Source organism: Dyadobacter soli (assembly GCF_900101885.1).
Taxonomy (GTDB): Bacteria; Bacteroidota; Bacteroidia; order Cytophagales; family Spirosomataceae; genus Dyadobacter; species Dyadobacter soli.
The window spans coordinates 288358-346028 of sequence record NZ_FNAN01000005.1; the positions used below are offsets into that span (position 1 = coordinate 288358).

The 57671-nt window shown below is 51.2% G+C and carries 48 protein-coding genes (2 of these 48 only partly in view); 18 read left to right on the forward strand and 30 right to left on the reverse strand.

Annotation, left to right across the window (positions count from 1 at the left end; translation table 11 throughout):
• A protein-coding gene (locus BLQ88_RS09635) for a hypothetical protein (protein WP_090148761.1) crosses the window boundary here: on the forward strand, positions 1-170 show its 3' portion. Its footprint begins 199 nt before the window's first position; 170 of the gene's 369 nt are visible here — the last part of the coding sequence; its start codon lies off the left edge, out of view; its stop codon occupies positions 168-170.
• A 65-nt stretch (positions 171-235) separates the two neighbouring features.
• Positions 236-682 carry a GNAT family N-acetyltransferase gene (locus tag BLQ88_RS09640; protein WP_090148979.1) on the forward strand — a complete coding sequence of 149 codons (447 nt, stop codon included), beginning with the start codon at positions 236-238 and terminating at the stop codon, positions 680-682.
• Between the two features lie 69 nt (positions 683-751).
• Here BLQ88_RS09640 and BLQ88_RS09645 read toward each other — a convergent pair whose 3' ends face one another.
• Both BLQ88_RS09645 and BLQ88_RS09650 read right to left on the reverse strand, forming a co-directional pair.
• On the reverse strand, positions 752-1132 hold the full coding sequence (locus tag BLQ88_RS09645; protein ID WP_090148762.1) for a hypothetical protein: 381 nt from the start codon (positions 1130-1132) through the stop codon (positions 752-754).
• Between the two features lie 111 nt (positions 1133-1243).
• Positions 1244-1978, reverse strand: a complete 735-nt coding sequence (locus BLQ88_RS09650; protein WP_090148764.1) for a lysophospholipid acyltransferase family protein — start codon at positions 1976-1978, stop codon at positions 1244-1246.
• 141 nt (positions 1979-2119) lie between these two features.
• On the opposite strand from BLQ88_RS09650, the gene BLQ88_RS09655 reads away from it, so the two are divergent.
• Complete coding sequence (locus BLQ88_RS09655) at positions 2120-3109, forward strand: acyl-ACP desaturase (protein ID WP_090148766.1); 990 nt, start codon at positions 2120-2122, stop codon at positions 3107-3109.
• Positions 3110-3408: 299 nt separating this feature from the next.
• Here the strand turns inward: BLQ88_RS09655 and BLQ88_RS09660 are convergent, their stop codons facing one another.
• From BLQ88_RS09660 to iolB, 10 genes are all read right to left on the reverse strand, one after another.
• The gene (locus BLQ88_RS09660; RefSeq protein WP_090148767.1) at positions 3409-5400 is read right to left on the reverse strand and encodes a T9SS type B sorting domain-containing protein; all 1992 of its coding nucleotides are present in this window, start codon (positions 5398-5400) and stop codon (positions 3409-3411) included.
• 163 nt (positions 5401-5563) lie between these two features.
• Positions 5564-6997: a S41 family peptidase gene (locus BLQ88_RS09665; RefSeq protein WP_229212646.1), complete on the reverse strand. Its 1434-nt coding sequence runs from the start codon at positions 6995-6997 to the stop codon at positions 5564-5566.
• Positions 6998-7407: 410 nt separating this feature from the next.
• Positions 7408-8310, reverse strand: coding sequence for a myo-inosose-2 dehydratase (iolE, locus tag BLQ88_RS09670; RefSeq protein ID WP_090148768.1), 903 nt, complete (start codon positions 8308-8310; stop codon positions 7408-7410).
• Positions 8311-8435: 125 nt separating this feature from the next.
• Positions 8436-10301 (reverse strand): 3D-(3,5/4)-trihydroxycyclohexane-1,2-dione acylhydrolase (decyclizing), encoded by a 1866-nt coding sequence (gene iolD / locus BLQ88_RS09675; protein WP_090148770.1) that lies wholly within the window; start codon positions 10299-10301, stop codon positions 8436-8438.
• A gap of 30 nt (positions 10302-10331) precedes the next feature.
• Positions 10332-11279 carry a class II fructose-bisphosphate aldolase gene (locus BLQ88_RS09680; protein WP_090148771.1) on the reverse strand — a complete coding sequence of 316 codons (948 nt, stop codon included), beginning with the start codon at positions 11277-11279 and terminating at the stop codon, positions 10332-10334.
• 8 nt (positions 11280-11287) lie between these two features.
• Entirely contained in the window at positions 11288-12898 is a 1611-nt protein-coding gene (locus BLQ88_RS09685; protein ID WP_090148773.1) for a sodium:solute symporter family transporter, read from the reverse strand.
• 199 nt (positions 12899-13097) lie between these two features.
• Positions 13098-14129: an inositol 2-dehydrogenase gene (gene iolG, locus BLQ88_RS09690; protein ID WP_090148774.1), complete on the reverse strand. Its 1032-nt coding sequence runs from the start codon at positions 14127-14129 to the stop codon at positions 13098-13100.
• A 230-nt stretch (positions 14130-14359) separates the two neighbouring features.
• Complete coding sequence (locus tag BLQ88_RS09695) at positions 14360-15826, reverse strand: CoA-acylating methylmalonate-semialdehyde dehydrogenase (protein WP_090148776.1); 1467 nt, start codon at positions 15824-15826, stop codon at positions 14360-14362.
• 14 nt (positions 15827-15840) lie between these two features.
• Positions 15841-16848: a 5-dehydro-2-deoxygluconokinase gene (gene iolC, locus BLQ88_RS09700; RefSeq protein ID WP_090148777.1), complete on the reverse strand. Its 1008-nt coding sequence runs from the start codon at positions 16846-16848 to the stop codon at positions 15841-15843.
• Positions 16849-16869: 21 nt separating this feature from the next.
• Positions 16870-17733, reverse strand: coding sequence for a 5-deoxy-glucuronate isomerase (gene iolB / locus BLQ88_RS09705; protein ID WP_090148779.1), 864 nt, complete (start codon positions 17731-17733; stop codon positions 16870-16872).
• A gap of 126 nt (positions 17734-17859) precedes the next feature.
• Here iolB and BLQ88_RS09710 point away from each other — a divergent pair, with 126 nt between their 5' ends.
• Positions 17860-18891, forward strand: a complete 1032-nt coding sequence (locus tag BLQ88_RS09710) for a LacI family DNA-binding transcriptional regulator (RefSeq protein ID WP_090148780.1) — start codon at positions 17860-17862, stop codon at positions 18889-18891.
• A gap of 166 nt (positions 18892-19057) precedes the next feature.
• Complete coding sequence (locus BLQ88_RS09715) at positions 19058-21640, forward strand: DUF3857 domain-containing protein (protein WP_176884959.1); 2583 nt, start codon at positions 19058-19060, stop codon at positions 21638-21640.
• A 71-nt stretch (positions 21641-21711) separates the two neighbouring features.
• Here the strand turns inward: BLQ88_RS09715 and BLQ88_RS09720 are convergent, their stop codons facing one another.
• The 6 genes from BLQ88_RS09720 to BLQ88_RS09745 form a co-directional block, all read right to left on the reverse strand.
• On the reverse strand, positions 21712-23406 hold the full coding sequence (locus tag BLQ88_RS09720; RefSeq protein WP_090148783.1) for a RagB/SusD family nutrient uptake outer membrane protein: 1695 nt from the start codon (positions 23404-23406) through the stop codon (positions 21712-21714).
• Between the two features lie 10 nt (positions 23407-23416).
• Complete coding sequence (locus BLQ88_RS09725) at positions 23417-26452, reverse strand: SusC/RagA family TonB-linked outer membrane protein (protein ID WP_090148785.1); 3036 nt, start codon at positions 26450-26452, stop codon at positions 23417-23419.
• Between the two features lie 528 nt (positions 26453-26980).
• Complete coding sequence (locus BLQ88_RS09730; RefSeq protein ID WP_090148787.1) at positions 26981-27214, reverse strand: hypothetical protein; 234 nt, start codon at positions 27212-27214, stop codon at positions 26981-26983.
• A gap of 3 nt (positions 27215-27217) precedes the next feature.
• Positions 27218-27682 (reverse strand): DUF6932 family protein, encoded by a 465-nt coding sequence (locus BLQ88_RS09735; protein ID WP_090148788.1) that lies wholly within the window; start codon positions 27680-27682, stop codon positions 27218-27220.
• Between the two features lie 45 nt (positions 27683-27727).
• Positions 27728-30271 carry an ABC transporter permease gene (locus BLQ88_RS09740; RefSeq protein WP_090148790.1) on the reverse strand — a complete coding sequence of 848 codons (2544 nt, stop codon included), beginning with the start codon at positions 30269-30271 and terminating at the stop codon, positions 27728-27730.
• 13 nt (positions 30272-30284) lie between these two features.
• Entirely contained in the window at positions 30285-30959 is a 675-nt protein-coding gene (locus tag BLQ88_RS09745) for an ABC transporter ATP-binding protein (protein WP_090148791.1), read from the reverse strand.
• A gap of 198 nt (positions 30960-31157) precedes the next feature.
• On the opposite strand from BLQ88_RS09745, the gene BLQ88_RS09750 reads away from it, so the two are divergent.
• A complete protein-coding gene (locus BLQ88_RS09750; RefSeq protein ID WP_176884960.1) occupies positions 31158-31850 on the forward strand; it encodes an arylesterase in 693 nt (230 codons plus the stop codon).
• Positions 31851-31889: 39 nt separating this feature from the next.
• On the opposite strand, the gene BLQ88_RS09755 is transcribed toward BLQ88_RS09750, so the two are convergent.
• Positions 31890-32441 carry a hypothetical protein gene (locus BLQ88_RS09755; protein WP_090148794.1) on the reverse strand — a complete coding sequence of 184 codons (552 nt, stop codon included), beginning with the start codon at positions 32439-32441 and terminating at the stop codon, positions 31890-31892.
• 123 nt (positions 32442-32564) lie between these two features.
• Positions 32565-32729, reverse strand: a complete 165-nt coding sequence (locus BLQ88_RS36415) for a lmo0937 family membrane protein (RefSeq protein ID WP_019944387.1) — start codon at positions 32727-32729, stop codon at positions 32565-32567.
• A gap of 225 nt (positions 32730-32954) precedes the next feature.
• On the opposite strand from BLQ88_RS36415, the gene BLQ88_RS09760 reads away from it, so the two are divergent.
• The 6 genes from BLQ88_RS09760 (at position 32955) to BLQ88_RS09785 (ending at position 40070) form a co-directional block, all read left to right on the forward strand.
• The gene (locus tag BLQ88_RS09760) at positions 32955-33773 is read left to right on the forward strand and encodes an alpha/beta hydrolase (protein WP_090148795.1); all 819 of its coding nucleotides are present in this window, start codon (positions 32955-32957) and stop codon (positions 33771-33773) included.
• Between the two features lie 28 nt (positions 33774-33801).
• Positions 33802-35049: a glucuronyl esterase domain-containing protein gene (locus BLQ88_RS09765; RefSeq protein ID WP_090148796.1), complete on the forward strand. Its 1248-nt coding sequence runs from the start codon at positions 33802-33804 to the stop codon at positions 35047-35049.
• A gap of 35 nt (positions 35050-35084) precedes the next feature.
• Complete coding sequence (gene fucP, locus BLQ88_RS09770; RefSeq protein ID WP_090148798.1) at positions 35085-36335, forward strand: L-fucose:H+ symporter permease; 1251 nt, start codon at positions 35085-35087, stop codon at positions 36333-36335.
• Positions 36336-36408: 73 nt separating this feature from the next.
• Positions 36409-37308 (forward strand): ROK family protein, encoded by a 900-nt coding sequence (locus tag BLQ88_RS09775; protein ID WP_090148799.1) that lies wholly within the window; start codon positions 36409-36411, stop codon positions 37306-37308.
• A 147-nt stretch (positions 37309-37455) separates the two neighbouring features.
• On the forward strand, positions 37456-38655 hold the full coding sequence (locus BLQ88_RS09780) for an acetyltransferase domain-containing protein (RefSeq protein WP_090148801.1): 1200 nt from the start codon (positions 37456-37458) through the stop codon (positions 38653-38655).
• Between the two features lie 29 nt (positions 38656-38684).
• Positions 38685-40070 (forward strand): SMP-30/gluconolactonase/LRE family protein, encoded by a 1386-nt coding sequence (locus BLQ88_RS09785; protein ID WP_090148802.1) that lies wholly within the window; start codon positions 38685-38687, stop codon positions 40068-40070.
• 2 nt (positions 40071-40072) lie between these two features.
• Here the strand turns inward: BLQ88_RS09785 and BLQ88_RS09790 are convergent, their stop codons facing one another.
• On the reverse strand, positions 40073-40489 hold the full coding sequence (locus tag BLQ88_RS09790; RefSeq protein ID WP_090148804.1) for an LIC_13387 family protein: 417 nt from the start codon (positions 40487-40489) through the stop codon (positions 40073-40075).
• 22 nt (positions 40490-40511) lie between these two features.
• Positions 40512-42617: an alpha-amylase family protein gene (locus BLQ88_RS09795; protein ID WP_090148982.1), complete on the reverse strand. Its 2106-nt coding sequence runs from the start codon at positions 42615-42617 to the stop codon at positions 40512-40514.
• Between the two features lie 137 nt (positions 42618-42754).
• On the opposite strand from BLQ88_RS09795, the gene BLQ88_RS09800 reads away from it, so the two are divergent.
• Positions 42755-43864: a BamA/TamA family outer membrane protein gene (locus tag BLQ88_RS09800; RefSeq protein WP_090148805.1), complete on the forward strand. Its 1110-nt coding sequence runs from the start codon at positions 42755-42757 to the stop codon at positions 43862-43864.
• Here BLQ88_RS09800 and BLQ88_RS09805 read toward each other — a convergent pair.
• The 3 genes from BLQ88_RS09805 to BLQ88_RS09815 all read right to left on the reverse strand — a co-directional run bounded on the left by BLQ88_RS09805 (position 43861) and on the right by BLQ88_RS09815 (position 47474).
• The gene (locus BLQ88_RS09805; protein WP_090148807.1) at positions 43861-44997 is read right to left on the reverse strand and encodes an MFS transporter; all 1137 of its coding nucleotides are present in this window, start codon (positions 44995-44997) and stop codon (positions 43861-43863) included. The two genes, BLQ88_RS09800 and BLQ88_RS09805, sit on opposite strands and share 4 nt — an antisense overlap.
• 140 nt (positions 44998-45137) lie before the next feature.
• Positions 45138-46859, reverse strand: coding sequence for a GMC oxidoreductase (locus tag BLQ88_RS09810; protein ID WP_090148808.1), 1722 nt, complete (start codon positions 46857-46859; stop codon positions 45138-45140).
• 84 nt (positions 46860-46943) lie between these two features.
• Complete coding sequence (locus BLQ88_RS09815) at positions 46944-47474, reverse strand: gluconate 2-dehydrogenase subunit 3 family protein (protein ID WP_090148809.1); 531 nt, start codon at positions 47472-47474, stop codon at positions 46944-46946.
• Positions 47475-48047: 573 nt separating this feature from the next.
• On the opposite strand from BLQ88_RS09815, the gene BLQ88_RS09820 reads away from it, so the two are divergent.
• The gene (locus BLQ88_RS09820) at positions 48048-49100 is read left to right on the forward strand and encodes an aldo/keto reductase (protein ID WP_090148984.1); all 1053 of its coding nucleotides are present in this window, start codon (positions 48048-48050) and stop codon (positions 49098-49100) included.
• Positions 49101-49121: 21 nt separating this feature from the next.
• Here the strand turns inward: BLQ88_RS09820 and BLQ88_RS09825 are convergent, their stop codons facing one another.
• Positions 49122-49760, reverse strand: coding sequence for a response regulator (locus BLQ88_RS09825; RefSeq protein ID WP_090148811.1), 639 nt, complete (start codon positions 49758-49760; stop codon positions 49122-49124).
• A 677-nt stretch (positions 49761-50437) separates the two neighbouring features.
• Between BLQ88_RS09825 and BLQ88_RS09830 the strand changes: the two genes are divergently transcribed.
• The 3 genes from BLQ88_RS09830 (at position 50438) to BLQ88_RS09840 (ending at position 53358) form a co-directional block, all read left to right on the forward strand.
• Positions 50438-52435 carry a T9SS type A sorting domain-containing protein gene (locus BLQ88_RS09830; RefSeq protein ID WP_090148812.1) on the forward strand — a complete coding sequence of 666 codons (1998 nt, stop codon included), beginning with the start codon at positions 50438-50440 and terminating at the stop codon, positions 52433-52435.
• A 157-nt stretch (positions 52436-52592) separates the two neighbouring features.
• Positions 52593-53090: a hypothetical protein gene (locus tag BLQ88_RS09835; RefSeq protein WP_090148813.1), complete on the forward strand. Its 498-nt coding sequence runs from the start codon at positions 52593-52595 to the stop codon at positions 53088-53090.
• A 73-nt stretch (positions 53091-53163) separates the two neighbouring features.
• A complete protein-coding gene (locus BLQ88_RS09840) occupies positions 53164-53358 on the forward strand; it encodes a hypothetical protein (RefSeq protein ID WP_090148815.1) in 195 nt (64 codons plus the stop codon).
• Positions 53359-53557: 199 nt separating this feature from the next.
• On the opposite strand, the gene BLQ88_RS09845 is transcribed toward BLQ88_RS09840, so the two are convergent.
• Entirely contained in the window at positions 53558-54121 is a 564-nt protein-coding gene (locus BLQ88_RS09845) for a YfbU family protein (protein WP_090148816.1), read from the reverse strand.
• A gap of 136 nt (positions 54122-54257) precedes the next feature.
• Here BLQ88_RS09845 and BLQ88_RS09850 point away from each other — a divergent pair, with 136 nt between their 5' ends.
• The gene (locus BLQ88_RS09850; protein WP_090148818.1) at positions 54258-54497 is read left to right on the forward strand and encodes a hypothetical protein; all 240 of its coding nucleotides are present in this window, start codon (positions 54258-54260) and stop codon (positions 54495-54497) included.
• Here BLQ88_RS09850 and BLQ88_RS09855 read toward each other — a convergent pair.
• From BLQ88_RS09855 to ade, 3 genes are all read right to left on the reverse strand, one after another.
• Positions 54491-55762 (reverse strand): replication-associated recombination protein A, encoded by a 1272-nt coding sequence (locus tag BLQ88_RS09855; RefSeq protein ID WP_090148820.1) that lies wholly within the window; start codon positions 55760-55762, stop codon positions 54491-54493. The two genes, BLQ88_RS09850 and BLQ88_RS09855, sit on opposite strands and share 7 nt — an antisense overlap.
• Before the next feature lie 114 nt (positions 55763-55876).
• Positions 55877-56458 (reverse strand): RNA polymerase sigma factor, encoded by a 582-nt coding sequence (locus tag BLQ88_RS09860; RefSeq protein ID WP_015815162.1) that lies wholly within the window; start codon positions 56456-56458, stop codon positions 55877-55879.
• A 159-nt stretch (positions 56459-56617) separates the two neighbouring features.
• On the reverse strand, positions 56618-57671 hold the 3' portion of the coding sequence (gene ade / locus BLQ88_RS09865) for an adenine deaminase (RefSeq protein WP_176884961.1). The gene runs 620 nt beyond the window's last position; 1054 of the gene's 1674 nt are visible here — the last part of the coding sequence; its start codon lies beyond the right edge, outside the window; it ends in the stop codon at positions 56618-56620.

Genomic DNA, 57671 nt, shown 5'->3' on the forward strand with positions numbered 1-57671 from the left:
CTGTTTTCAATTATAGCACGGTCTATATGTCGTGCATTGGTTGTGTGGCGTTCCACTGCGACGGTACCCGCCTCGATCCCAAGAAATATACCCCTCAGGAAATGCAGGATTATATGAATACAATTCTGGGCGACGGCACCCGGGGCCCGGTAATTTGGCCTGAGAAATAGCCTCCATTCTTGCCTTTAAGTACGGTCCGGCGTAATTTGTGCCGCTCAACCTAACCGCCACAAACGTGCAGGCACCATTAACCATCCGTCGGGCATCGGCGGCCGACCGCGAGATCATCTATCAAATGATATGCGGCCTTGAAAATATGCCTATCAACCGCCCGGGCTTCGATGCAGCTTTTGACCGGAACATCACAAGCCCACATATCAGCTATTTCCTCGCCGAAACCGGTGAAAAGCCGGTCGGGATGGTGAGCTGCCATATTCAGCCGCTGCTGCATCACGCGGCCTTGGTTGCGGAGATTCAGGAAATGTACGTGGAGCCCGAATACCGTTCGCAAAAGGTCGGAAATGCTTTAATGGAGCACGTTACCGCATTCGCGAAAGGCGAGGGCGCTATTCAGATGGAGGTTACCTCACGCGCTACACGAGAGCAAGCACACAGGTTCTACCAGCGCGAGGGCTTTGAAAAGTCGCATGTGAAGCTGGTCAGATATTTTAAAAACACATAAAAAAGCGCCGGACCAACGTCCCGGCGCTTTTTGCATTACCCTAAACCTTCAACTATTACCTTTAATATCTTAGAATCTGCCTCTGTGGCGACCATCGCGTGACCAGCGGTCGCGGTCGCGGCTAAGACGGCGGGTGTCCGACATCAGCTCGTGCAGGTCATTGCGGAGAATTCTCTCCTCACGGTTCGACAACCGGCCGTGGCGGGCGAAAAGCCGTTCCTTATCCGCTATGTTATCGTAGCGGTTCATGAGCATGCTGGCCTCACGGGAAGTGAGCGCGCCCCATTGCACACCATTGGCTATATTTTGTCGCGCTTCTCTTTGAAGTCTGTTGATGTCCGACATTCTTTCGTGGCTGTAACCACCACGATCATGACGGGGACCATATTGGGCGGAAGCATTGGTGAATCCTAATGCGAGAACCACTGCGGCAAAAAGTATCTTTTTCATAACCCAAAAGTTTTAAGTTTCGTGGGTTAGAGGGCTACCTGCCGCAGAGGTTTAAATGGGGTTTGTTAACGATTGTTAAGCGAAAATGAAGGAATTTTAATCATTTGAAAATCAGCTGGCAATCGCCACGCGAATGACTTCCTGGGCCTCACTCAAAATCTCTTCCGCTTTTCTACCGGCTGGCTCGATACCCGGCAGCACCGTAAAACTCAGCTTTGCGAAAGATTTCAGGGGAAATATGCCCTTGGGATTGAAAGCGCCTGTCCCATTAATAGCTACTGGAACGATGAGCGCGTCGGGGGCCCTTTTGAGCAGGGTAGCGACGCCGCCGGGCTGGAATGCCTTCATATCGCCGCTGGCCGTGCGGGTACCCTCGGGGAAAATAATGGCAGACGCTTTTTCGTCCTGGATCAGCTTACCGAGACGTGCGATTTCGGTAATGGCCTGCTTGCCGTCTTTCCGGTTGATGAGCGCCGCGCCGCTTTTGCGCAGGTTGTAGGAAATGCTTGGAACGCCTTTCGCGAGCTCTATTTTGGAAACAAATCGCGGGCTGTATTTCCGCATGAACCAGTACACAGGGGAAATGTCGTAGCTGCTCTGGTGGTTGGCTACGAATATGAGTGGCCGGTTGTCCGGCAACTGGGCAAGGTTTTTGAGCTTGATACTGGCGCCGGTCAGATAGAGTCCGAAGGTGAGCGAAAAATTGAGCCAGTCGACCGACACTTTGTGCGCCTTTTTACCAAAGACGTTGAATGCGATGACCTGTATAACGTGGAAAATCAGGAGTGTGAGGCCGAAGTGAATCAGGTAAAGGATACTCAGAACGTAGTCGAGGATTTTTCTCATTCTTATTTTTTCTGCAAAAATAGTCGAAATCTGTTTTGGTTACTCCAAATTCTAAAATGCGAAATGACAATAGTCATTCAAAACTTACGTATTATTCGCGTTATTTGTAAAATAGTCAATAGTGTTTAAAATCGAGATAAAATGGATATTACGCTTTCAGCCGAAAGGCTTGAAGTAATGAAACATATAGGCAAAGACCTGGACGGGCTGATAGGAGAGTACCTGAAACCGATTGACGAAAACTGGCAACCGGCTGACTTCCTGCCTGATGCAACGCGGGAGAATTTTTTGCATGAGGTGAAGCTTTTGCAAGAAAGTTGCCGCGACCTGCCTTATGACTACATTGCTGTGCTGATCGGCGATACGATTACCGAAGAAGCATTGCCTACTTACGAATCCTGGCTGGTGGACGTGATCGGTATCAACCAGGTCGACGAGCCCGAATCGGGCTGGGTGAAATGGGTACGTGCCTGGACGGCAGAGGAGAACCGTCATGGTGACCTCCTGAACAAATATTTGTACCTGTCCGGCCGCGTGAACATGCGGGCGATGGAGGTTTCTACGCAGTATCTGATCGCCGACGGTTTCGATATCGGTACCGACCGCGACCCTTATCGCAATTTCATTTATACCTCATTTCAGGAACTCGCGACCAACGTTTCGCACCGTCGCACGGCTACGCTCGCGAAGAAATTCGGTAACCCGCATTTGTCGAAAATATGCGGTGTGATCGCTTCCGACGAAATGCGCCATGCGAAAGCTTACAAGACTTTTGTAACCCGCATTCTCGAAGTAGATCCTTCCGAGCTGATGCTGGCACTGGAAGATATGATGCGGAAAAAGATCGTAATGCCCGCGCATTTTATGCGGGAAACCGGCGTCAAAATGGGCGAGACCTTCTCGCACTTCTCCGACGCCGCGCAACGCCTGGGCGTGTACACGACGCTGGATTATATCAATATCCTCGAAGACCTGCTCAACGAGTGGAATATCGGTTCCGTACGTGATATCAATGAAAAAGCGGAAAAAGCAAGAGACTATCTCATGGCACTTCCCGCACGTCTCCGAAGAATCGCCGACCGCACCCGCATCCCGGATCTGGCGTATGAATTTAGTTGGATAAGTAGGTAAAAAGACCGCCGACCGCTGACCGCCGATTTTATGTGTAGCTAGTGGGACCGCTGACGGCCGACCGCTGACCGCCGATTTTATGTGTAGCTAGTGGGACCACTGACGGCCGACCACCGACCGCCGATTTTATGTACAGCTAATATGAGATCGGCGGTCGGCCGTCGGCGGTCGATTTGACCCTAGTATTGCAATTACAAGAGATCGGCGGTCAGTGGTCGGCCGTCGGCGGTCGATTTGATCCTATATTGCATTCACATGAGATCGGCGGTCAGTGGTCGGCCGTCGGCGGTCACCCCACATTACTGCAACAACATCACCGCGCCACGCTTGTTAATCACCCTTCCCTTCGTCGAAATACCTTCGATTTCATACACGTAAGTTCCGGAAATGGCGGTGGCGCCTTTGAAAGAGCCGTCCCAGCCGGTGTTGAGCTGGTCGGTAAAGAATACGAGTTGCCCCCAACGGTTGTAAATGCGGAAGTAGCGGATCGACTCGATGTCGTTTACAACCGGTATAAGCACCTCATTTTTGCCGTCGCCGTTGGGAGAAAATGCAGTTGGAATAGCAATACTCTCCTGACGTTTAATGGAAAGGTTCACCGTCGCTGAGCCTGTACAACCCAAATCCGACGTAACATCTACGGTATAAGTCTGGTTTTCCCGCAAAATGGCGATCGGACTCTTGATATTGGCGTCGTTCAACCCATCGGAAGGCGTCCAGAGAAACGTGGCCGCTGCATAGTTGATGATTTGCGGCGAATTTGCATTCAGCTGAAATGGTACATTGTATTCGATGATCGCGTCGGGCGTTACATTCACCTCGATTTTCGGTGAAACACGGACCTGAACGGTGTCCGTTTGGGTACAAAATCCTTTGGTAGCCGTGATAATGTATCGCGTGGTAGCTTCCGGCGTTGCAACCGGTTCAAGCGCGCCTGCATTGTCCAGCCCGGTTTGGGGCAGCCATGAAAAGGTCTGACCATTACTCGCCGTCGCCAGCGTTACCGATTGTCCTACGCAAAGGGTTGTATCGGGCATTGTATTGACGGTAATATCGCTGGTAAAAGTCACATTGACATTCTGGCCGGTAACACAACCATTATCGTCTTTGACATACACCCGGTATTTACCAACCGGCGCGCGAAAGACATTGGTTGCCTGGTAATTAACCGAGTCGATCGAATACCGGTAGGGCGAAATGCCCTCCGCTGCTGTGAGCGTAATGGTTCCATCCGTACCGGTATCGCAACTTCCGGATGCTACCTCGGCGGTGAGCTTGGGATTGCTCATGACAATCTTTTTGCTGTTGACGATCGCGTTGCCGCAAGCCTGGCTCGTAATCGTAAGCGTGACGTTTCGGGTGCCGCCCGTTGCCCAGCTCAACACATATGGCCCCATTCCCGAGCCGGAAATGACCTGCGCCCCATCCCAGTCCCATTTAAAATCATAACCCGTGCCCGGCGCCGGAATAGATCCGGTATATTTCACTTCGACCTGTTTAGCGGTGCCGCATACCGCACCCGGGGTGATGGCAAAGTCGGGGTAAGCATTGATACTCGCCTCAAAACAGATTTCGGAGGCTGACTTGTTTACCTCCGCCTGCGAAAAGTACTTGCCGTGAAAAGCCAGGTAGGCAAAATTAGCTTCACCCGACTCGCAGGTTTCCACATTGTCGTCCCTGAAAATATAAATTGGCGAGCCGGCTTTGCCCACATAGGTTTTGGACGCGTCGATGTAGGAGGCAAACAGGTTATTGTTCACATAAACGTCCATTCTCCCCGTCGCGCCGTCGCGCGTGAAGGTGAGCAGATAGTAAGTCGAATTGTTAAAGAAGGGACATTCTCCGATGATGCCGTTCGGGTAAAAATCCAGGCAGCGTTCTGTCCTTCCGGGGGTATTTTTGAAATAAATACCATCGTCGCGCGTTCCATTTGAGAAGTCGATGATCCGGGTCCACGTCTTACCCCAATCGGTTACTTTCAGGTAAAGTTGAATGGTGTAGGATTCCGAAACGAGGCCGTCGGTGTTGGGGTACGCTAGCCCCCAATTCGTGTTATTGTGATAGATACTACGTCTCCCGCCACAAGGCAACACATCTTCCAGAAACCTGCCGTGTGTGGTTGCGGCGCTGCAAGAGCCTGCTGCTTGCTGCGGTACAAGGTCGGGACCGCATTCGGGTTGCGCTACGGTGAATTCGTTTTTGAAACGATAGGTATGCTTACCGGTCTGTGCCTGAGCGAAAGGCAGGAAAGAGCTGAAAAAAATGAGGATATATAAAGCGTTCCACTTCATATCGTTGCCTGCATACCGAACGTGAGCTTGAAATTGGGATTCAAAAGTAGTGTAAATACCGCTAAAACGATGCCAGCTTGCCGCTTTTTTGATACAACGGCTATGAAACGGACCGGGCCCGCAAATGCAGGCCCGGTCCAGACAACCATATGTATGTGAGAGATTACTGAGGAATGGGGCTGATGTCCCCGCGACGGATCATGCGGTTTTCCTTCGTCCGGAGATCGTCATGAAGCATTGTGCGGAAGCTGTCCACGCTCTTTGTAGCAGCGAGGCGCAGCCCTTCCGGCGCCGGAAGGCCCATGATATCCAGGGCTTTGCGAAGCAGGGTTTCATTTTCATCGCCGAAAGGAAGGTAGGGAACGGTGGTATCTTCCACCTGGTAGTCCGGCGTCATACCATCGACAGTCCCGTAGTCCGACTCGCCGTTGGCATTGGCGGTTTGTCCGAGCATAATGTACGCGCCCCATTTCCAGCGTTTCTGGTCGTCGGGAACCAACTGTCCGAACAGGTTTTTCCCCGCCGTATGCTCTCCGATCTTGATCACGCTCATGTAAGGCTTCAATCCATTGATTACCAGTTCGCTGGCTGATGCCGTTCCATTGGAAGTCAGTACAAACACGCGGCTCAAAGTGCTGCCGACATTGCTGGCCTCGTCCAGAAATGGGTAATTCAATGCATTGGCTCCCTGCATTTTCTGCCAGTATGCGGTGTATTTATCGTTCCATTGTTCCTTATAAAAGATTTTGGAGCCCGAAACCCCCGTGCCGATCAGCGACGCAAGGGTCACCGCCGAGCTGATATAGCCGCCCGGATTGAACCGCAGATCGAGTACCAGCTCGTTCACGCCTTTGCTTTTGAAATCCGCAAATACCTGGCGCAGCTCATTGTCATATTTCGACTCGTCGGCGTCGGTACCGGGTACGAATTGTGTGTAAACCAGGTAGCCGATCGTTTTGCCGTAAGCAGGTTTTGAAATGACGGTAGAAAAAAGAACGGGATCTTCGTTCACCAATGCTTTGGTCACGGTAACCGTGCGGCTGCTTGCCACAACGGCCGAGCCGGAAACTTCCCCTAATGTAAATGTGACCGTCTCGTTGCCGCCTAGCAAGGAAGTATAGTTGCTGGAAGTCAGCTGTGTCCCATTCACTTTCATGAGGATATCGCCCCGTTTCAGGCCTGCTGTTTCGGCCGGGCTGCCTTTGACCACATAATTCAGGAAAGCGGCGAGGTTCGACTTGCCATTATCGATGTAGGACAATGAGTAGCTGATCCCGAACATCGTGCTCACGCCATTGAATTCGCTCTGCAAAGCATCGATATCATCGGTAACGGCCGAAAAACGGTCGACGGTAGTGCGCTGGTAGACGAGTTTTTCAAAGTAATCATGGGGATCGATGGAATTATCGAGGCTGGTTTTCGCAGGCAGGTTTTTATACCAGAAATAGGCATCATCCATGATATCGTACAACCAGCTATTTACATCGGGATAATCCGCAGCAGTGGTAGAATCGAGGGTTGCTACGGCCGGCTCGACATCCTTGTCATTACAACCCACCACCGCCAGCGCAAAAATCAGGACATAGAGAAGATGCAATCGTTTGGAGTTTAACATAGTGTTCAGTTTAAAAAGTAAAGCGTAAACTGATTTGCCATAGGCCAAGCTGCAATGTGGGTTAATCGGTATTATACAGCTGTTACGTCGCGGGGGAGGGAAATGTGGCGGTGAGGGTAGCTAATTTTATTCCGGTGATGATGGAGACTGCCCCGGCAGGGGCTTCCTGTTTCTAGAAATTATTGGGTTAAAAAATGCGAAGGCTCCGGAGGTGTCGCCTTGTATACATAGGCGGCACCTCCGGAGCCTTCGCTTGAAATCTAAATACACTACTAGAAACAGGAGGGCTCTCCGAGCCCATTACCCGACAGATTTTCGCCATTGATCCGGAGGGTTTTGAAAAATCCAAAACTACCTGCCGGGCCAATGGCGATTTATATTGGAATGGGTGCTTAAATGCCTGTCAATCCCCTGAAAAAATTCCGCGCGATAATCGCATATTCCAGCGGGTTCGCTTTGGCGGGGTCCTGTTCGGCTTCGAGGACGATCCAACCGGCGTAATCGCTTTCTTTGATGATCCCAAAAAGCGAGGGGAAATCAATGCAGCCTTCGGGATCGCCGGGCACGGTGAAAACGCCGTTTTTCACGGCCGTCAGGAAGCTCAGGCGCTCGTCGTGTACACGTTGGAGCACGTTCGGGCGCACGTCTTTAAGGTGGATGTGCGCGGTGCGACCGATGTATTTGTTCAATGCGGCTACGGGATCTTCACCGGCGAAATGAAAGTGCCCGCAGTCGTAGTTGAGAAACACATAGTCGGGGTTGGTTTCATTGAGCAGCCGGTCGGTTTCTTCGACGGTTTGGACGCAGGTGCCCATATGGTGGTGGAATGCCAGTTTCATTCCCCGGTCGCGGGCGATTTTCCCGAGTTCGTCAAGACCGTACGTAAAGTTGTCCCAATCCTCGCGGGTGTTCAGCATTCCCTTGCCTTCAAACACAGGTACATTCATTTGTCCCTGGCAGCTGTTTCCGGTTTCGCCGCCGCCGATCACTTTTGCACCCATGATTTCGAGGAAATCGAGCAGTTTGGTGAAATTCTCGCGGTTTTCGGCGAAGGTTTTGGTCGTCAGTTCGTAGCTGTTCCATTGGTTGCAAATCTGCAAGCCGCGGAGTTCCAATGCTTTTTTCAGGACATTGGTGTCGCGGGGAAACTTGTTACCCACTTCACAGCCCGTGAATCCGGCCAGCGCCATTTCGCTCACGCATTGCTCGAATGTATTCTCGCCGCCGAGCTCCGGCATATCGTCGTTGGTCCAGTTAATAGGAGCAACGCCCAGTTTGATGTTTTCGAAGTTCATTTTTTTGGAAAGGGGTGAAAGGGAGTAAGGGGAAAAAGGGAGGAAGGGGAGGATGGAGGAAAGGGGTGAAGGGGTTATCTCAAAAAAAACCTTTCCTCCCTTTCTTCCTTCCTCCCTTTCCTCCTTTATAAAAATATTCGTTGCGTTTTTTTGTTCTCGCGGTAAGTTTCAAATGCCTTTTGGACTGTCGGGGAGGTCGATACTTCCGCTACGGGCACTTCCCACCAGGCGTGGTAACCTTTCACAGTGCGGTACAGGCTGGTTTCGATGTAAATGACGGTGGTACGGTCGGCGGCTTTGGCTTGTGCCAATGCGGCTTCCAGCGACTGGCGGTCGGTGGCGCGGATGACGTTGGCGCCGAGGCTTTCGGCATTCTTCGCAAGGTCTACCGGCAAAAATCCGCCTGACAATTGCCCGGTTTCATTTTCGCGGTACTTGTACATGGTTCCAAAGCGCTCGCTGCCAATGCTTTCCGACAACCCGCCGATACTGGCGTAGCCGTTGTTGTTCAAAAGCAAAATCGTAAAGCGCACGCCTTCCTGAATGGCTGTTACAATCTCGTGGTTATTCATCAGGTAGCCGCCGTCGCCGCAGAGCACGTACACTTCGCGGGTAGGGTCGGCCATTTTGGCGCCGAGGCCGGCTGCGATCTCGTAGCCCATGCACGAAAAGCCGTATTCGAGGTGAAAGTTTTTCGGGTCGGTAGCACGCCATAGTTTGTGCAAATCGCCCGGAGCGCTGCCGGATGCATTGATCATCACATCGCGGTCGTCCATAAAACTGTTGAGCGTGCCTATCACGACCGCCTGATCGATCGGCGGAACGGTGCTGTTGCCTTCTGCATAAATCTGGGTCACCTCGTCATCCCAGGCCTTATTGATTTCGGTAATATGCTGGCGGTATTCTGACGCGACTTCATGGTTACCCAAAAGTCCTGCCAGTTCTTCCAGAACAGCTTTCGCGTCCCCGATCACCGGCAATGCGGCATGCTTGAATGCGTCGAATTCGCTGATATTGATATTGATGAAACGGACATCCGGATTTTTGAATATCGATTTCGAAGCCGTCGTAAAATCGCTGTAACGCGTGCCGATACCGATCACCAGATCAGCCTGGTTGGCAACGTCGATCGCATATTTGGTACCGGTGGCGCCCAGGCCGCCGATGCTGTAAGGCGCATCATAGCGTACTGCGCCCTTTCCAGCGAAAGTTTCGCCCACTGGAATGCCGGTTTTCGATGCAAATGCGTGAAGTGTTTCCGTTGCGCCGCTGTAAATAGCGCCGCCTCCCGCTACGATCACAGGTTTTCGGGCAGATTTGATCCATTCCGCCGCCTTTTGCAAGGTTACCAGGTCGGGACGGGGCCGACCGACATGCCACACGCGTTTTTGGAACAATGATTCCGGGAAATCGTAAGCGTGCGTCTGCACATCCTGCGGCATCGAGAGCGTCACACAGCCCATTTCCGCCTGCGAGGTGAGTACGCGCATGACTTCCGGCAGGGAGTAGATCAGTTGTTCCGGACGGTTAATGCGGTCCCAATATTTGGATACGGGTTTGAAACAATCATTCACCGAAATATCCTGTGAAGCGGCACTTTCGAGCTGCTGCAAAACCGGGTTAGGCTCGCGCGTCGCGAAAATATCGCCGGGCAGGAGCAGTACCGGCAACCGGTTAATGGTCGCCAATGCGGCGCCGGTGATCATATTCGTAGCGCCCGGGCCGATGGACGTCGTACAAACGAATGCACCCAGGCGGTTCTTCACCTTCGCGTAAGCGACCGCCGTATGCACCATCGATTGCTCGTTGCGGCATTGATAGTACCGGAAATCGGGATTTTCCTGTAACGCCTGGCCGAGCCCGGCCACATTACCGTGCCCGAAAATACCGAAACAGCCACCAAAATAGGGTTCTTCGATACCGTCACGCTCGATGTACTGGTTTTTTAGAAACATGATGGTAGCCTGCGCCACCGTGAGTCGTCTGGTCATGTCTTTGAATATTTACTGTTTGAAACAGAATCAGCTGATGGAGCTGAACTCGCCCGCTTTGCCGGTGCAACCGAACAAATCGAACTTTTTCAGCATAAACTTTTTGTATTCCTCCATAAAAATCTTCCCCGGGGTAGTAGGGGCGAATTCGTCGGGGCGGTCGCGGAAAAACTCCCGGTTGACCATCGTCCAGAGCAGCCGCGTGTCGGTTGCGATGTTGATTTTGCAAATGCCGAGTGGAATAGCCTTTCGTACTTCCTCTTCTTGCACGCCTTTGGCATCGGTTTTCAACTGGCCGCCAGCCGCATTGATGCGTTCGATCACTTCCGGGACCACATTGGAGCCGCCGTGCAATACGAGCGGGAAGCCGGGCAAACGCTTCTGAATTTCTTCCAGGATATGGAATTGCAGACCCTGCCCACCTGAAAATTTGTAAACACCGTGGCTGGTACCCACGGCAATGGCCAGGCTGTCGCAATCGGTAGCACGTACAAAATCCTCGACCTGCTGTGGATTGGTGTAAAAAGAATGCGCCGCATCGACGGTGAGGTCGTCTTCCACGCCGGCCAGCACACCTAACTCAGCTTCCACGCTGATGCCTTTCGCATGCGCCGCGGCTACCACGGCCTGGGTACGGGCTACATTTTTTTCAAAACTGTCGTGCGAAGCGTCGATCATCACAGAAGTATAGCCGCCTTTGCCGATCGCATCGAAAATGTGTTCTTCATAGCCGTGATCCATATGGATCGCGTACGTAACGTGCGGGTAAATGCGCGCGGCGGCACCTATCATGGACAGGAGCATGTCCGCATGGGCGTAGTCGCGCGCGAAGGGCGTTGTCTGGACGATGAAAGGCGCATTGGCCTCCTGCGCCGCAGCGAAAAGACCATGAATTTCTTCCATGAAAAACACATTCACAGCCGGTATCGCGTAGCGGCCATAGCACTTTTCAAAGAGTTGGCGAGTTGTCAGTAGCATTGGAATGGTTACCAGAAAATCGTGTATAAAGCTGCCAGTACACCGCAAATCAGCACCGAGCCGATCACAAAGCTTTTGCCCGGCTGAAACATCGAAGCCTCGATGTTCAAACTTTTCGGATTGTTCCTGCTTTTAGGATCGGCAAGTGAAATGGCGGCGATCACGGCGCAGAGGATCAGGAAAATGTAGCCCATACGATCCAGGAACGGGATTTCGGGATACATAAACTTGCCGGCTGTCGACAATGGGATAGTTAGCAATGCGGCGGTCAATGCGGCGGCCGAGGTAGTCCGTTTCCAGAACATCCCGAGGATGAAAATCGCGAATACACCCGGCGTGATGAAGCTGCTGTATTCCTGGATGAACTGGTAGGCCTGGTCGAGCACGCGCAGCTGCGGGGCAATGAGGATACCGATGCCCATCGCGACGTAGATCGTATAGCGGCCCACGCGTACAAGCTGGCGCTCCGAAGCCTGCGGGGCGATGTACTGTTTGTAAATGTCTAATGTAAAAATGGTTGAAATGCTGTTGGCCTTACCGGCGAGCGACGCTACGATAGCGGCCGTAAGTGCGGCAAAAGCCATTCCTTTCAGACCTGCCGGCAGCAGGTTAAGCAAAACCGGGTAAGCATGGTCGGGTTTCACGACATTGCCGGCGAGCATTTCCTGCTGGAACATGCCGTTTTGGTATAAAACGAATGCGGCAATGCCCGGGATTACGACGATAATCGGGATGAGCAGCTTCAACAATGCAGCGAAAAGAATCCCTTTCCGGGCGGTAGGCAGGCTCGCGCCGAGGCTGCGCTGGATAATGTACTGGTTGCAGCCGAAATAGGCGAGGTTGTTGATCCACATCGCACCGATGATGACCGTCAGGCCGGGAAGGTCTTTGTAAAAAGGATTATCCTTCGGTAGGATCATATGGAAATGCGAGTCGGCCTGTTCCTTGAGCAAGCCCAATGCATTGAATATCCCCGGCCTGTTGAAATGCTGGGAGACTAGGTCCAATGCGAGGTAAGTGGTCGCTAAACCGCCCAGGACAAGCACAACTACCTGCACCACATCGGTGTAGCCGATTACCTTCATCCCGCCGATTGTGATTACAATGGCAAAAAGCCCGAGGCCGACGATGGCATACTGGAAATCAATTCCGGCAGTCACCTCCAGCGCGAGTGCGCCGAGGTACAGGATGGACGTCAGGTTTACAAATACGTATAATAACAGCCAGAAAACGGCCATAATCGTCGCCACTGTGGGGTTATACCTCTCCCGGAGGAACTGCGGCATGGTATAGATCTTGTTTTTGAGATATACCGGCAGGATAAACAACGCCACAACGATCAGCGAGGCCGCTGCCATCCATTCGTACGAAGAAATAGCCAGACCAATTGCAAACCCCGAGCCCGACATCCCGATAAAGTGTTCGGCGGAGATATTGGAAGCGATGATGGAAGCACCGATCGCCCAGAATGTCAGCGAGCCCTCGGCAAGGAAGTAGTCGGTGGAACTGACCTCTTTCGAGCTTTTCTTTTTATAAATCCAGTAACCGTAAGCGGAAACGCCTATCAGATAGATGAAAAATACTATGTAATCCAGCGATTGCAGACCGGTAGTGGACATGCTTGTGAAAGGGTTAGTTGGTTAAATGGTACGGTAATAGATGGCGGGAGCCGATACTGGTCAGGTATTATCAGGAATAGTCATGTGTAGTCAAGTCTGGCCGGGTTTTGTGATGGATGCTATCTGTAACAGGCCAAACTTATTGATTTTTCACTACAAATGACCAAACCTTACGGTACCTGACCACACCTGACTATTTCTAAACCGCGGCTGCATATTGCAGCACTTCGTCCAGCTTCACGCTTCTGCCTTCGGTGAGCGACTTCATGGCCGCAATACCGATTGCCGTCGCCATCAGGCCATCGTGCGCATCCACGGGCGAAGGGGTATCTTTCAACACGCAATCGATGAATGTTTTAAGGCACACGCGGTACGCCGTTTCATATCTTTCGAGGAAGAAATGCAGCGGCAGTGAGCTGTGGCCTCCGTTACTATCGAAATGAATGAGGGTATCGGTGGTGTTGTTTTCGGCTTTCGCCATTCCTTTTGATCCGAAAATTTCCAACCGCTGGTCATAACCGTACACGGCCTTGCGGCTGTTGTCGATGACGCCTATCGCGCCATTTTCAAAGGTGAGAACGATTACAGCGGTGTCGATATCACCGAAATCCTTAATCTCGGGGTGGATAAGCGCATCGCCTTTCACAAAAACTTCTTTCACCTCGCTGCCCACAATGTAGCGCGCCATATCGAAGTCGTGGATCGACATATCGAGGAAAATCCCGCCCGAAACTTTCAGGTACTCAACCGGCGGCGGTGCCGGGTCGCGGCTGGTAATGCGGAGAATGTGCGGCTCGCCGATCTTTTCGTTCACGACCAGGTGCCTCACATTCATGAAGTTGGCGTCGAACCGGCGGTTGAAGCCGAGCATCAGCTTCACATTGTTATCCGAAACTGCCTTTTCAGCGGCTTGAATGGCTTCCAGTGTTACGTCAAGGGGTTTTTCGCAGAAAATATGCTTCCCTTTTTCGGCGGCAGCCACGGTATAAGGCACGTGGAAAGGGGTAGGCGAGCAAATGATCACCGCTTCCACATCGGGATGGTTGATCACATCGTAGGCATCGGTAACGACCTCGGGCACACCCAGGTCGCGGGCGAACGCATGTGCAGCAGGCGAGAGGTCGGAAGCGATGATCACCTCCGCATCGGGCATATGGTGCACCAGGTTGGCTAGGTGGATCTGGCCAATCCGGCCGAGTCCGATCACACCGGTTTTAAGTTTTTTTGTCATCTGTCAGAAAATATAATATTGATTAAGATTGATTAATCAATTGACTATCCTTTTCCCGTCGACTTAAGTCGACGGCAGAAGATTTGATATTGATTGAGATTGATTAATCAATTGCAGTCCCCCCTTGAAATCCCCCTTGCCGTCGACTTAAGTCGACGAAAAGAGAATTGAATTGATTAGAATTGAATTGAATAGTTTAGAATTGTCAGGCTTGTTATGCAAAAGTTCTTTTAAAACTTCCTGTTCCACTCTTTCAGCCAGCGTTCGATCACCACTTTGGTTTGGGTAAAGAACTCAACCGCGTGCTTGCCCTGGCCATGAAGGTCGCCATAGAAGCTGTCCTTCCACCCCGAGAACGGGAATTGCGCCACCGGAGCGGCCACACCGATATTGATACCGATATTTCCGGCCTCCGCCTCATGACGGAACCGGCGCGCATTCAGGCCGCTGCTGGTAAAAATGCAGGCCATATTGCCATATTTACCGGAATTGATAAACCGGATCGCCTCTTCAATGGTATTGATATGTACCAGGCTCAATACCGGCCCGAAAATCTCAGTCGCAGCCAGTTCGCCGTCCAGCGGAATGTCTTCTATTATGGTAGGCGCAATGAAGTTCCCTTTTTCATAGCCATCGACTTTCGCATTGCGACCATCCACAAGCACGCGGCCGCCTTCGTGCAAACCTTTGTCGATCAGGCTATGGACACGGGTTTTGCTCTCAGCCGTGATGACTGGTCCCATTTGCACATCCGAATCTAATCCAAAACCGGTTTTGCGGTTCCGGGCAGACTCTACCAGGCTTTCGGTAATATCCTTGTGTTCGCCCACCGTAATGATCGTAGAAGCTGCAAGGCACCGCTGACCAGCACAGCCATAAACGCTGTCGATCACGATCTGCGAAGTCATATCGATGTCTGCATCCGGCAGCACGATCACCGGGTTTTTGGCGCCGCCCTGTGCCTGCACGCGCTTGCCGTTGGCAGAACCTTTGGAATAAACATAGCGGGCCACATTGGAAGAGCCAACGAAGCTAATGCCTTTAATAACAGGATGTTCCAGAATGGCATCTACCGTCTCTCTCGCGCCCTGCACGAGGTTCAGCACACCTTTTGGGAGGTCGAGCTGCTCCATTAATGCGACGATCTTCGTCATCGTCAGCGGCACTTTTTCCGACGGCTTGATAATGTAGCTGTTGCCGCAAGCGAGTGCGTAGGGGAGGAACCAGAACGTAATCATACCCGGGAAGTTGAACGGTGCAATACACGCGCAGGGGCCCAGCGGCTGGCGGATCATGTATTCGTCGATGCCTTTGGCAATGTCTTCGGAAAACTCGCCCTGGATGAGCGTCGGCATACCGCAGGCATTTTCCACATTCTCGATCGCGCGCACCATCTCCGCTTTCGCTTCAATGAACGTCTTGCCGGATTCGAGTACGATAGTTCTTGCGATATCGTCGGCGTTATCTTCGAGTATGGTTTTTAGTTTAAACAAATATTGCACACGCTTCGAAACCGGCGTATTTCTCCATTCCTGAAAACCTTCGTGGGCAGCTGCGGCGGCATCGGCTACGTCCTGCGCATTGCCGTACGGTACTTTTGCCAGCACTTCCTGCGTGGCGGGGTTCAGCACATCCACCAGATGGTCGGAATGGCTGTCGACCCAGCGGCCGTTGATGTAATTCTGTAATTTTTCCATTTGTATTTTAAAACTTATAATCCTCCGTATCCTTCCGTAAATGCCATAACCTCGTCGTAAGAAGGCATGAAATTGGCGCAGCCTTCACGCGTGACGATGATCGCTCCGCAGGCATTGCCCATTCGCACACTTTTGTAGAGATCCCAGCCGCGCAACAGCCCGAACGAGAAGCCCGCACAAAAAGCGTCACCGGCCCCAAGCACATTCAAAACTTCCACCGGGAACCCAGGTACTTTAACTTCCTCCTTACCCGGCTGAAAAATGGACGCACCATCTTTACCGCGCTTCACCACCAGTGTCTCCACGCCGGAACGCAGAATTTCACTAATCGCATTCTCGATATTTCCGCGGATTTCAGGCGCCGATATTTGCTGGTGTTTGATCAAAAGCTGTTCTTTATCAGTCAAAAACGTAGCGAGAATTTCTTCCTCAGTCCCCACTACAATGTTAAAACTACCCAAAGCCGCACGGATGGTCACACCAAATGCGCGGGGATCAAACCACTGGTCGGCGCGGAAATCGATGTCGAGCAGGCGGGTAACGCCGTTCTTTTTCGCCAATTCCAATGCATAAAACATCGCGGTACGGCTCGGGTCCTTGCTGAATGCGGTCCCGGAGAACGCCGCGGCCTTAAAATCCTGGAACGGTAGGGCGGATACGTGGTCGATATTCAGGTTGATATCCGCGCAGTTTTCGCGGTAGTAAACCAGTGGAAAGCGGTCGGGCGGCTCGATGCCGAGTACGACAGCCGAGCTGCGCGTTCCTTCGATGACCGTCACCCATTCTGTGATAATGCCTTCGTTGTCCAGGAAATGCTTGATGAAATTCCCCACCTGATCGTTGCCGATACCGGTGAGAATGGCCGTTTCCAGGCCCAGCCGGCGGCTTCCCGTGGCGATATTGAGCGGGCACCCGCCCACAAATGCATTGAATGCCTCGATTTTTTCAAAAGGGCTGCCCACGTTGGCCGAGTAGAGGTCAATGGACGAGCGGCCAAGGGTAAGTAGATCGTATTTGCGCATGTTAATGGTTGTTTGAAACGCCTATCCGTTCATTTCAGCGGTGACGATCGGTAATCTCGGGTCGGCGCCTTTCCAGCTGCCGTAAATCCAGTCGTGGTCGGGGTCGGATGTATTGGCTAGCGACTGGTCGCTCCCAGCCAGGAAATTGAGGTAATACACATTGTAGCCGTGGCCAGCCACCACCGGGTGATAGCCCTTCGGGACTAGTACGGCCTCGTTGTTTTTCACACGGACGATCTCGTCCAGCGAACGGTCTTCGGTATAAACCTGCTGAATGGCGTAGCCTTGCGGTTTGTCGATTTTGTAGAAATAGATTTCTTCGAGATTCGCTTCGAGCAACGTGCCGTCATCGGCAACCTTGCGCTCGTCGTGCTTGTGCGCGGGGAAGGAGCTCCAATTGCCCGACGGCGTGTACACTTCCACGCAGACGATCTTGTGGCATCCGAAGCCCGGTTCGAGCAGGCTGTTGATCTGGCGGTTGGCATTGTCTCCCCCGCGGTATTCGATCGCCGCTTCCTCGGGGCGTTTCATGCGCGGCGGATGATCTTCGTCGGACAACACCTTGCAAATTGCAATGTCGGTGCCGGGCGATTGCGCGGTGAGTACGAACGGCGTCCGGCGCGAAAGGTACATTGCGTGGCCGATCCCGCTGAACACGTCTTTCCGGCCATTACCCGTTTCCCAGACCTGCCCGGCGGCTTCCACTTTGAAATTTCCGCCCAGCAATGCGAAGCAATATTCATAATCGCCCGTATCTCCCACGATTTGTTCGCCTGCTTCCAGTATTTTAGCTTCGAAGTTCAGGTACGTCCAGCCAGCCTGTTCGGCGGTGAGGGAATGATAGGTCTTGTCGTGTGTTCGGGGCTTGATCAGCAGGTTACTCATTGTGGTAAATCCATTACATTTGCACAATGATAGTGTTGTATAAATTAAACACAAAATGTAAATATGTTAATATCGAATGCAAACGTTTGAAAAAATTTCAAAGATTTAATTGCTATATTCCAACTCATGAATTCCTCACGTCCTGTTACGATTAAAGACATTGCACGCCGTTTCCGGTGCTCCCCATCCACCGTTTCCCGGGCGTTGAACGACCATCCGGCCATCAATGAAGACACCCGCAAAAACATCCAGGAATACGCCAAGGAGGTAGGTTACCAGCGCAATGAAGTGTCGCTGAGCCTGCTCAACAAAAAGACTGCATCCCTAGGGGTGGTAGTACCGACGATCAGTAATTATTACGAAACCGCGGTCATCGAAGGCCTGCACACTGTGTTACAACCTATGGGTTACACACTCAACATCTGCGTGACCAATGAGAGCTACCTGCTCGAAAAGGAATCGCTTTCCAAACTGCTCTCCAACCGGACGGAAGGGATATTTCTCTCAGTTTCCCAGGAAACTTACGACGCCGGTTACTACGAGCACCTCGAAAACGTGATCCAGCGCAAAACACCCCTCATTTTCATTGACCGTGAATACGAGGATTTCGAAACCAGCCGCGCCACGGTGGACGATTACCACGGCGCATTCGCAGCCGTAGAGCATTTGATATCAATCGGTTATAAGCAAATCGCGCATTTGAAGGGCCCGAACGGCCTCACCGTTTCCGAACAGCGTTTCAAGGGGTATATCAATTGTTTGAAAAAACACAACATGCCCATTCGCGAAGAGTTGATCCTCAATACCAATTTCAATGTGGAAAGCGCCATTCTCCCCACCAAGCGCCTGCTCGAACTCGCTTCTCCGCCCGATGCGATCTTCGGAGTGAACGACCAGGTGGCCATCGGTGCCATGCGCGTCGCGAAGGACAAAGGCCTCCGTATTCCGCAGGATATCGGGCTCGTCGGTTTCGATAATTCGCCGATTTCGGCTTACACATTTCCATCGCTCACTACCGTGCACCGGCCGGGCCGGAAGATCGGTATGGAGGCTTCGCGCTTGTTTCTCAATCAGTTGAATGGCTCAGGGGATTTTGCGCCGGAGAGCATTGTATTGCCGTCGGAGCTGGTGATCCGGGAGTCTTCGCTGCGGATTTAGCAAATTCTTTTTTGTAGAAATAAAATAGAAGGTAACTGCCAGATACTTTGAGAAAATATCAATAATTTCGGTGATCTGTAACTCTTCTATCTGATTTATTAACTTGACTTTTACATTCCCTTCAATCCGACTTTTCCTGTCTGTATTGTGTGTGCTTGCTATGTGCGTGAGCGAACTTCGGGCAGTTCCTTCCATTGGCATCAAGCCTGTTCCTTCATGGGTGATCCCGGTAACGCCGGGCGGGAAGGCGCCCTCGGCCAAGGATTTTTCAGGGGGATATTATCTTACTTTTGTCGACAAGCAGGTCAACCTGGCCGCGAAGACTACTTACAAGCGTTTCGTAAGGCAAATCGTTTCGGAAAGCGGGATTCAGAACGGCTCGGAGATTTCGGTTACATTCGATCCGGCCTACGAGCGGGTGGATTTCCATGAAGTGACTGTCTGGCGGGCCGGGCAGCGCATTGCTCATTTGAATCAGGGGGATTTCAAGGTGATGCCAGTGGAATCTGAGCGGCAGCGGTTTATTTATAACGGCTACCATTCCGCCTCGCTGGTGTTGAAGGACATCCGCAAAGGCGACCGGATCGACGTGGCTTATTCGACAATCGGCTGGAACCCGGTTTTTATGAATAAATATTCCGATTTGATGTATTTCAATGCATATGACTACATCTCGCATATCCACAACTCCATTCTTGCACCTGTTGGAAGAGTACTGTATTTCAAGGATTTCAATAAACCTCCTTTAGGAAATGCCCGGAACGTCGGCGGAAATACGCTCTACGAATGGGATACACGTAATGTAAAAAAGAATTCCTACGACGACTATGTACCCGGATGGTATGAGAAAGAGCCGTCGGTGCAGGTAACCGAATTCGGGACCTGGAAGGAAGTTACCGATTGGGGGCTCAATTTCTACCAGGTACCAGCACCCTCGGGAGCTTTGAAAGCAAAGGTAGAGGAGTGGAAAGCACAAAGTGAGAGCACACTGGAATTCATCGGAAAGGCGGTTCGCTTTGTGCAGGATGAGATTCGCTACCTGGGCATTGAAACCGGTGAAAATTCCCATCGGCCGCACAAGCCGGAAGAGGTATTTGCCCAACGATATGGCGATTGTAAAGATAAGGCATTCCTGCTATGCGCCATTTTACGATCGAATGACATTGAATGTGACCCGGTTCTGGTCGATTCGTACAAACGCTCGCATGTGGCGGATTATCTGCCTTCTCCTTCGGATTTCAATCACGTGATCGCCCGTGTGCGTGTGCAGGAGAAGAGCGCTAAGGACAATGAAACCAGTTTCGCATTCATTGATGCCACAATGGCTTTGCAGGGCGGTGCAGTTCCGCAAATGTATTGCCCGCCTTACGGAAAAGGCTTGCTCCTCAAAAGCGGTCAGACGCAGCTGGTCACGATCCCGGACCATAATGCCGGTAATATCGACATCGTGGAGGATATCTATCTGCCAGCGACCGGTGATTCTAGTGCGAAAGGCAGGATACAAGTGAAAACGGCCTATTACAAAGGCGATGCGGACGATTTTCGGGCACAATTTCAGCAAGGGCATGTGTCGGAACTGGAAGAGAATTATCTCAATTTTTATAAGGACCTTTTCAAACACGCCGGGGTGGAGTCCACGGATACGCTCGAATACTATGACCAGCGCGAAGGCAACAGCTTTTCACTCGTAGAGCGGTATGCGCTTAAAAATCCCTGGAAGCTCGATAGCACGACTAACAAGTTCTATTTCGACGTCTTTGGCAAAACCCTCTACACCACGCTGACCATTTTGCCGGGCCGCCCCAGGAAAGACCCGATTTTGCTTAAATTCCCAAACGACCAGAGCTACATTATTAACGTCCATATGCCGGATGCGTGGACCATTACCCAGGATAAGTGGGAGATCAAGCGCGGTTCGTACGTTATCAGTTTTGAATCGAGATACCTTCCCGAGGAATACACCTGGCAGCTCAAATACCATTTTAAAACACTGAAAGACCATGTGCCGGTGACCGAAGCCAAGCAGTACAAGGCGGATATCGACAAGCTGGTTGAAAATCTCGAATATCAGTTAACGGAGCCGAAATCCGTCGGCGGGTTTGAGGTATCCGACATCAATGGCTGGATGGTGGGGCTATTGATTGTCGCCGTGATATTCACAATCAACTTTTTCAGACGATTGTACCGCTATTCACCGGGGTACCGGCACTACCACGAGCCGGGTATAGAATTGAGCAGCTGGTTGATTTTTCTGGCGATAGGTATTGGATTTCAGCCGCTTACCCTGTTGTTTCAACTTATTGGCCAGCAACTGCCGGCCTACGTTTCATTGATCCACTGGAACGCGCTCGAACCCAGGGGTATATTGATTTCGACGGCTTACCGTGCGGTGCTGGTCTTTGAGTTGTGTTTTAATGTCGGGATGGTCGGGTACGCCGTGCTGGTTGCTGTTTTGTTCTTCAAAAAGCGGGATTCTTTTCCGAAACTTTATATCTACTACCTGGGGATCAACCTGTCGGGTGCCATTCTGGACGCCTGTGCAAGCTACGCATTGGCAGGCGATTTACTTGGTGGCGAGTTCAACGAAACCATCGCCACGATAGGCCGGTCGATGTTTTACTCCGCAATTTGGATCCCGTACCTGATCAAATCTTCGCGCGTGCAGCGCACATTTGTGAATACCTACGGCGACCTGCCCGCAGAAAAAGAACTGAGCGAAGGTGCAGAAGTAGCAGAGCCTTTGGAATAGTAATGTTGTTTAAAACAAAACAAAAAGCCGGTCAGACTACTCCGACCGGCTTTTATTTGTGTACTCAAATATCAATACCCATCATTCTGCTGCAAATACCCCGGTAAATTCGAGGCGCCGTCGATGGCGGTTTGCGGGATCGGGAAGATGCGTTTCTTCACGTCGGCGTTAGTTTTTTCGGTCCATTTGCCTTCGTATTTGCCGAAACGGATCATGTCCGGGCGGCGGAGCATTTCCCAGTAGAATTCGAAACCGCGTTCGCGGAAAAGCAGGTCGAGGTTCATGCTCGTGAGCGCGGGTGGTGCGAGTGTTTTCGTGCGCGAGGCGCGTACGAGGTTTACGTCGGCCAGGGCCCCGGCTGCGTCGTTGCCTTTGCGGAGTTTTGCTTCGGCACGCATCATGTAGATGTCCGCCAGACGTGCAATCACGATGTCGGCCTCGCCGCGGTTACGGCCCGTGTTCGACTTGTTGCTGAACTCGTATTTCTCCACGCGGTAGCCGGTGTTGTAGTTGCTGCCCGCGGTGGTAAAGTCGATCATTTCGGAGAAGCTTACGGGCAAGTCAGCACGGTTACGCGTCAGGTAGGTTAGCTTTCCTACTTTCAGCTTGCCGTCGGGGCAGCGGAGGAATGCGCCATTCACGCGCAATGCGCCATACTGCTGGCCTCTCAGGATGCCGCGGTTAATCTTGTAGTCGGCGTCGGCCAAACAAGTATCGGCAGCATTGGTGTAAACAGACATGTTTTGCTGGTAAAACCGCGGGTCACGCGAAGGATCGACGGCGCCATATGCCTGCACCCAGGTCTGGTAGAAATCGGAGGTAACGCCCGGGCCGTCGGTACCATTCGCCTGCGGAAATTCTGCTAATGGGAACTGGTCGCCGGAGATCGAGAAGTAGGCCATCCGGTTATGTCCGTTCAATTCGGCGCGCTGGTCAACGGCAAAGATGAGCTCGTCGTTGGTATGATTGTCGTTCCCGAAGATCGCGAAATAGTCAGACGAAAGTTTAGCCTGGCCGGAGTTGATCACCTTGTCGGTGTACTGGATTACCTTATCCATATCCTCGGCTTTGAAATCGAATGTCGTGCCGTAAATGTTGCGGTACACGGCTGCATTCAGGTTTAGGCGTGCCAGCAAGCTCCAAACCGCGGCCTGGTTCAACCGGCCCGGTCCTACGGCCGATTTGGGCTGCAATACCGGCTCGACAGCCAGGAATTCGCTTTCGATGTATTTCACAGCCTCGTCGCCACGGATGATTTTCGAGGTAGTTCCCGGATCATCCTTCACAAACACAATGCCGAACAAATCCAGCAACACCATATTGTAGTAAGCACGCATACCACGGGCCTCGGCGGTGTATAGCGCCACATTCGGGGATGTAGCGGTTTTGAGCCCTTCGATAGCCGTGATGCACCGCGAGATAGACTGTACCAGCTGGTTCCACGTGTTGTTCACGTTCGGGTCCGTGCTGGTGGTGTTGTGCGCGTGCAATGCGAGGTAAATACCATTGTCGCCCCAGTCGGTGCCGCCGCGGTAGGGGAGAATGGCCTCGTCGGTGGAAATTTCCTGCAATGCAAAATAGGTGGTATGCTGGAAAAGGTTGGGTAGCAATGCATAAGTAGGTGCCAGCAGCCCGTTTACGGTTTCTTCTTCTGAAAGTTTCACGCTCAGCGTTTCGTCCAGCACTTGCTCTTTCAGGTCGGTACAGGCGTTGCTGAGCATGAGCAGGCCGGTTACCGCGAATATGGTTGATAGTTTCTTCTTCATGGGTCAATAATTAAAAGCCGAGATTGATCGAGAAAATGACGGTTTTCGATTTCGGATAACTCAGGTAATCGATACCATATGAGGTAATGCCGGCGATCGAACGGTCGTTGTTAACTTCCGGGTCGTAGCCACTGTATTTCGTCCACAATGCCAGGTTCTGGCCGGTTACCGAAATGCGGGCTGTTTGTACCCATCTGTTAATGCCAAGCTTGGCGGTATTGAGGTTATAGCCCAACACCAGGTTGTTCAGCCTCAGGTAAGCGCCATTTTTGAGATACCTGGTAGAAACCCCCGCCGAGTTGTTCACAGATTCCTCGGTCGATTCGAGCGCTTCCGGTGTCACGTTCACGCCTTTCGATAGTTTCAGTTTGTAGAAGTTCGAGTTGGCGGTATTGTCATACACTTTGTTACCCGCCACACCATTGAAGTTGGCGCTCAGATCAAAGCCTTTGAAGCTGATATTTCCGTTGAAATTGTACATGCGGGTGGGCAATGCGGTACCTGCTACAACGCGGTCGGCATCGTTCACAATGCCGTTACCATCCACATCGCGGAACTTGCTGATGCCGTTTTCGTCGAAACCGATGAACTCTTTCAGAAAGAACGAGCCGATCGCTTCACCGTTGATGTAACCATTGATGGTCGCGGAAGTCAGCCCCGATCCTTGTGCTGAACCCGACGGGATCACGGTATAAGGCGAGTTCTCTACGCGGTTTTTGATGAAAGTAATGTTTCCACCTACCGAATACCGGAGTCCGTTTTCCAATGCATTACGGTAATTAAGCTCGAATTCCATACCCTCGTTAAGGATCTGCATATCAGGCACGTTGGTCCAGAAAGTGCCGGCTGGCTGAACAGGGTCGGCTGGGATTACTTCAAGCAGCATCTTTTCGGATACTTTTCTGAAATAATCGATTTCCCCGCTCAACGCGCCTTTGAACAAACCGAAATCAAGACCTACGTCGGTTTGCTTGGACACTTCCCACTGAATGTTGGGATTGGCCAGACGTGTGTAGGTAGTTCCGCCCGGGAAGGTAGTGCCGCCGTCGAGCGGATAGCTCGCTGTTCCTGAAACCACCGACGTAAACCGCGCCTGGGTGATTTTGGAAGGGATTTCCTGGTTGCCCGTCGATCCCCAGCCTGCACGAAGCTTCAACTCCGAGAATGGCGACGATTTCATGAAAGGTTCTTCCGAGATCCTCCAACCTGCGGAGAATGAAGGGAAAGATCCATATTTGTTATTAGCACCGAATTTGGACGATCCATCGATACGCAACGTGGCGGTGAGCAGGTATTTGTCCTTGAAACCATAGCTCGCACGGCCGAAGAAAGATTGCAGCTCGTTGATCGTCGCGAAACCGCCGGGCTGGTTCAATGCCAATGTGAGATCCTGCCCGAGGCCCGGGTTGTAGATAGGCTCGATGTCGGAAATCGGGAACTTGTTGATGCTGAAATTCCGGCTCTGGATGAAAATGCGTTGGTAGGAATGACCGAGCAACGCCGTGATGCTGTGCATTTTGGTATTCAGCGTGTAAGTCAGGTAGTTTTCGAGCAGCCTGTTGGTATTGCGCAAACCGTAATTTTCCAGACGCCCGTTCTCAGCCGGAATCGTACTCGGCAGCAATTGTTTATCCTGCGTAGCGGTTGAGTTATCGATGCCGAAGTTCAGTTTGTAAACGAGCCCGTCGATAATCTTGACCGATGGCGAAATGCTCGCCAGCACACGATTGGTCGTCAGGAGCTCCTTGTATTGTTGCAAAATGAACAGCGGGTTGGTGAAATCCTCGTAGAGTGCCAGCTGGCCGTCAGCCTTGTAAGGTGCGTAAGTCGGATTGATGGTCAACGCGCTACCGACCGCACCCTGGATGTTGGGGCGCTGGTTTTTGGTATTGGTGGCATTGAGGTTAAAATCCAGTGTCACACGGTCCTCGAACAATTTCTGGGAAAGGTTCACACGGCCGGTGTAACGGTTTTGCTGGTTTCCTTTCAGAATCCCCTGCTGCTTCTGCGATCCGAATGAGGCGTAATAAGTCATCTTTTCGCTGCCGCCGCCAATCGATATATTGTGGTTGTGGGTGGTAGCGGTGCGGAAAATTTCCTTTTGCCAGTCGGTATCGGCTTTTCCGTCGGCTACTGTCGCGCCCAGTTTGGCGGCTTCCGCCAGGAACTCGGGGCCCGAGAGCACATCAATGGGACGCGCCGCGGTGGACAAGCCCAGGCTTCCCGAATAGGTAACCTGCGCCGCGCCCGACTTGCCTTTTTTGGTAGTAATCAAAATAACACCATTCGCACCACGAGCCCCGTAAATAGCTGTGGCAGAGGCGTCTTTCAGTACGTCGATCGACTCGATATCCTGCGGGTTCAGGAAGTTGAGCGGGTTCGCGTCGCCGCCGGTACCGCTGTTGTCGAGCGCCATACCATCCACGACGAACAATGGCGTACTACCTGTACGCACACCGCCCGGACCACGGACCGTGATATTCGTTTTGCCGCCCGGCTCGCCTGTCGCCGAAGTAATATTCACACCGGATACTTTCCCTTGCAGCAATTGCTCGGGAGAGTTGATGATCCCCTGGTTGAATTCAGCGCTTTTCAGCGACTTCACCGATCCGGTAATGTCCTTTTTCGTCGTGCTGCCATAGCCGACCACCACTACCTCACTGAGGTTGGACGCCGATTCTTTCAGCTTGATTTCGATGGAACTGGCATTGCTTTCGGTCAAAAGAAAGTCTTTCAGCGACTGCTTTTCAAAACCGATATAGCTGAATTCCAGGTTGTAACGCTGGCCCGTTTGTAAATTTGCAAAGCTGAAAGAGCCTGATTCATTGGTAGTTGCACCTTGTTTGTTGTTGCCGTTGACATCGGAGATCACGACTGTAACGCCGGGTAACCCCTCGGAGGAACCTTCGGTGGTCACTTTACCGGTAAGCGTAATCTCCTGCAATTTGTTCATGTTGGATTCAACATGCTTTCTGGGCTGGCCTTCGGGAACCGGTATTTCAGCTGCGGCAATGGCGTGGAGGCCGCAAACGGCCGTCACCTGCATAAGGCAGTTTCGGATTATCCCGGTCCTGACTGATAGAGTCGAAGTCTTTCTCATAGTCGTGGATTATTGGATTTTACAGTGAATAGAAAGTTGAGGCAAGATTGATTTTCAGTCATAGAGGAAAATTTGGGTATAATGAGTTACAAGATTACAGATTGTATTTTTAATATAAATAATAGCAATAACTTTATAGTTTATGCAAACGTTTGAAATTCTGTGCAAACGTTTGAAAAAATATAAAGATTAAATAGGATGAAATTAATAGTGCTTTTTGTGGTGTGGGAATGCTGATTTTTAATCATCCCAAAGTCTGATCGGGACTGAAAAAGTTGCATTAAAGCGGCATTTTAACCTAAAAGCGGCGTTGCCACGAACAGTAAATGGAGGAAATGTTCTTCAAGACTTGTTAGATGAGCGCAGGCGGATAGGACGTTGGCGGCAGAATGGGAGTCTCAGGAGAACGGAGAGAAGTAGGAACGAGACGAAGAAATGCTCAGCAGAAAGGTAGCGATACCTCATTCTTAGCGGCTAGGCGGCGGTTTCTGCCGGGACAACTTTCAATGTTAGTCCATGAAGTTTCAGGAGTTCATCCAACTCTTGCTGGCGTTCGGCCAGGAGTTCTTCGTATTGTTTGATCATTAACCATGAATCGCCGGACTCACGATGCATTTGCAGGGTTTGATTGGTGAGTGCCACAAGTTCTATGAGCCGCGACACACGCAATCCCCATTCTTCCAATTCTACTATCATCTGTGGTTTCATGACTCAATAATTTAATTGTATAAATCCTTTCGATTGCCCTTTTCGAGAGTCTTTGACAAAATCGTGCATCCACTGCACAGAATCCAGGTAAGAGTGAACGAACCTTTTGTGATTTCTTGGGAAATCTTTGACGAAATATCCGTCGAGCCGCAGACTTTTCTCCTGGCTTTCCGCTCTCAGATCATTTAGTACACGCTCATTTTGGCTGAAAGTTTTTGCATTTATGAATGTCACAAAATCAATGTCGCCTGGGTTAAGTTTTCTGGTGACAAAGCTTCCGTCTATCCATTGATGAAAATCTTTGCCTATGATTGCGACCAGCTTTTCCATATACATCGAGAAATTCTCAAAGATCACTCGCCTCGTACTGGACCGAGGGAACGCGTCGACGAACTCGGCTTTAAAAGTCGACCAGTCAGTACAGATAATGTCGTAAGGCTTCAAGTTGCCCTGAATGTCAAATTCCAAGTGTGCGGTTTTATTTTTAGGTTAAATATAACCAAAAATAAACCTTTAAACATCCTGCCGCAAGACCTCCAGGGGCGGGCGGGACAAGATGCCGCGGCTATTTAGCAAACCGATGATTACAGTGAGCAAAGAGACAAAAAGGAAGATCAATGCGATCGGCCAGAGTTCAGGGTTGAACTCGGATTCGAAATTGAATTTGGCCAGGCAGAAGCTTCCGATCACGGCGATGAGAATGCCCGTGAATGCGGCGAGGGCGCCGAGGAAGAAGTATTCCAGTGAGGTGATGACGAATATCTGTTTCCGACTCGCGCCTAATGTGCGCAAAAGGACGCTTTCCTGAATGCGCTGGTACTTGCTGATCATGACGGACGCGATGAGCACGATAAGCCCGGTGAGAATGCTGAAACCGGCCATAAAACGGATCACAAAACCGATTTTGTTGAAAATATCATCCAGCACGCGTAGTACCAGGGCGAGGTCGATGATGGAAATATTGGGGTATTGCCTCACCAATGCTTGCTGGAACCGGGCGGAAACAGCCGGATTGGGCACGTGCGTGAGCATAGCGTGAAACTGCGGAGCTTCTTCGAGCACGCCGGTCGGGAATACGACGAGGAAGTTGGTGCGGACCTCACTCCAGTTAACCTCCCGGAAGCTGGAAATGGTGGTAGGCATAATGGTACCCTGCACGTTGAAAACCAGCGTGTCGCCGAGTTCGAGGCGGCTTCTTTCGGCAAAGCCTTGTTCTACCGAAATCGGTATCATTTCCGCAGATGGGTTGTGTTTTCCCTGCCATTTGCCTTTGGTGATTTTTTCGGAAGATGTGGTCGAATCGCGGAAGGTGACGCGGTACTCCCGGCCGAATATGCGGCGTGATTGCTCAGCTGTGGTGTCGCCCTCAAAATCCGCGGCGGCTTTGCCGTTAACTTCCTCCAAACGCATGTTTACAATGGGCACGCTTTGGTTAATAGGCACATTTTGCGCTTTGGCAATGGCGAGTACGCCCTCTCTTTGATGGTTTTGAATGTCGAAAAGCACCATATTGGGCTGATTGCCGCTGCTCGACAGCTTCACGCGGGTAAGCAGGATGGTCTGGATAAAAAAGAGCGTGCAAATCAGCGAAGTGCCCAGGCCGACGGAGACGATGAGAATGGTCGTCTGGTTGTTGGGCCGGTACAAATTGGCAAGGCCCTGACGCCAGAGGTAGCTCCATGAAGTCGGAAAAAAACGGCGCACAAGCCACATCAGCAGACTGGCAATGCCAAAAAGGATCAGGAACGAGGCCAGAATGCTGCCCGTGAAGACCAATGCCTGTATCCAGGTCTGCATTTGAAGGAACGAAAACCCGAAAATGAAGAGGACAATCAGCCCGTACAATGCCCAGCTCACCGCGTCGCGCTCCGGATGAGAGGCGTCCGAGGCCGAGCGGAGTACATTCAGTGGCGACACTTTGCGGATCGATACGAGCGGTGGTAATGCGAAAAGAATGGATATCAGCACGCCAATGGCCAGTCCCTGTCCGATAGCGGACCACGAAATGTCGGTAGTGAGGTCAAACGGAAGGAGATCTTGCAATACCACCGGTAAAAATTGCTGAATTACGGTCCCGAGCAGCGTACCGAGCACAGTACCGATGAGCCCGATGCCGGCGATCTGAATCAGGTAAATCAGGAATGCCTGCGACGCCTTCACGCCCAGACAGCGCAATATCGCGATGGAATTCAGCTTCTCGCGCACATATATATGTATGGCGCTCGCTACGCCTATGCACCCGAGCAGCAGCGCCACGAACCCTACCAACGAGAGGAAGCGGGTCAGGTCGCGGAACGAGCGGCCGGTATCCTCCTTCTGGCTTTGTACAGTATTATAGTCAAGGTCGTACTTCTCGAATTTGGGTTCCAGTGTTTTGACCATCTTTTCGACGTCCGTTTTCGCAGGATATTTGAAATAATACCTGTAACCCACGCGGCTGCCTTTCTGCATAAGTCCCGTCTGGTCCAAAAAACGCATGGGAATGTACACAACCGGCGCAACAGAGGCGGTAATGCCCGTTGCACCCGGCGCTTTTTCGAGGATGCCTGCAATGGCAAAAGTAACCTCTCCGATCCGGATAGAGTCGCCTACCTGCGCGCGGTATTGCAGCATGAGCGTCTGGTCGACCACTGCTTCCTGCCGGTTTCGGAATGTCTGTTCCGCTGACACGGGAATCGTTTCCAGCTTTCCATAATAGGGGAAATCGCCCGCCAATGCTTTTACCTGCGTGAGCCGGCTTCCGCCACCTTTATTAAAATACACCATCGAAGCGAATGCACGTTCCTCCGAGCGCATTTTGCCCAGCGAATCCACGAATGCCATCGCTTTTCCCTCGATTTTTTTACCGCTGTAAATGGACAAATCGGCGCCGATCAGCGTGGCGGCCTGGTTGTCGATATTGTCGCGCAGGTTGTCGCCGAGCGAGTAAATGGCTACGAGCGCGGCGATGCCGAGGATAATGGACGATATGAACAATGCGAGCCGGGCGCGGTTTCTGCGGCTGTCGCGCCAGGCCATTTGTAATAACCAGGGAAAATTGAAAGTATCGGGGTTCATCGGAAATTCAAGGTTAGCTGGCCTCCACAATTTTGCCGCCTTTGATGCGGATAATGCGCTGGGTTTTGGCAGCGAGTTCGAGGTCGTGGGTGACGACCACGAGCGTGGTACCCGCCTCGCGGTTGAGGTCGAAAAGTAGCTTCACCACTTTTTCACTCGTTTCCGCATCGAGGTTACCAGTCGGCTCGTCGGCGAAAAGGATCTGCGGCTGGTTCGAGAATGCCCTTGCCAGCGAAACCCGTTGCTGCTCGCCACCGCTGAGCTGGGTAGGGTAGTGGTGGCCGCGTTCGGCGAGGCCCACTTTGTCGAGCAGGTCGAGCGCGCGGGACTTTATATTCTTTTCACCCCGTAATTCCATGGGTACCATCACATTTTCCAATGCGGTGAGTGTCGGGAGCAATTGAAAATTTTGGAATATAAACCCTACATACTGGTTACGTACCGCCGCGAGCTGATCTTCATTGAGGCCGTTGAGCCGCTTCCCGTGCAGTTCTACGGTGCCGTTTGTAGAGCGGTCGAGCCCGGCGCAGAGGCCGAGGAGCGTCGTCTTACCGCTGCCCGAGGGACCTACGATAGAGACCGTGGAGCCTGTATCGATGGAAAAACTGATACTATCAAGGACTTTGAGGGTGCGGTCGCCGCTTTTATATATTTTACTGACGTCGTGCAGATCGAGTATGGTATTCATCAATCGTTTTTCTTTTATGTTTGCGTCGTGCCTTGGGCATGCAGCTCTGGGCACTTAGCTCAGGCGCGAAAGACCTAATTTGGCTCTTTTCGGGTATTGATTCTCATAAATATAGTTTAAACGGCTTTTAAATGAGAATGAATGGCCCGGTATGCGTTTTTAAAGTGTAAAATTCATTCCACTTCGATAGAGATTATAATGGATATGCGTCGTTTCAAGACATTTTTGGCATTATCGTTACTAACCGCCTCGCTGCTTTCCTGCGGTGACGCGAAAAAAGAAGAGTCGGCGCAAAAGGCCGATTCGACAGCGGCAGCGGCCAAAACGCCTGCTGCGAAAAAGAAAGTCATCGTCTTTTTCGGCAACAGCCTCACCGCAGCATATGGCCTCGACGACCCGTCGCAGGGCTTTGCGGGGCTTATCCAAAAGCGCATTGATTCTTTAGGTCTGAATTACAAAGTTGTTAATGCAGGCGTGAGCGGGGAAACTACCTCCGGTGGAAATAGCCGCATCGACTGGCTGCTCAAACAACCGCTGGATGTTTTTGTACTTGAACTCGGCGGTAACGACGGCCTGCGCGGCATTCCTGTTTCCGAAACCCGCAAAAATTTGCAAGAAATTCTGGATAAGGTAAAAGCCAAATACCCCGACGCCAAGCGCGTGCTCGCCGGCATGCAAATCCCGCCGAATATGGGCCAGAAATATGCCGGTGAATTCAAGGAAGTTTACGCGGATCTGGCCAAAAAGAACAACGTGACGCTCATTCCCTTCCTGCTTGAAGGGGTAGGAGGCGAATCGAAGCTCAACCAGGCCGACGGCATTCACCCCACGGCGGAAGGCCACAAGATCCTCGCCGAGAATGTCTGGATAAGAATTAAAGATTTGTTATAAAATGCAAGAACCCGCTCGATCGAGCGGGTTCTTTTCATTTCAGGCATTGTAAGTTTCATTGCCGTGCAGCTGCCGGGCGCCGTATTTGTTCCAGGCTTCGATAATTTCCATTCGGTCCTCGATGGTCTTTGGTGTGAATGAAATGATCGTTTCGCCCGCCCGGATGCTTGTTTCGAAGGCTTCCGCATGCTCTTTGGGTACTCCGCGGCCGTGTAATGCGCCTACTATGCCTCCCGTAAGCCCGCCCGCGCCTGCACCCGTGAGCGCCGCGAGCAGGGGACCCGCTACCGCAATGCCCAGCCCGGGAATGATCACCGTGCTGCCGATGGCGATCAAAGCCCCGGCGATGGCGCCGGCAGTGCCGCCGATGGCCGAGCCGATGCCCGCATTTTCCATGGTCGTATGCGCGGGTTTTTCCTGGCCGATCTCCTCGTGGTGTATCCGGTGCGTTTCGTCCGAGATAATCACATTGATTTCGTCCGGCTTGTAGCCGCGGTACATCAGTTCGTCGTACGCTTTTTGCGCATCTGAGCGGTTGGAGAATGCGGCATTCACCAGCGAGGGATAATTATATTCGATTGTAGTTTCCATTACGTTGTTTTTTGGTTGAAATAATGCGCGTGACCAAAAAACAACTATGCCAGCCAAGACGTAAAAAAGCCCGAAACGAGTGCTTGCAAACGTTCCGGGCCACAATGCCGTATGGAGGTTTCGCTATACTACCCTGTCGCCACGTATCACACGCAGGATAATCGCAACGACGGCGATAACGAGCAGGATGTGAATGATGTTTCCTAATCCAAAACTTGCAAAGCCGAAATAGCCGATCAGCCACAGGATCACCAGGATCACGGCTATGGTATACAGGAGATTTCCCATTGTTGTAAAATTTTGAGTTAGAGTTAATTTAGAGATACATGGATTATATCAATTTAAATGCCAGCCACTTTCTGGCGTTTCCAAACGTGATATTTCCACGGTTTCTACAATATTTGCGGCGTTCAAGGCTTTTACTCCGACGAGTTGTAGAAAATTTTCTCAAAACTTACGGTAACAGCCGCTCCGCTATCGTCATTCTCTTAATTCCCTTTCAATTCTTTTCCAATGAAAAAAGCATTTCTATCACTCTTTGCATTTGTCCTTTTAACATTAAGTCAGGCGATTGCCGCGCAGGTCGACACCGTGGAGGTGAACAGCGCGGTGATGAAAAAGAACCTGAAAGTAGTCGTGGTACGGCCTGCGGGGTATAATGCAGGCAGAGAATTTCCTGTCGTTTACCTTTTGCACGGTTACAGCGGCAACCATGCCAACTGGATCCAGAAAGCGCCCGGTATCCAGAAAGCCGCCGACCAGTTCAATATGATCATCGTCTGTCCGGACGGCGGTTTCAGCAGCTGGTATTGGGACAGCCCGGTGGACCCGCAGTCGCAGTTCGAGACTTATGTTTCCAAAGAACTCGTTGCCTACGTCGATAAAAACTACAAAACCATCAAAGACCGCAAAGGCCGGGGCATTACGGGGCTGAGCATGGGCGGTCACGGGGCATTCTACCTCGCTTTGAAGCACCAGGATGTGTACGGTACTGCCGGCAGCATGAGCGGCGGCGTGGATATCCGCCCCTTCCCCAACAACTGGGACATGGCCAAGCGCCTGGGCTCTTACGCCGAGCAACCCGAAAGGTGGGAGAAGAATACGGTAATCAATATGCTCCATTTGCTCACTCCCAACTCGCTTTCGCTCATTATCGACTGCGGTACCGAGGATTTCTTCTACGCCGTGAACGAAAACCTGCACCAGCAACTCGAATACCGCAAAATCCCGCACGACTACATTTCCCGCCCGGGCGCGCACAACTGGCCGTATTGGGAGAATGCAGTTCAGCACCAGCTGCTTTTTATGAATACCTATTTCAATAAAAAATAATCCGCAAATCCGTGTCATACGGCTCACTATGAGGTATTTTCTGTTTGCATTGACGCTTCTTTTCACTGTTTTGCCAAAAATATTGCGTGCCCAGGAGGGTAATCAGGCATTGCCCGATCCATTTACATTTAACAATGGGAAAAAGGTAAAGTCTGTCAAGGACTGGGAGCGGAGGCGGAAAGAGATCCTTGAAACCATGACGCGCGAAATGTACGGGGTAGCTCCGGGTCGCCCTAAAAATATGCGTTTCGAAGTTTTCGACCTTGATAAGAATGCATTAGGCGGCAAAGTGACGCGCAAGCAAGTGACGGTGCATATTACGGAAAACGGCAGGGAAGCGAAGTTCGACCTGCTCGTTTACATTCCGAACTCGGCCAAACATCCGGTACCAGCCATTATCGGGCTCAATTTCATCGGTAACCAGGCGATCCATCCCGACCCGGGCATTAAGCTGACCACCGCCTGGGTCGAGAACAGCAGGATGTTCCCCTGCGCCGTGGATGGTAAGGCAACGGACGCATGCCGTGGTGTGAATGCCTCGCAGTGGGCTGTGGACAGCATTCTCGCACGCGGGTACGCGCTCGTGACGCTCTACCGCGAGGAAATCGCTTCCGACCGTAAGGCACAGGCATTTCAAACCGGCATTCACCCATTGTACCCCGGGTTGCAGCAGCGCGAGGACAATTTCGGTACCGTGGCCGCCTGGGCCTGGGCTTTGAGCCGTGGGTTGGATTACCTCGAAACGGACGAGGATATCGACGCCAAACGTGTGGCGGTGTTCGGTTTTTCGCGGTTGGGCAAGGCGGCGCTCTGGGCCGGTGCAACGGATCGCCGGTTTGCAGCCGTACTGAGCAATGAATCGGGCGCAGGTGGAGGCAAGCAGTTCCGGCGCGGGGTGGGGGAAGACATTAACCGGCTTTGCACGGCATTTCCGCATTGGTTTGCACGGAGTTTCGCCCAATATAAAGGCAAGGACACGGAGCTGCCGTTCGATCAGCATTTCGTCCTTTCGCTCATTGCTCCAAGACCTGTTTACCTGGCAACGGCGGAAGACGACAAGAATTCAGACCCCCAGGGAGAGTTTGCTACCGCGCGGGCGGCGGATGCAGTGTACCGGTTTTTGGGAACGAACGGTTTACCCGACGGCCCGTTTCCGGCGCTGAATCAGCCTCTGGCGGGCCAAATAGGGTTTCATATCCGACCGGGCGGGCACGATGTTAAAATGTTCGACTGGATACAGATATTAAATTTCTCTGATTTACATTTGCAAAAATAGACCGAACCTAATATTTAATTTTACTATTCAGCTAAATGAGCAACCAATCGTCTGCCGGCACCGTTCACGCCTCCCCGCCCAAGTTCACCGACAAAAAATACCTAATCACCCTGGTCTTCGTAACCTCCCTTTTCATGTTCTGGGGGATTGCCATTACGATGGGGGACGTGCTCAACAAACACTTTCAACACGTTTTAAGTCTGACCAAAACACAATCCGCATTTGTGCAATTCGCGATCTTCGGGGCTTATGGTGTGATGGGGATCCCGGCGGGGTTATTCATGAAGCGTTTTGGCTATAAAAACGGCGTTCTTTTCGGACTGACGCTCTTTGCTGTCGGTTCGTTTTTGTTTGTTCCGGCTGCTGCTGCGGCTTCATTTCCATTCTTTGGAGGAGCGTTGTTCATTCTGGGCTGCGGTCTTTCCACCTTGGAAACGGTTGCCCACCCGTTTGTCGCGTCGCTGGGAGATCAGCGTACGAGTGACATGCGTATCAATTTTGCCCAGGCATTTAATGCATTGGGTACAATTATCGGACCGGCCGTTGGTTCTTATTTTTTGTTGAGAAATAATGTGGAAGGCAGTACGGACCTTACTTCGGTAAAAACATTGTACATCGTCATAGGAAGTGTGATTGCTACGATCGCGGTATTGTTTTCATTTGTTAAAGTACCGGCACTTATCGATCCCCACGGAGCCGTAGATCCTGCTGTTGCCAATGTGGACACGCATCCGGAGAGAGGCCTTTTCCAGCACAGACATTTCAAATGGGCAGTTTTGGCGCAATTTTTCAACGTAGCTGCACAAGCCGGTACGTGGGCGTTTTTTATTAACTACGGTCACGAGAAAATGGGTTTCTCCGACGCTGTGGCTGGTAACTACATGATCATTTTCTTCGTATTGATGCTTACAGGCCGTTTCGTGGGTACATTCCTCATGCGTTTTATTGCACCACATTCTTTACTAGCGATTTTTGCTGCATGTAATATTGTAATGTGCCTGATTATCGCGCAAAGCCTTGGCTGGCCATCATTTATCGCATTGCTGATGCTGAACTTCTTTTTCAGCATCATGTTCCCAACCATTTTTAGTCTCGGATTGAAAAACCTGGGCGCACATACGCAGCAGGCTTCTTCATTTATTTCAATGGGTGTCGTGGGCGGCGCGTTCTTCCCATTCGCCATGGGCGCGGTGGCGGAAACAAACGTGGCGCATGCCTACTACCTTCCCATCATCTGTTATGCGGTGATCTTCCTGTTTGGTTACAAATATTATAAAGTGCTTTAAAAACTTCGGCAGTCGGCTTTCGGCTGCCGTTTTCTTTTTTTATTGATCCAATCTTTAGTTTAGCAATAATAGAATGAAACTCTGGGGAATCGACTTAGGAGGTACTAAAATAGAATGTGCAGTGCTGGATCCCGAAAGGAATCTGGAAGTGGTGGTGCGGATGCGCGTGCCGACGGAATCGGTCAACGGCTACGACCATATCCTGTCGCAGATCAAGAAGCTGATAGACATGGTGGCGGACCAGGTGGGCGAGCGGCCGCGTAAAATCGGATTCGCGACGCCGGGCGTGCTCGAACCGGATTCGCAATTGATGAAAAACTCCAACACGACCTGCCTCAACGGAATGCCGTTGAAGACCGATCTTGAAAAAATACTGGGCGTGCCCTGCGAGCTGGCGAATGATGCGAACTGTTTCGCATTGGCCGAAGCATTGATGGGCGCGGGCAAGGATTACCACGGGGCGGAAGTCGTTTTCGGGGTGATTATGGGTACCGGCGTCGGCGGCGGGCTTGTGGTGAACAACAAGATCATCGGCGGGCACCACGGTATCGGCGGTGAATGGGGGCACAATATCCTCGAAGAAGGCGGCGACCCATGCTATTGCGGCAAAGCTGGCTGCGTGGAGCAGGTAATCGCCGGTCCTGCATTGGAGCGCCATTACGAGAAACTGAGCGGCGAGAAAGTTTCAATGAAAACCGTCCTGGAAAGATACCACGCAGGCAACGACGAGCACGCGAAAGCGACCATCGAGCGCCTGCTGGAATATTATGGCCGGGCCATTTCGACGCTCATCAACGTGATCGACCCCAATCTGATCGTGATCGGTGGCGGCGTAGGGAATATCGACCTGCTTTATACCGCCGGTTACGAGCGTATCCGCAAGTATATTTTTAACAAAGGAATTGTCACCACGCCGATCGTGAAGCCTAAACTGGGCGATAGCGCGGGCGTTTTCGGGGCTGCATTGCTCTGATCCGCTTTCCATGATCCAGGTCCCGGCAGTTCTCAGCATTTTGTTGAGATTGTCGGGATTTTTGTTGCGTTTTGTTGAAGGTATATAGGCAGTAAATCAGTAATTTATATGGCTTCTTAGCTCAGTTGTCATCAACTCGCATTAGTCATGTATACCACTACCACCAGCACCCTCACCAACCGCATACGGTCGATCGACACCGTGCGCGGCCTGATCATCATCATCATGGCCCTCGACCACGTGCGCGATTTCTTTCACATTGCCGGAGCCACCGGCGATCCGACGGACCTCGCTACCACCACGCCCGCATTGTTTTTCACACGATGGATCACGCATTACTGTGCGCCGAGTTTCATGATGCTTTCGGGGTTGTCGGCCTATTTATCGGGCCAGAACAAAACCGCAGCCGAGAAATCGTCCTTCCTGATCAAGCGCGGTTTCTGGCTTATCCTGGTGGAAATGGTGTTTATGACATTCGCATTCACATTCGATATTTATTACAAAACCCTCTTTTTCGCCGTATTCTGGGCGCTGGGCGGGGCGATGATCGTACTGGGCGTTGCCGTCCGGTTTGCGTCACCTAAAACGATCCTGATACTCGGACTGGCGCTGGTACTGGGGCATAACCTGCTGGATTATGTGAAGTTGCAGGAAAATTCTGTCGGGGACATCCTGCTGCGCATATTCTTCACCGGTAGAGGCACATTCCTCCCGCGGCCCGACGGCGGCGCAATCGTCTTTCTGTACGTGATTTTCCCGTGGGCAGGCATTATGATGTCCGGCTATGGCCTGGGTATGCTTTTCAACCGCAATGCAGACCCCGCACGCCGCAGGAAGCTGCTTTTGCTCACAGGAGCCGCGCTGACGGTACTGTTTGTGGTTTTGAGATTGATCAACGGCTATGGCGACCCGGTACCCTGGTCGACGCAGGATACGGGCGTCAAGACTTTCATGTCCTTTTTCAATGTCACCAAATATCCGCCTTCGCTGTTCTTCACATTCATGACCCAGGGGCCGATACTCATTCTGCTGGCCCTTACCGAGCATACCGACAATGCATTCAGCCGCATTTGCACGGTTTACGGCCGGGTACCATTCTTCTTTTTTCTCGTGCATTTTTACGTGATCCACATCATGACCATGGTGATCGTGTTCCTCTCCGGCTATACCTGGAAGCAGGCTACGGACGATAGTCTTTTCTTCAAATTCCGGCCAAACGAGTTCGGCTACCCTCTCGGGCAGACCTACCTGATCTGGATTTTGATCGTCGTCGCGCTGTACTTGCCGTGCAAGTGGTACGGCGAATACCGGGCGCGGAAGAGAACCTGGTGGCTCAGCTATTTGTAAACTATTATTTAATTTAAATACACACTTTCATGAAGCATCTTTTGCTCCTGTTTTGCTTTCTAACACCTATTCTAACCAATGCACAAGCGCCGGAGGAAAACTACCCGGTAGATCCCGCCTCGGAGGAACACGCTGGCGTGCCCAAGGGTGAAGTTCTAAAATTTGTGTTTGATCAATCCAAAATCTTTCCCGGTACGTGGCGCGAGTACTGGGTGTATGTGCCCGCGCAATACAAGCCCGATACGCCCGCGTGCGTATACGTGAACCAGGACGGCATTCAATGGAAGGCACCGACGGTATTCGATAACCTCATTCACCAGAAGGAAATGCCGGTCACAATCGGGGTGTTTGTGATGCACGGGCGCGTGAAAGCCGCCGATCCCAATGCGGCCAACGACCGTTTCAACCGGAGTTTCGAATACGACGGCCTGGGCGATGCCTATGCGCGGTTTATCCTCGAAGAAATCCTGCCGGAAGTGGAAAAGCAGAAAACCAGCGACGGCCGTGCAATCCGCCTTTCGAAAAACGGTAACGACCGCGCGATAGGAGGTTCCAGCAGCGGAGCCGTGTGTGCATTCACCGCCGCGTGGGAACGCCCCGATGCATTTTCACGTGTTTTCAGTGCGATAGGGACTTATGTAGGCCTCCGCGGCGCGGACCGTTACCCGACATTGCTCCGAAAAGTCGAGCCCAAACCCATTCGCATTTACATGCAGGATGGTGCCAACGACCTGAATATCTACGCCGGCGACTGGTGGATGGCGAATCAAACGATGCTGCGCGCGCTGACATTTGCCGGTTACGAGGTGAAACATCAGTGGGGCGAGGGCGGTCACAACGGCAAACAGGGAACGTCGCTGTTTCCCGAGGCGATGCGGTATTTGTGGAAAGGCTGGCCGCAACCGGTCAAGATAGGGCAGTCTCAGAATGCATTTCTCTCGGCATTGCTGATGGACGGGGAGGAATGGAAGGAGACCAAAGATAAAATGCCTGCATCGGCGACGACGGCGCTTTCTCCTGATCACACATTGGTTTACACCGCCGACCCGCTTTCGCATTGGGTATATTCGGCCCAGATTCAATCAGGCGGTAAGCAGGCATACAAGCAGCGGTTCGGATGGCTGCACGTGCCCGATACCGAGGACAATACCGGCGCAGGGAACATCATTTGCGATCGCGAGGGCCGTATTTATGTGGCTACGAATATGGGCGTTCAGATCCTCGATCAGACTGGCCGGGTGAATGCTATCCTGCCTTCACCAGTAGCAGGTGCGGTAACGAAAATAGCATTCGGCGGTGCCGGTTTTGATATACTTTATATTCATACAAAAGGCAAAACGTACAGCCGAAAACTGAAAACCCGGGGCGCTAACCAGGCGGAAGCGCCCAATAAGCCGGACGCTCCCAAATTGTAGTGTTATCCGTTGAGGAAAATGGCCAGGACGATCAGTAACCCGGCGACGAGGCTTATCGAACCGGCAAACGGGAAGAAATAAATGAATTCAATGGCGCCCATGGCCACGTAACCGATCCCGATGGGTGTGAGCACGTTTCGGGCAATGTCGTGATTGCTGTCGGAATACCGGGCGGCCGACAGGATCAGCGCTATCGACATACCATATACGACGAACAGGATGAGGCCGTAGCCTTCGAAGTAATCGCCCATACTCCGCATGACACCCATGAACTCGAATTTGGGGCCGGTCATCTGCCTGATCACCTCTTGTTTGACGGGATCAGGGGTTTCTTTCCATGAAAAGTGGCCGAAAAAATGCCCGATTAAATGTACAAGGATACACAGCGCGGAAAGGCGCAGCAGGAGTCTGGGTTTCATAAGGGGTAGCGTTAGATTTAGTTTACCATTCCATCACAATACTTTCGAACTCCGCGAGGCGGGCGAGCGAGAAATGGATCGTTCCGTCTTTCCAGGTGAAATTCAAAGGCTTGTGACTCGTCAAAGTAAATACTTTTTGCGGTTTTTTCGCCAGCCTGATCCTGAATTGTAAATCGGTCACAGGTAATGGGTCGAAATAGGTATTTCCACTGAAACCGGTAAGGTTGATCAAATGCAGAATCTGGCCGTCAGACGTGTTTTTTGACCGATTTTCAGGCGTGTTTTTCGTGAATTCTTGCAATACCGTTTCGACCCGCGCGGGCGCATTTGTCTCGAAATTTTGTGCGATTTCGGGTAGCATGTGGCGGACCATATCCAGCAAAAGGTTTTTGTGTTCCTGATAGCCGTGCATGTAGTAGATCCTGCCCAGGTTAATGGGGAAAATCGCGGCTTTACTGGTCGGGTGGTTTTTAATACCCAATGCAAAATAACCGGTGCGATCGTGGCCCCCGATGATTTCAGGCGGGCCGGGACGACCTTTGGCCAGAACGGGAAGCAGTTTCTGATCCGCACCCGACAGGTCGTAAAGTCCGAGGTTGAACTTCCAGAAAAGCATACTTTGCCCTTTGAAACTCTTGAAAATGCTCCGGTCGTCGGGTACGAGGTAGTTACCCGCGCCGTCGTTGTCCTTTTTCTCGATTTTCGCGCCAAAAAGCGATAGTAATGCCTCCGGATTATCCCACAATGCGCGGTTGGTGGCGATCAGGTTTGTGCCTTGCCGGCTGGCTTCTTTCAGTATCCGGACCGCTTCCGGTTTCAGGTAGGTGATTTCGGGAAGGATAATCAGTTTGTAACCTTTTACTTTCTGTTCCAAATTGGCAATCTGCCCGTCTTCCACGATATCGAACGGAATATGCGCCTCGCGGAGCATGAGCTGAATGCCCCGGTATTCCTGCATCGGTTCGCCATTCGGCCAGGCGCCGGGGGCAATGACGGCTACTTTGGCAACCGATTTGTATTTGCCGAAATAGGCCTCATTCTTTTTGTGAAAACCATAAACCTCCTTGAAAACAGGGTAGTTACGCTCGTCCTCATATCCGCGCATATCGCCCATCATGCTCATATCCAGGCCCGAGCCGTTGGCGATATTCTCGTACAGCCGAATCCGCGTTTCCTCCGGCTCCACGGCATTGTACCGCGACTGGAACGAAATCTGCTGAATGCTCGCATTGCTGATAATGTGGTCGGGAAACGAATTGACTGCATTACCGACATTGTCCGAAGCCGTGTAAGGCCAATAAGGCAGGCTGGTCATACTTTGCGACTCGTGGCGGATGATATCCACGAATTTGTCGGAATAGGTACAGATCGCGATCTGCTCGTTTTGGGATTTAACCAGTTTGTGCAGTCGCTCCGACCAGTCTTCGACAGTTACTTTTTTGAATTCGAGGTATTGCTGAAAAAGCGGGTCCGCTTTGTTTTCCTCGACAGGCAGTGTCTTACCGCCGCTGAATTCCGCGAAACGCTTTTTGTCAAAGTCATTCTGATCGATGCCGTGGTATTTCCCCTCGTAAGGATTATTGACCTGGTAGCCGGGCATATTCAGGAAAATGCCGTCGATCGGAAACGTGTTAATCACTTCCTCGATGATTCTGAATGCCTTATCCTGCACATAGGGCGCGTTGATCGACACTACATACATATCGGTATTGATAATGCGTTCACCTTTTGGGGAAATGTAGCACCAGTCGGGATGCGCCTTGAAAATGCTCTCGTGCACGCGGCTGAAATCGAAGCGGACGATTACCTTAATGCTTTTTTCATGACATTTCCGGACGACATCGGCTAGCACGTTGTTGTCTTTCAGGTAGGGGTTCCGGTAGTGAAAATCCAGTTTAGTAGGGTAAAAAGCCATAATGCCGCCTGCATTGATCAGCAGCGTATTAGCAGAACAGTTTACAAGATCGGTAACAATGGAATCCGCATTGATCGTCGCCGCCTCGTAAGCGGGGAGGTTCATCTGGATTACCCTCAGGTTGTTGCGTTTCCACCAAAGGTCGGCTTTGTTTTGCGCCAGGAGACAAGTTGCATTGAAAAGAAAGTATAAGAGTAAAATGCGGATTCTCATGCCGGATTGAATGGTTTGGTGGAAAAGAGCCGTGCTGTACGGCATCTACTTGACGCTTGCGGATTGATTTTTATATTAATGGATTAAATTAAGACGCTCATTTAACTCAATAGCCATTGAAGGGAAGATACGTTTTCATGCTGGTCCTGCTCGCGGGCCTGCAAGCTACGCGTGCGCACGCACAGGAAGGCTGGTTCAAACGGTTTGTACAAAAGACGATTTCGGATACTACCGGAGAGGGGAAGTCGAGCTTCCGCGTGTATCCGACATTGGGTTACGCCCCCGAAACCAGCGTAGAGTTCGGGCTGTCGTCGCTGCTGCTTTTCCAGGCCAAAGGTGATACACTGAACCGCCTGAGCGAGGTGGCGGCATTTACATTCGTGACGCTCGAAGGCCAGTACGGCATCTGGCTCGACAATGCGATTTATGGAGATAAGGATAAATGGTTCTTCCTCGGGCGGACGCGTTTTCAGCGGTTTCCACTCTTATACTACGGCATCGGCCACACCACACCTGACAAGGAGCCCGCATTGATCGACGCCAATTACCTGCTTTTCCGCCAGCGGGTCTTGCGAAGAATCAGGCCTAATCTCTTCTTTGGCCCCGAAATCGATTACCAGCAACTTTACAATGCGGAGTTCAAACAGCCGGAAGACCACCGGTACGACGAGCCGCTGGGCAGCGACGGAACGCGTAATATCGGCCTCGGAGCCGCATTGGTTTACGACAACCGCCATAATGTGCTCAATGTACGGAAGGGGTTGTTCGGAGAATTGTCGTTTTTGAAATACAACCAATCGGTAGGCAGTCACCATAACTTCCAGGGTTTCAACCTGGACATTCGCAGCTCGCATCCTTTGACACGCCGCAATGTGCTGGCCTGGCAGGTGTATGGCAACTTTTTCACCGGTAATGTGCCGTTCAACCAAATGGCGCTGATGGGCGGGGAGATGATCATGAGGGGCTATTACTACGGCCGTTACCGTGACAAGAACATGCTGGCCACGCAGGTGGAGCACCGCTGGCTGCCGTTCGGGTTCAGCAGGCGGTTTGGCGGGGTTGCATTTGCCGGAGCGGCGGTGGTAGGGCCCAAAATCGGGTCGCTTACCCCCGCACGTGCGAGGTTGTCGGGCGGCGTGGGTCTACGGTATTTGTTATTCCCGAAAAAGGATATTTACCTTCGGCTGGATGTGGGTTTTACCAAAGATGGCCCCGGCTTTTACCTGTTTACCGGGGAGGCATTCTAATCGCGGTGCTTGTAGCCGAATGCGACGAAGAACAGCAGCAGACCTACCAGCCCAAGCGCCCACGACAGCGAGGTGATTTCGGCCAGTACACCTATCAATGCAGGACCGGCCAGCTGGCCCGAATAGCCCAGAATAGTTACCGCCGACAATGCGATCGATGGTGGAATGTTGGGAATGCGCCCGGCAGCTGTGAAGAATATCGGTACCACGTTGGCAGCGCCCAGCCCGACCATCACAAAACCTACCAATGCAGCAATGGCCGATGGAATGGCAACCGCCACCATAAACCCTGCGCCGGCGAGCAATGTGCCGTAGAAAACTACTTTCGCAGGCCCCAGGCGGTGGATAATGCCATCGCCCGTGAGCCGCATAATGGCCATCGCCACCGAGAACGCAGCATAGCCAAGCCCGGAGAACGATGGGTCGAAACCGCGCGAAAATTGCAGGAATACGGCACTCCAATCGAGTAGGGAACCTTCGGCCAGGAAAAGAATGAAGCACATAATGCCCAGCAGCACCACGGGGCCTTTCGGCAAAACGAAGCTGGTACTATCCATTTTGGCCTCTTCCGAATGCGGCAGCAGGTACCGCGACTGGGTGACGGTTATAAAAACGAGCAATGCAGAAATAGCAACCGCCGCATAAGTCGGTGAAAGTCCGGCTTTGATCAAAAAACCAAGCCCAATGGAGCCCATTAGCCCGCCGAGGCTGAACATGCCGTGGAATGAGGACATTATGTGGCTTCCGTGACGCTCCTGTACGACCACAGCCTGCGCATTCATGGAAACGTCAATAGAGCCGATTCCCGCACCGAACACAAACAGCGCCGCCGCGAGCTGGTAAGGCGACGTAGCCATGAGCAGCAGTGGCAGGAGCGATGCGATAACAAGTGCTGCCACGATAGCCACGGCGCGGCTGCCATATTTGTTGATCAGAAGTCCGGTGACTGGCATTGTAAGAATCGCCCCGGCACCGAGCGCGAGCAGCACTACGCCGAGATCAGCGTCGTTAAGGCCCAACCTGATTTTTGCAAAAGGTACCATAGGCGCCCAGCTCGATAGGCCGATGCCGCACACGAGAAATATCAATAATGTTGCCCTTCTGGCCGCGCTGATTCTCAGTTTCTCTTCCATGAATGTCGATGTGGATTTTCTACAAAGAAATATGATTTTGCAGAAAATTGCAAAATATTGCAAAAAATAGCAGAACGCGTTCTAAGAGTTTTGCTTAAAAAAAGAGGCCAGGTTTTGTGACCTGGCCTCCCAATATCCCATCAGATGTTTTTCTTCTTGGATTCTTTGACCGCGAAATCCACTGCCCGCGCCGTAAGCGCCATATAGGTGAGCGACGGGTTCACGCACGACGCGGAGGTCATTGCCGCACCGTCTGTGACGAACACATTTCTCACCGCGTGAAGCTGGTTGTTACCATTCAGTACCGACGTTTTGGGGTCGCGTCCCATGCGTGCGGTACCCATTTCGTGGATCGCCATACCCAGGTAAGAGCCGTTGTCGTAAGTACGGACGTTCTTCACACCCGACTTTTCGAGCATTTCGGCCGCGTCGTTCATCATATCCTTACGCATTTTCTTCTCGTTATCACGGAGGTCTGCGTCGAAAACCACGGCGGGAATGCCGAATTTGTCTTTGTTCTCCTTGTTGAGATACATGCGGTTTTCGTGGTAAGGCAATGTTTCACCGAAGCCGCCGAAGCCCATTGTCCAGTTGCCCGGCGTGGTGAGTTCTTCCTTGAAATCGGCGCCGAATGCCAGTTCGGCCACGTTGCGCTGCCATCCCTGGCGACCGCCGCCGCCCTGGTAGCCAAAGCCGCGCAGGTAATCACGCTTGTCGTTGCCGATGTTGCGGTAGCGTGGTACATATATACCGTTTGCACGGCGGCCGAAGTAGTATTTGTCGAGGTCGCCTTCCCAGGTACCGCTTGCGCCGGTGCGGAAGTGGTGGTCCATGAGGTTGTGGCCCAACTCGCCCGAGTCGTTACCCATTCCATTCGGGAAGCGATCGGAAGTGGAATTGAGGAGCAATGCCGTGGACGCCAGCGCGCTCGCACATACGAAGATAATGTTCGCAAAAAATTCGCGCTCCTGCAATGTCACCGAATCGATCACGCGCACGCCCGTAGCGCGGCCACCCTGTTTTTTGCCATCATAAATAATCTCGCGCACCACTGAATCGGGGCGGAGTGTAAGGCGGCCGGTTTTCATCGCAGGCGGCAATGTAGACGACTGCGTACTGAAATAGGCTCCGTATGGACAGCCGTAAGAGCAACGGTTGCGGTACTGGCATGGTCCGCGGCCGCCGTCGAGCTGTATTTTGGTAGGCTGAGAAAGGTTAGCCACGCGTCCGATGGTCATTACCCGGCCGGGGAATTCCTTTTCGAGACGCTTGCGTACTTCTTTTTCGACGTGGTACATTTCCATCGGTGGAATGAAATCGCTGTCCGGCAATTGGGGCAGCCCGAGTTTTTCACCGGAAATACCTACGTGCTTCTCTACGTACGAATACCATGGGGCAATATCCTTGTAACGGATAGGCCAGTCAACGGCGATGCCGTCTTTCAGGTTGGCTTCGAAATCAATGTCGCTGAGGCGGTACGACTGCCGTCCCCACATGATGGATTTACCACCGACGATATTCGGACGGAACCAGTCGAAGCGCTTTTTCTCTTCGTAAGGCTGGTCCATGTCGTTCATCCAGTACTTCTCGGTCATCTCGTTGTAGGGATAATCGCGCGAAAGGAATGGATGCGTTTCCTTTTGTTTGACCGTCAGTCGGCCATTGTATTGGGTCTCCCAGGGAGCTTTCAATGCATTTTCATAGCCTGTAACGTGTTCGAGTTGTTTGCCCTTTTCGAGCATGAGCACTTTCAGGCCTTTTTCGGTCAGTTCTTTCGCCGCCCAGCCGCCGGAAACTCCGGAGCCGATCACGATGGCGTCGTAGGTGATGTCTTTTTTTGCGTCAATATTAAGGTTCGCCATTTTCTGTTAGAGTTTGGAATGGTCAGCAAGTAGTCAGGCATTCATGTATTGTCTGCTACTGTTGCCCATTCTAATGTTTCCTGATTAAAGTGCCCAGCTTTTCTGTCCTTTGGGCATGGGCCAGCTGCCTTCAAACCGGCCGGGGATAGGCAGGTAGTCGAGCGCCTGTGTAGCACCGATTTCGGAGGTAAAATAGCCGGTGACGGTAAGTCCCTTCATTTGCAGGAAAAAAGGCTTGTCGGAAACGGTCGTCTTTTTGATGATGTCGTTCTTCTGGGCGGTGTCCAGGGCGGTGAAATCTTTGGAATACGTTTCCTTGGCGAGCGCATTTACTTTGGCAAGGCCATCATAAAACTTCTTCTGGTCTTCCATCGGGTAGCAGTCACGCATAACGCGCACGATGAACTTCTCAGCCCCGGCCGCTTTGGCACCCGGTGTGCCGGTGGTAGGGATAATCACATCCGCAACTTCCGCCAGCAATGCTTCCTGCTGATCGGATATTTCGAGGGATGGGCCGAAGTTCAGGCGTTCGCCATTGATGCCGGCCATAAGCGGGGCCGAGATGGCACCGCCGAGCAGGAAGGTTATTCTTTGAACAGCTTCTCTACGGTTCATGGTTAGGTTATTAAGTCAGGAATTCAAATAGCTATAAAAAATATCTTTTAAAGATAATAAGAAGCCCGAATCAGGCATCAAAACAGGGCTGTTTTTCCGATAATTCATCCATAAGTACCATTCACACATCAAATTTCTTTAGAGCCCGATTGAGTGCTGATATTTGAATCATACTACTGAGCTAGGGGCTGGGACAACAGATAGTAAGAGGTTCTGTTGTACAGTTTTGGGGTTAAGTAATAGAGGAACGTTGAGTAAATAATGTGGATATCTCCCCTGAATTTCAGGGGAGATATTTTTTTAGAAGCCTGTGAGGAAAGGGAAAGTACAAATACTTAGTGCATAACCAACCTGACTAAACGAACTGCCGAAATCGTATCAGTTTTGGGAGACTGGCGGATTTCTGACTATACGATGGAGGCAAATGGCCGGATGCGTCCGGCCTTTTTTTGTGCCCTTTCGCGCCTAAAATGCTTGTACCGACTTGATGTTTGGTTATTTTATCCTTTAATTCGGCCGGTCAGGCGGCTTTGCATGGCACGGCCGCCGTTTGTTCAATTAACAGCAACGCAAATGGAATTCAGACAACTGGGAGGATCGGGCCTGAAAGTACCCGTTCTTAGTTTTGGTACCGGCACTTTTGGCGGGACCGGTGATTTCTTCAAGGCCTGGGGAAATACCCAGGTGGATGAAGCGACAAAGCTTGTGGGCCTTTGTATGGACGCCGGACTCAATTTTTTCGATACGGCCAATGTTTATTCGCAAGGGTTGTCGGAGGAAATCCTCGGCAAGGCGATCATCGGTCTGCGCGACAAGATCATCCTTTCCACCAAAGCCACTTTTCGAATGGGTAACAAGCTCAACCACTCGGGTTCGGGCCGTTTCCATCTCATCAAGGCCTGCGAGGATAGTCTGCGGAGGTTGCAAACTGATTACATAGATATTTACCACATGCACGGCTTCGACGCCACTACGCCAGTGGAAGAGACCCTCAGTGCATTGAACGACCTGATCCGCGACGGAAAAGTCCGCTACATCGCCTGCTCCAACTTCTCGGGCTGGCACCTGATGAAGTCGCTCTCGGTTTCGGAGCGGTACGGCTGGTCGAAATACATTGCACATCAGGCGCATTACTCGTTGCTGAGCAGGGAGTATGAATGGGAGCTCATGCCGCTCGCGATCGATCAAAGGGTAGGGACGATTGTCTGGAGCCCGCTGTCGGCGGGGCGTTTGGGAGGAAAATACCGCCGCAACCAGCCGATCCCACCCGATGGGCGCATTGCGCAAGGCGGCGGCGAGGGCCCGGCCATACCCGAGGAATTTTTCTTTAACCTGATCGACGTGCTCGATGAAGTGGCCGCCGAGACCGAAAAGACCGTAGCGCAGGTAGCACTGAACTGGCTTTTGCAGCGCCCTACCGTCAGCAACATCGTGATAGGCGCACGTAACGAGGAGCAATTGAAGCAAAATCTCGGTGCAGTAGGCTGGAACCTGACGTTGGAGCAGGTAAAACGCCTGGACGATGCGAGCGAAAAATCGCCGGTGTATCCTTACTGGCACCAGCGCAAGAATACCGCACTCAATCCGCTTCCCGATTTCTACGGCCCATTGGGCAGCCGCCAGTAGGTTATATACGGAGGCCGGGACCTACCTGGCCTCCGGAATATAGAGTCCGTGCTGCATCGCGTATACGATCAGGTCTGGTGTCCGGCGTACTTTCAGTTTCTCCATCACACTGCGATGGTAGTATTGCACGGTGTGTGCGCTCAATTTGAACTCGTAGGCGATTTCCTTGATCGTGTGGCCGGCACACACCTTTTGGAGCACTTCTTTTTCCCGCGGGGAAAGGTGCATTACCACTTCTTCTTCTGTAAATACGCTGTTGATCAGGCTGTCGCGGATGGCTTTGCCGATGTACTGCTTGCCGGAACGCACCTGGAATATTGACTCCTTGAATTCTTCAAAAAGCACCGATTTGGATAAGAAGCTGTTTGCGCCGCGGCGGATGGTGTGTTTCACCGTTTGCGCATCCGTGACAGTCGATAGTACGATTACCTTCATTTCCCGGGGTAATGTCGACCGGCAAGTGTCGAGTAGTTCCAGTCCGTTCTGGCCATTCAGCGCCAGGTCCATCACCAGGATGTCGGGAGGCGTGGCGCTTCTCTCTGTCAGAAATTCTTTGCCATCCGAATAGGTATCAACCATTTCTACTTCCGGTATCAACCTCAATAAATTCTGAAGTGCATCAGCTAACAAGAGATGATCGTCTACTAAAACTATATTCATAGAATTACTTTTAATGTTTATACGACCTAGTTTTTTGCCCCAGTTTTATACAATTCAATCATTTGAAATTTTCTGAGACAAGGCCAGATCTAGTAAAATATCCCTTGCGTTTCTATATAGGCAATTCCGCTACATAAAATACTCTTATAGATGTGACATTGGCCATTCAGCGGGTAGTATTAATTATTTTCCGGATGTCACTTTGAGTAAATTTACAATAATTGTGTGGATAAAATTAGTTCTACTACCCCAATTTTTTGCGGGTGCAATCATACTAAAAATATGTGGGTTTGTTTTGATCCATTTATAGATACATTTGCAAATAAGTACTATCTAGTTTGAGAATATAGTATAACTAAATAGACATTCTTGAATATACCCTCATTCTTAAATCATCAACACATAAACCATGTTAATTAGAATCGTTGAAAAACATTACTCATCTCTCTTGACCGAACACCCGGTTATTCGTTAGACGACACCTTCAAAAGAAAGACTATCTGGCGCAGCACGTATATGGACATACGGACGCGCACAGACGGGGCATCACATGTATATCCAGCATGCTACCGGTTTCGCCGGGATGGGGAGGTTTTTGATTTAACGATTTGATTTTCTTGTATTTAAGTTCCATTGGTCACATAACGGTTTATTTCTATTCTAAAATTTCTATCACTATGAAAAGTTCTATCGGCCATTTGATTAAAAAGTTAGCCCCATTGCGGTTTAGCCGCGGTATCGCGATGGCAACTTTGGTTGCCTCGGCGGTTTCGTTCAACACCTATGCACAGGAATACGCGACTGGTCAAACTAATTCTACAACTACGGACGAACTTCTATTTCTGACTGCATCGGGAACCGTATCTACACCAGAAAACGCAATCGGCGCACCGGACAATAATTATGCCACCCTGTCATCGGCAGGTGCTGTTGTAACGGCTATTAAGGTCACTGGTAGCGCAACGCTGAACCTCACCATGCCGAATCCGGTTCCTGCGAACAAACGCGCATATGTGAAAATTCAGTTGCCTACGGTAGAGGGTCTCTCGATTAACCTCGGTGAGCTGGTAAACCTGCTCGGATTGCTTACTTCCAACACGATTAATGTAACTACCGACGCCGGTACAGCCCAGAGCACACTCGTGAAAGATGGCGCGAACAATGCGTACATCGCGGTTTCATCTTCTGCGGCATTCAGCGAAATATCCATCAAGCTCGACCTGGCTAACTACGGCGGAACGCTGCCTATCGCATTGGGGCAACTTAAATTGAACGTCGATGGCGTAATTTCTTATGAAACTGCTTCGATGACTCCTTGCGAGCAGATCACTTACGCATTTGCAGGAATTAACCCTAGCGCGACAGGTATCGTAGGCCTGGCTTTGACGCCGACCTTGCAAAATCCTCAGGAGGCGGTAGACGGCGTGATCAGCCCGACCAACTTCGCATTGCTGCAAAATGGTGCTGTGGCAGCCATCACGTCGGTTTCGGAATCCTTTTATCTGGCCAAGGAATCTGCGGTCAACAATGAGCTCGTAGCAATTGTTTCGAGACCTCCTGCATTGGCGAATCTGGCGGTGCTTGACAATATTTCTTTCCAGGCTTACCAGGGTAACACCCCGGTGGGAGCACCTCGAAGCCTGACCAGCCTGTTGACGCTCGATTTGCTCGGCCTTTTCACTGCAAATACATTGACTCCGGTAAGATTCACACCAGGCGGTGCATTCGACAGGGTAGTGGTTACTTCTACAACTGGTTTGAACCTGAATCTCTTCACAGGCTTGCGTATCCACGAGCTGGCTTCGCGTCCGCCGGTGTCTTTCTCGGGTGGCACAGTAGCGGCTGGTCGCGTGGGCGATCCTTTGAGCTCGAACCTTTTCGGTGCGCAAAATGGCGGTTCAAACAGTTTCAGCATTCAATGCGGCCTGTCGACAGACTACACTTATGCTTTGTATCAGGTATCGGCACCGGGCGGCCGCACATTGGCAGGTACTTTGCCGAACACAGTAACCCTGAATCCTAACGGAACATTCTCAGGTACTCCTACCAACGGTCAGAACGGTACCTATACTTTCGATGTGCAGGCTACGAACCAGTTCGGTCAGACGGGGATCACAACTTTCACGATGACTATTGAAAATGCACTGCCGGTAACGCTGGTGAGCTTCAAAGCATTCGGCGAAGGTCAGACAGCCGCTCTGTCGTGGACTACTTCCGAGGAAACCAACAGCGAGCGATTCGATATCGAACGCAGCCAGAATGGTAAAAACTGGACGAAAATCGGTTCTTTGGTATCTCGCAACGAAGGAAAAGTGAACCAGTCATACTCGTTTGTGGATGCAACGCCATTGAGAGGTGATAACTACTACCGTTTGAAAATGGTGGATTTCGATGCCACTTTCGCATATAGCAGCATCGAAAACCTGAACTTCAAAGGTATCGCACTGGTGTATCCTAACCCGGTAAGTGCTTCACAAAACCTGACCCTCAACGTGGGCGATTGGAGCAGCGTAAGCGGCGTAAAAGTGGTAAATGCTGCGGGCAAAGTGGTGTTTGAAGCTTCCAATGCATTGCTTTCCGGCATCAGCGCGCGCAATCTCGTAGCGGGTACGTATGTTGTCCAGGTGACGCATATTGACGGTACTGTAAGTTCACAGCGATTTGTAAGACAGTAAGGTCCTGTCCACACGATACACGAACGAACCGCTGGCCGCAGGTCAGCGGTTCGTTTTTTATAGGCTGCGTTCCAAAAAGGAGGTGCAACTACTTTTTTTCAACCGCAGAGCGGTATATTTGAATCTCGAAGTATCCCTATATCAACGTTAGATTAATATGCCCAGCAGAAGAGGTAAAAAGAACAAATTCAAAAAGGTCCTGATTCCGGTTGTTAAATGGGCCAGTGCGATTATCCCGGTTTGTGCATTCATTTATATTCTTTATTACTACAAACAATTCGACTTCCTGAAAAAGCGGGACGAGGTGAAATCGCAAACGGAAGTGCTGAGCTCCGGCGATTCTTTGCAGGAGGGTATCGGGCGATCGGAAGCGCTTGCGGCGAAAATACACATTACGAATAACGAATGGCACCAGGTAGGAGGGCTCGCGATCCACAATATGGTGATCGAGAATGCTTCCGCCACGACGGTGAAGAATGTGGAAGTGGAATTCAAATACCTCAACGACGTACAGGCGGTGGTAACGTCCAAGGTTATCACGATCAAAACGCCGCTTCCCGCAAAAAAATCCACTAAAATTTCGGGATTGAGTGTCGGTTATGTCAATAATTCGGTGGTAGGCTGCGATGTGAAAGTGCTCAGTGTGAAAATGTAGACCTGCCCATCGGTGTGCCTGGCTGGTATGATTATTTAACATTATCCGCCAAACCTGACTAACAGCGGATACCATGGCACAGTTACTTCAAATGCTCTATTATATCGCGCCGATACTGGCGGTAGTCACACTCGTCGGCGCGGCCGCCGGCGGACTCTGGCTTGTCGTTGACCTGAAAAAGAGAAGCACTTATAACCGCTACACCCTGAGTGACCGCCTCTTCCTCAAACGCAATGCCGACAGGCTTCGTAAAGTGCAGCTTCATTAAGATAGGAGTATAAAAAAACATCCCAATTACAATGTAACCGGGATGTCTGATTTTACTCAACGTTATTGAAAACCTTTTGAGGGGTTTTCGATACAAACTTAATGATTTCTTTATTCAAAACATTGTTTTTTGTTTACGAAATAATATTTTTTGTAGCCGTTGGGTAATAAGTATTTACTATTCGGTAATTGGTTACGCATCATGCCTGAGTATCAAGTACTATCGTTTTAACCTGATCGATAAATTTTTGCAAATCGGGCGCGGAATATTGCAGCTTTTCCACGTTTTCATAGTCGAAATACACCGAAAGCATGCGGTTGTATTTAATCAGTGAATTGCTTTTATGTGACTTTAATTCACGGCCTTTATACTCGCCATGCTCATCCATACGGTCGACAAGATAGGACATCATATAGTAATGCATCCCGCTATCCTGATCGAATCCTTCGAATTCCAGCGAAGCCAGATCGAGTAATTCCTTGTCGTCCTCGGGTAGCAGGCGAATGGAGTCGTTGATGCGGCTGTACATCTTCATGATATCCGAAATTTCGTTGTACACACTCAGCGGCACCTCTTCGTACAGGTTGTTGAACACCTTAGGGTACAGGCCGGTATAACCCTTTTCCAGTATTTCAATTCGTTTTTCGTAAAGTTCGCGTTCTCTTTCGTTTCCGATAGCAGAGAGGATTCTGCATTGGTTGATCAGCAGCTGTCTGTCAATGAGGGAAATACTTTCGGGGATCATATAGGGCTGGTTCGACATTTTTGGGCAATTTAATGGTATTGGACTCAATTTGTGCCTCGTTTTACTTGCATTGTTCGGGAAAGTTTGCTCCTTTACAGCCGCATTGTTCACTTATCCTGTACAAAAGTCATCGACATACATTTGAACTCAACAAATGGAACAATTACATCCCGATCCAGCCCAGACAGAAGACACCGGCAAACCTGGTGAAGAATCGCTGTCCGCCTATGTACAGCGGGTGGAAACCGGGGAAAATCTGCGCAAACTAGCCGCGAAACTGAAAAACGAGCTGAATTCGGCGGTTGAAAATGAGCAGCCTGGTATTCCCGAACAGGAGCCTGATCTATCCTTCTCGAAATTCGAAGAGAAGCGCAGGGCGCGCGACGGTCAGTAGCCGTACCAGTCGCCCCACCAGTACTGCAACTTTTTCCTGATCTCTTCCTCCCGCGCATTCCTTCCCGGTTCAAAGAATTTGGTACCCTTCAACTCGTCCGGAAGAAAGTCCTGCTTCGCGAAATTTCCCTCGAAATCGTGTGAATACTTGTAATCTTTCCCGTAACCGATCTGCTTCATGAGTTTCGTAGGCGCGTTACGCAGGTGCAGGGGAACGGGCAGGTGCGCCGTGCGCGTAGCCGCTTCGATGGCATCGCCGATCGCCATGTAGCTCGCATTGCTTTTCGGCGAGGTAGCGAGGTAAACGGCTGTTTGGGACAAGATAATGCGGCATTCCGGGTAGCCGATCACATTCACAGCCTGCATGCAGGCATTAGCCATGATCATAGCGGTCGGATTCGCATTACCAATGTCTTCGGAAGCCATGATGAGCATCCGGCGGGCAATGAACGACGGGTCTTCACCGGCGACGATCATCCGGGCCATCCAGTAAACCGCCCCGTTCGGATCACTGCCGCGCAGCGATTTGATGAATGCAGAGATAATGTCGTAATGCTGCTCGCCCGATTTGTCGTAACGCGCAATGTTCTGCTGCGCCACTTCGGTCACCCATTCGTCGGTGATCTCGATCTTTTTGGCATCGCCTTTGCCTAGCACCACCAGTTCGAGCAGGTTCAGCAGCTTGCGTCCGTCGCCGCCCGAAAGGCGCATTAATGCATCGTATGATTTGAATTTGATGCTTTTCTCTTTGAGCCACGCGTCTTTTTCCAATGCGCGAGCAATCAGGTCTTTCAGCTCTTTCTCACCAAATGCTTCCAGGATGTACACCTGGCAGCGGGACAGCAATGCGGAATTGATTTCGAACGAAGGGTTTTCGGTCGTAGCGCCGATGAGCGTCACCTGGCCCTTTTCCACCGCGCCGAGCAATGCGTCCTGCTGGCTTTTGTTGTAGCGGTGGATCTCGTCGATGAAAAGGATCGCTGGGAACAATCCCGACGGCCTGGCCAGTACTTCCCGCAAATCCTTCACACCCGAGCTGATTGCGCTCAGGTTGTAGAACTGCCGCTTGGTTGTTTCCGCAATGAGCAATGCGAGGGTAGTTTTCCCCACACCGGGCGGACCCCAGAAAATCATCGAAGGGATCGCATTCTGTAAAATGGCGCGTCGTAGCGGTCCTTTCGGGCCGAGTAGTTTTTCCTGCCCCACAAAATCGTCGAGCGTACGCGGGCGGAGGCGTTCGGCGAGGGGCGTGGTATTCGTGTTCATGGGTGAAGTGTCGGTAACCAGTTTGTTAATGTAAGGTAAATTTAACACAAAAAAAGCGCGGCATTGTTCGCCACGCTTTCTGAGAATGTATTTAAACGTTTAAACAGACGGCTATCAAAAAGTCAGCCTGTCGAGTGTCATCTGCTTTTTCAGGTTACCCAATGCACCAAAAACCAGGTTGTAAACCGATTGTATATTTATTTTCATCAAATCCGCGATTTCGTGGTTGTTCAGGTTCATGTAGAATTTGAGGAAAATAGCCTCGCGCTGGCGGCGGGGCAGGCCGTTGATGGCCACATTCAGGTGCTGGTTGGTCGATTCGAATTCTTCTTCCGAAATCAGATGGTTTTCGTGGGACGGGGTGTTGATATGCCAGTACTCAACCGGGATATCTTCGTTGCTGGTATGCTTTTGTTGTGCATTCAAATGGCGGACCAATTTGCGTTTGATGGAAGCCATCAGGTAAAAGCGAACCGAGGTGGTGTCACCGAGCGTCATGCGGTTTCTCCATAATTCTACAAACAAATCGTGGATACAATCCTTGATAAGAGGCTTGTCGATCGTGAATTGCGAACAGTACTGGTAAAGAATGTGAACGTAAGAGCGGTAGAGGCATGCGTAGGCATTTTCATCGCCTTTTCTGAACTGATCCCAAAAACAGAGTTCTTCTTCTTGCTTGTAGCGTAGGTGAGCCATTGTTTGGAAAGGATTTGGAATTGGGGTTAGGAATGATTGTGAATAATGTCATTATTACACTTGTAAATATATTTATAAAAAAACATATTTTAAAAATATTTTCATCATAAAATTATATTTCAAAGGTTAATGATGCTATTTCCTGAAAACGTTTGCATACTATAATGTAAGCGAGGTAAATTGGAAGCTTTCCCCGTCAAAGAGGCCTTTATCGCTCAGTTTCAGCGATGGTATGACCAGTAACGCCATGAATGACAGCGACATAAAGGGTGATTTCAACGTCGATCCGAGCTCGTCTTTCACAAACCGGTCGAGTTTCGTGTAACTCCCGGCTACTTCATATCCGTCCCGGTCGGTCATCAATCCTGCGATCGGCAGCTCGATCAGATGCGCTTCGTTACCTCCCACAGCCGACAAACCACCTTTTGCCCCAACCACCAGATTTACAGCCTGCGCAATACTTTCGTCGTCACAGCCGATGCATATAATGTTGTGCGAATCGTGTGCGACGGACGATGCCAATGCGCCTTTCTTCAAGCCAAAATTGCGGATGAACGCGGTTGCCAGGCGGCGATCCGCAGGGCGGGCCTCCGCGGGGCGGCCATCCGCCGATGTGGCAAGCGAGTAGCGGTTCACGACTACCACTTTCAATACGTCCTTTTCAAGGTCAGGTACTATCGCCCCGTCGATAATTTTTGCGTCCGTTATCCATTCATTTGTAACCAATTGACCATCCAAAGCCTCGATTACCCTGATCCGGTTTTCAGAATTTTTTGCAGGATATCTGAAATCATCCGCAGTTTTCGGCTCGCATTCAAAATGGTTGGGATGAGCGCTGCGTAAATCGGGGATTAGTGATTTCCCTTCTTTCGCAACTAGTTCTCCGTCGATCCAGGTTTCGAGGATATTGAATGTGTCTGCATTATCTATCAGTACAAAATCAGCCGCGTCGCCTTCGCGGAGCAATCCTGCATTCAAACTGTAATGCAACACGGGATTAATGCAGGCAGCTTGCAGGACATTCCAGAGGTCGTACCCAAGCGCGAGCGCGCGTTTGACGAGTACATTTATATGGCCTTCGACCAGATTATCCGGATGCTTGTCGTCCGAGCAGAACATAATGTGGTCGGGAAACTCGTCGATCAGCGGGATCAATGCTTCGAAATTGCGGGCGGCGCTGCCTTCGCGGATCAGGATTTTAACCCCATAATCG

Bases quoted from the DNA above. Each gene is read 5' to 3' on its own strand.
- fucP (WP_090148798.1), top strand. From the start codon at position 35,085: ATGAGCAACCAATCGTCTGCCGGCACCGTTCACGCCTCCCCGCCCAAG.
- BLQ88_RS09750 (WP_176884960.1), top strand. From the start codon at position 31,158: ATGGATATGCGTCGTTTCAAGACATTTTTGGCATTATCGTTACTAACC.
- iolB (WP_090148779.1), bottom strand. From the start codon at position 17,733: ATGAGTAACCTGCTGATCAAGCCCCGAACACACGACAAGACCTATCAT.
- BLQ88_RS09845 (WP_090148816.1), bottom strand. From the start codon at position 54,121: ATGTCGAACCAGCCCTATATGATCCCCGAAAGTATTTCCCTCATTGAC.
- BLQ88_RS09860 (WP_015815162.1), bottom strand. From the start codon at position 56,458: ATGGCTCACCTACGCTACAAGCAAGAAGAAGAACTCTGTTTTTGGGAT.
- BLQ88_RS09840 (WP_090148815.1), top strand. From the start codon at position 53,164: ATGGCACAGTTACTTCAAATGCTCTATTATATCGCGCCGATACTGGCG.
- BLQ88_RS09855 (WP_090148820.1), bottom strand. From the start codon at position 55,762: ATGAACACGAATACCACGCCCCTCGCCGAACGCCTCCGCCCGCGTACG.
- BLQ88_RS09815 (WP_090148809.1), bottom strand. From the start codon at position 47,474: ATGAACCGTAGAGAAGCTGTTCAAAGAATAACCTTCCTGCTCGGCGGT.
- BLQ88_RS09830 (WP_090148812.1), top strand. From the start codon at position 50,438: ATGAAAAGTTCTATCGGCCATTTGATTAAAAAGTTAGCCCCATTGCGG.
- BLQ88_RS09835 (WP_090148813.1), top strand. From the start codon at position 52,593: ATGCCCAGCAGAAGAGGTAAAAAGAACAAATTCAAAAAGGTCCTGATT.
- BLQ88_RS09825 (WP_090148811.1), bottom strand. From the start codon at position 49,760: ATGAATATAGTTTTAGTAGACGATCATCTCTTGTTAGCTGATGCACTT.
- iolD (WP_090148770.1), bottom strand. From the start codon at position 10,301: ATGACCAGACGACTCACGGTGGCGCAGGCTACCATCATGTTTCTAAAA.
- BLQ88_RS09810 (WP_090148808.1), bottom strand. From the start codon at position 46,859: ATGGCGAACCTTAATATTGACGCAAAAAAAGACATCACCTACGACGCC.
- BLQ88_RS09780 (WP_090148801.1), top strand. From the start codon at position 37,456: ATGTATACCACTACCACCAGCACCCTCACCAACCGCATACGGTCGATC.
- iolC (WP_090148777.1), bottom strand. From the start codon at position 16,848: ATGCGCAAATACGATCTACTTACCCTTGGCCGCTCGTCCATTGACCTC.
- BLQ88_RS09820 (WP_090148984.1), top strand. From the start codon at position 48,048: ATGGAATTCAGACAACTGGGAGGATCGGGCCTGAAAGTACCCGTTCTT.
- iolE (WP_090148768.1), bottom strand. From the start codon at position 8,310: ATGAACTTCGAAAACATCAAACTGGGCGTTGCTCCTATTAACTGGACC.
- BLQ88_RS09800 (WP_090148805.1), top strand. From the start codon at position 42,755: ATGCTGGTCCTGCTCGCGGGCCTGCAAGCTACGCGTGCGCACGCACAG.
- BLQ88_RS09730 (WP_090148787.1), bottom strand. From the start codon at position 27,214: ATGAAACCACAGATGATAGTAGAATTGGAAGAATGGGGATTGCGTGTG.
- BLQ88_RS09680 (WP_090148771.1), bottom strand. From the start codon at position 11,279: ATGCTACTGACAACTCGCCAACTCTTTGAAAAGTGCTATGGCCGCTAC.
- BLQ88_RS09685 (WP_090148773.1), bottom strand. From the start codon at position 12,898: ATGTCCACTACCGGTCTGCAATCGCTGGATTACATAGTATTTTTCATC.
- BLQ88_RS09745 (WP_090148791.1), bottom strand. From the start codon at position 30,959: ATGAATACCATACTCGATCTGCACGACGTCAGTAAAATATATAAAAGC.
- BLQ88_RS09805 (WP_090148807.1), bottom strand. From the start codon at position 44,997: ATGGAAGAGAAACTGAGAATCAGCGCGGCCAGAAGGGCAACATTATTG.
- BLQ88_RS09795 (WP_090148982.1), bottom strand. From the start codon at position 42,617: ATGAGAATCCGCATTTTACTCTTATACTTTCTTTTCAATGCAACTTGT.
- BLQ88_RS36415 (WP_019944387.1), bottom strand. From the start codon at position 32,729: ATGGGAAATCTCCTGTATACCATAGCCGTGATCCTGGTGATCCTGTGG.
- BLQ88_RS09755 (WP_090148794.1), bottom strand. From the start codon at position 32,441: ATGGAAACTACAATCGAATATAATTATCCCTCGCTGGTGAATGCCGCA.
- BLQ88_RS09775 (WP_090148799.1), top strand. From the start codon at position 36,409: ATGAAACTCTGGGGAATCGACTTAGGAGGTACTAAAATAGAATGTGCA.
- BLQ88_RS09785 (WP_090148802.1), top strand. From the start codon at position 38,685: ATGAAGCATCTTTTGCTCCTGTTTTGCTTTCTAACACCTATTCTAACC.
- BLQ88_RS09850 (WP_090148818.1), top strand. From the start codon at position 54,258: ATGGAACAATTACATCCCGATCCAGCCCAGACAGAAGACACCGGCAAA.
- BLQ88_RS09720 (WP_090148783.1), bottom strand. From the start codon at position 23,406: ATGAAGAAGAAACTATCAACCATATTCGCGGTAACCGGCCTGCTCATG.
- BLQ88_RS09710 (WP_090148780.1), top strand. From the start codon at position 17,860: ATGAATTCCTCACGTCCTGTTACGATTAAAGACATTGCACGCCGTTTC.
- BLQ88_RS09660 (WP_090148767.1), bottom strand. From the start codon at position 5,400: ATGAAGTGGAACGCTTTATATATCCTCATTTTTTTCAGCTCTTTCCTG.
- iolG (WP_090148774.1), bottom strand. From the start codon at position 14,129: ATGACAAAAAAACTTAAAACCGGTGTGATCGGACTCGGCCGGATTGGC.
- BLQ88_RS09740 (WP_090148790.1), bottom strand. From the start codon at position 30,271: ATGAACCCCGATACTTTCAATTTTCCCTGGTTATTACAAATGGCCTGG.
- BLQ88_RS09760 (WP_090148795.1), top strand. From the start codon at position 32,955: ATGAAAAAAGCATTTCTATCACTCTTTGCATTTGTCCTTTTAACATTA.
- BLQ88_RS09650 (WP_090148764.1), bottom strand. From the start codon at position 1,978: ATGAGAAAAATCCTCGACTACGTTCTGAGTATCCTTTACCTGATTCAC.
- BLQ88_RS09655 (WP_090148766.1), top strand. From the start codon at position 2,120: ATGGATATTACGCTTTCAGCCGAAAGGCTTGAAGTAATGAAACATATA.
- BLQ88_RS09765 (WP_090148796.1), top strand. From the start codon at position 33,802: ATGAGGTATTTTCTGTTTGCATTGACGCTTCTTTTCACTGTTTTGCCA.
- BLQ88_RS09725 (WP_090148785.1), bottom strand. From the start codon at position 26,452: ATGCAGGTGACGGCCGTTTGCGGCCTCCACGCCATTGCCGCAGCTGAA.
- BLQ88_RS09645 (WP_090148762.1), bottom strand. From the start codon at position 1,132: ATGAAAAAGATACTTTTTGCCGCAGTGGTTCTCGCATTAGGATTCACC.
- BLQ88_RS09695 (WP_090148776.1), bottom strand. From the start codon at position 15,826: ATGGAAAAATTACAGAATTACATCAACGGCCGCTGGGTCGACAGCCAT.
- BLQ88_RS09790 (WP_090148804.1), bottom strand. From the start codon at position 40,489: ATGAAACCCAGACTCCTGCTGCGCCTTTCCGCGCTGTGTATCCTTGTA.